At 72.3% G+C, this 55,527-nt stretch carries 56 protein-coding genes and 2 pseudogenes (1 of these 58 running past the window's edge); 26 read left to right on the top strand and 32 right to left on the bottom strand.

What is annotated here, in order from left to right; genetic code table 11:
* Positions 1–71: 71 nt before the first annotated feature.
* Positions 72–932, top strand: a complete 861-nt coding sequence (locus tag IW249_RS20485; protein WP_196922249.1) for an NAD(P)H-binding protein — start codon at positions 72–74, stop codon at positions 930–932.
* Positions 933–1,056: 124 nt separating this feature from the next.
* Here IW249_RS20485 and IW249_RS34335 read toward each other — a convergent pair whose 3' ends face one another.
* The gene (locus tag IW249_RS34335) at positions 1,057–1,380 is read right to left on the bottom strand and encodes a helix-turn-helix domain-containing protein (protein WP_307788648.1); all 324 of its coding nucleotides are present in this window, start codon (positions 1,378–1,380) and stop codon (positions 1,057–1,059) included.
* 22 nt (positions 1,381–1,402) lie between these two features.
* Positions 1,403–2,818 carry a serine/threonine-protein kinase gene (locus IW249_RS20475; protein WP_196922248.1) on the bottom strand — a complete coding sequence of 472 codons (1,416 nt, stop codon included), beginning with the start codon at positions 2,816–2,818 and terminating at the stop codon, positions 1,403–1,405.
* 119 nt (positions 2,819–2,937) lie between these two features.
* Here IW249_RS20475 and IW249_RS20470 point away from each other — a divergent pair, with 119 nt between their 5' ends.
* The 8 genes from IW249_RS20470 to IW249_RS20435 all read left to right on the top strand — a co-directional run bounded on the left by IW249_RS20470 (position 2,938) and on the right by IW249_RS20435 (position 11,129).
* Positions 2,938–3,537: a hypothetical protein gene (locus IW249_RS20470; RefSeq protein ID WP_196922247.1), complete on the top strand. Its 600-nt coding sequence runs from the start codon at positions 2,938–2,940 to the stop codon at positions 3,535–3,537.
* Between the two features lie 130 nt (positions 3,538–3,667).
* Entirely contained in the window at positions 3,668–4,009 is a 342-nt protein-coding gene (locus IW249_RS20465) for a PadR family transcriptional regulator (RefSeq protein ID WP_196922246.1), read from the top strand.
* On the top strand, positions 4,006–4,953 hold the full coding sequence (locus tag IW249_RS20460) for a permease prefix domain 1-containing protein (protein ID WP_196922245.1): 948 nt from the start codon (positions 4,006–4,008) through the stop codon (positions 4,951–4,953). Before IW249_RS20465 ends, IW249_RS20460 begins: the two co-directional genes overlap by 4 nt.
* Before the next feature lie 122 nt (positions 4,954–5,075).
* The gene (locus tag IW249_RS20455; RefSeq protein ID WP_196922244.1) at positions 5,076–6,413 is read left to right on the top strand and encodes a sensor histidine kinase; all 1,338 of its coding nucleotides are present in this window, start codon (positions 5,076–5,078) and stop codon (positions 6,411–6,413) included.
* Positions 6,410–7,126 carry a response regulator gene (locus tag IW249_RS20450; protein ID WP_196922243.1) on the top strand — a complete coding sequence of 239 codons (717 nt, stop codon included), beginning with the start codon at positions 6,410–6,412 and terminating at the stop codon, positions 7,124–7,126. The genes IW249_RS20455 and IW249_RS20450 overlap by 4 nt, the downstream gene beginning before the upstream one ends.
* 81 nt (positions 7,127–7,207) lie before the next feature.
* Positions 7,208–8,101, top strand: a complete 894-nt coding sequence (locus tag IW249_RS20445) for an ABC transporter ATP-binding protein (protein WP_196922242.1) — start codon at positions 7,208–7,210, stop codon at positions 8,099–8,101.
* Positions 8,098–9,159: an ABC transporter permease gene (locus IW249_RS20440; protein ID WP_196922241.1), complete on the top strand. Its 1,062-nt coding sequence runs from the start codon at positions 8,098–8,100 to the stop codon at positions 9,157–9,159. The genes IW249_RS20445 and IW249_RS20440 overlap by 4 nt, the downstream gene beginning before the upstream one ends.
* A gap of 179 nt (positions 9,160–9,338) precedes the next feature.
* Positions 9,339–11,129: a carbohydrate binding domain-containing protein gene (locus IW249_RS20435; protein WP_196922240.1), complete on the top strand. Its 1,791-nt coding sequence runs from the start codon at positions 9,339–9,341 to the stop codon at positions 11,127–11,129.
* Between the two features lie 75 nt (positions 11,130–11,204).
* Here IW249_RS20435 and IW249_RS20430 read toward each other — a convergent pair whose 3' ends face one another.
* Positions 11,205–12,233, bottom strand: a complete 1,029-nt coding sequence (locus IW249_RS20430) for a helix-turn-helix domain-containing protein (protein WP_196922239.1) — start codon at positions 12,231–12,233, stop codon at positions 11,205–11,207.
* Between the two features lie 246 nt (positions 12,234–12,479).
* Here IW249_RS20430 and IW249_RS20425 point away from each other — a divergent pair, with 246 nt between their 5' ends.
* Positions 12,480–13,466: a helix-turn-helix domain-containing protein gene (locus tag IW249_RS20425; protein ID WP_196922238.1), complete on the top strand. Its 987-nt coding sequence runs from the start codon at positions 12,480–12,482 to the stop codon at positions 13,464–13,466.
* Between the two features lie 12 nt (positions 13,467–13,478).
* Here the strand turns inward: IW249_RS20425 and IW249_RS20420 are convergent, their stop codons facing one another.
* The 8 genes from IW249_RS20420 to pgsA form a co-directional block, all read right to left on the bottom strand.
* Complete coding sequence (locus IW249_RS20420; RefSeq protein WP_196922237.1) at positions 13,479–14,096, bottom strand: ribonuclease FAU-1 family protein; 618 nt, start codon at positions 14,094–14,096, stop codon at positions 13,479–13,481.
* A gap of 138 nt (positions 14,097–14,234) precedes the next feature.
* Positions 14,235–14,987 (bottom strand): YebC/PmpR family DNA-binding transcriptional regulator, encoded by a 753-nt coding sequence (locus IW249_RS20415; protein ID WP_196922236.1) that lies wholly within the window; start codon positions 14,985–14,987, stop codon positions 14,235–14,237.
* A gap of 282 nt (positions 14,988–15,269) precedes the next feature.
* Positions 15,270–15,875, bottom strand: a complete 606-nt coding sequence (pdxT, locus tag IW249_RS20410) for a pyridoxal 5'-phosphate synthase glutaminase subunit PdxT (RefSeq protein WP_196922235.1) — start codon at positions 15,873–15,875, stop codon at positions 15,270–15,272.
* Between the two features lie 43 nt (positions 15,876–15,918).
* Entirely contained in the window at positions 15,919–16,836 is a 918-nt protein-coding gene (pdxS, locus tag IW249_RS20405; protein ID WP_196922234.1) for a pyridoxal 5'-phosphate synthase lyase subunit PdxS, read from the bottom strand.
* Positions 16,837–16,985: 149 nt separating this feature from the next.
* Complete coding sequence (locus tag IW249_RS20400) at positions 16,986–17,480, bottom strand: hypothetical protein (protein ID WP_196924874.1); 495 nt, start codon at positions 17,478–17,480, stop codon at positions 16,986–16,988.
* 90 nt (positions 17,481–17,570) lie between these two features.
* Positions 17,571–18,731 carry a glycosyltransferase family 4 protein gene (locus tag IW249_RS20395; RefSeq protein ID WP_196922233.1) on the bottom strand — a complete coding sequence of 387 codons (1,161 nt, stop codon included), beginning with the start codon at positions 18,729–18,731 and terminating at the stop codon, positions 17,571–17,573.
* A 16-nt stretch (positions 18,732–18,747) separates the two neighbouring features.
* Entirely contained in the window at positions 18,748–19,680 is a 933-nt protein-coding gene (locus IW249_RS20390) for a phosphatidylinositol mannoside acyltransferase (protein WP_196922232.1), read from the bottom strand.
* Between the two features lie 43 nt (positions 19,681–19,723).
* On the bottom strand, positions 19,724–20,353 hold the full coding sequence (gene pgsA, locus IW249_RS20385) for a phosphatidylinositol phosphate synthase (protein ID WP_196922231.1): 630 nt from the start codon (positions 20,351–20,353) through the stop codon (positions 19,724–19,726).
* A gap of 249 nt (positions 20,354–20,602) precedes the next feature.
* Here pgsA and IW249_RS20380 point away from each other — a divergent pair, with 249 nt between their 5' ends.
* Positions 20,603–22,759 (top strand): elongation factor G-like protein EF-G2, encoded by a 2,157-nt coding sequence (locus tag IW249_RS20380; RefSeq protein ID WP_196922230.1) that lies wholly within the window; start codon positions 20,603–20,605, stop codon positions 22,757–22,759.
* 141 nt (positions 22,760–22,900) lie between these two features.
* On the opposite strand, the gene IW249_RS20375 is transcribed toward IW249_RS20380, so the two are convergent.
* Positions 22,901–23,959, bottom strand: coding sequence for an aldo/keto reductase (locus IW249_RS20375; protein WP_196922229.1), 1,059 nt, complete (start codon positions 23,957–23,959; stop codon positions 22,901–22,903).
* Between the two features lie 86 nt (positions 23,960–24,045).
* On the opposite strand from IW249_RS20375, the gene IW249_RS20370 reads away from it, so the two are divergent.
* A complete protein-coding gene (locus tag IW249_RS20370; protein ID WP_196922228.1) occupies positions 24,046–24,540 on the top strand; it encodes a hypothetical protein in 495 nt (164 codons plus the stop codon).
* A gap of 40 nt (positions 24,541–24,580) precedes the next feature.
* Here IW249_RS20370 and IW249_RS20365 read toward each other — a convergent pair whose 3' ends face one another.
* Positions 24,581–25,093 carry an HIT family protein gene (locus IW249_RS20365; protein WP_196924873.1) on the bottom strand — a complete coding sequence of 171 codons (513 nt, stop codon included), beginning with the start codon at positions 25,091–25,093 and terminating at the stop codon, positions 24,581–24,583.
* A gap of 177 nt (positions 25,094–25,270) precedes the next feature.
* Here IW249_RS20365 and IW249_RS20360 point away from each other — a divergent pair, with 177 nt between their 5' ends.
* Entirely contained in the window at positions 25,271–25,999 is a 729-nt protein-coding gene (locus tag IW249_RS20360; RefSeq protein WP_196922227.1) for a D-Ala-D-Ala carboxypeptidase family metallohydrolase, read from the top strand.
* 163 nt (positions 26,000–26,162) lie between these two features.
* On the opposite strand, the gene thrS is transcribed toward IW249_RS20360, so the two are convergent.
* Positions 26,163–28,172, bottom strand: coding sequence for a threonine--tRNA ligase (gene thrS, locus IW249_RS20355; protein ID WP_196922226.1), 2,010 nt, complete (start codon positions 28,170–28,172; stop codon positions 26,163–26,165).
* A gap of 188 nt (positions 28,173–28,360) precedes the next feature.
* Here thrS and IW249_RS20350 point away from each other — a divergent pair, with 188 nt between their 5' ends.
* Complete coding sequence (locus tag IW249_RS20350; protein ID WP_196922225.1) at positions 28,361–29,260, top strand: DUF1775 domain-containing protein; 900 nt, start codon at positions 28,361–28,363, stop codon at positions 29,258–29,260.
* Positions 29,261–29,561: 301 nt separating this feature from the next.
* On the opposite strand, the gene IW249_RS20345 is transcribed toward IW249_RS20350, so the two are convergent.
* Positions 29,562–30,482 carry an ADP-ribosylglycohydrolase family protein gene (locus IW249_RS20345; protein WP_196922224.1) on the bottom strand — a complete coding sequence of 307 codons (921 nt, stop codon included), beginning with the start codon at positions 30,480–30,482 and terminating at the stop codon, positions 29,562–29,564.
* Positions 30,483–30,555: 73 nt separating this feature from the next.
* On the opposite strand from IW249_RS20345, the gene IW249_RS20340 reads away from it, so the two are divergent.
* Positions 30,556–31,245 (top strand): response regulator transcription factor, encoded by a 690-nt coding sequence (locus IW249_RS20340; RefSeq protein ID WP_091401712.1) that lies wholly within the window; start codon positions 30,556–30,558, stop codon positions 31,243–31,245.
* A 29-nt stretch (positions 31,246–31,274) separates the two neighbouring features.
* Entirely contained in the window at positions 31,275–32,678 is a 1,404-nt protein-coding gene (locus IW249_RS20335) for a HAMP domain-containing sensor histidine kinase (RefSeq protein ID WP_196922223.1), read from the top strand.
* 228 nt (positions 32,679–32,906) lie between these two features.
* On the opposite strand, the gene IW249_RS20330 is transcribed toward IW249_RS20335, so the two are convergent.
* Together IW249_RS20330 and IW249_RS20325 are read right to left on the bottom strand one after the other, a co-directional pair.
* The gene (locus IW249_RS20330) at positions 32,907–33,929 is read right to left on the bottom strand and encodes an adenosine deaminase (RefSeq protein WP_196922222.1); all 1,023 of its coding nucleotides are present in this window, start codon (positions 33,927–33,929) and stop codon (positions 32,907–32,909) included.
* Entirely contained in the window at positions 33,926–34,720 is a 795-nt protein-coding gene (locus tag IW249_RS20325) for a trans-aconitate 2-methyltransferase (protein ID WP_196922221.1), read from the bottom strand. The genes IW249_RS20330 and IW249_RS20325 overlap by 4 nt, the downstream gene beginning before the upstream one ends.
* An 83-nt stretch (positions 34,721–34,803) precedes the next feature.
* Between IW249_RS20325 and IW249_RS20320 the strand changes: the two genes are divergently transcribed.
* Both IW249_RS20320 and IW249_RS20315 read left to right on the top strand, forming a co-directional pair.
* Positions 34,804–35,787, top strand: a complete 984-nt coding sequence (locus IW249_RS20320; protein ID WP_196922220.1) for an aldo/keto reductase — start codon at positions 34,804–34,806, stop codon at positions 35,785–35,787.
* 88 nt (positions 35,788–35,875) lie between these two features.
* Positions 35,876–36,067 (top strand): hypothetical protein, encoded by a 192-nt coding sequence (locus tag IW249_RS20315; RefSeq protein ID WP_196922219.1) that lies wholly within the window; start codon positions 35,876–35,878, stop codon positions 36,065–36,067.
* 121 nt (positions 36,068–36,188) lie between these two features.
* Here the strand turns inward: IW249_RS20315 and IW249_RS20310 are convergent, their stop codons facing one another.
* The 7 genes from IW249_RS20310 to IW249_RS20280 all read right to left on the bottom strand — a co-directional run bounded on the left by IW249_RS20310 (position 36,189) and on the right by IW249_RS20280 (position 40,603).
* Positions 36,189–36,392, bottom strand: coding sequence for a cold-shock protein (locus IW249_RS20310; protein WP_030338233.1), 204 nt, complete (start codon positions 36,390–36,392; stop codon positions 36,189–36,191).
* A 287-nt stretch (positions 36,393–36,679) separates the two neighbouring features.
* Complete coding sequence (locus IW249_RS20305) at positions 36,680–36,952, bottom strand: DUF4235 domain-containing protein (protein WP_130400249.1); 273 nt, start codon at positions 36,950–36,952, stop codon at positions 36,680–36,682.
* Entirely contained in the window at positions 36,949–37,323 is a 375-nt protein-coding gene (locus IW249_RS20300) for a DUF3618 domain-containing protein (protein WP_196922218.1), read from the bottom strand. Before IW249_RS20300 ends, IW249_RS20305 begins: the two co-directional genes overlap by 4 nt.
* Complete coding sequence (locus tag IW249_RS20295) at positions 37,320–37,754, bottom strand: phage holin family protein (protein WP_196922217.1); 435 nt, start codon at positions 37,752–37,754, stop codon at positions 37,320–37,322. The genes IW249_RS20300 and IW249_RS20295 overlap by 4 nt, the downstream gene beginning before the upstream one ends.
* 334 nt (positions 37,755–38,088) lie before the next feature.
* On the bottom strand, positions 38,089–39,273 hold the full coding sequence (locus IW249_RS20290) for a mechanosensitive ion channel family protein (protein WP_196922216.1): 1,185 nt from the start codon (positions 39,271–39,273) through the stop codon (positions 38,089–38,091).
* Positions 39,274–39,356: 83 nt separating this feature from the next.
* Positions 39,357–40,178 (bottom strand): DUF1206 domain-containing protein, encoded by an 822-nt coding sequence (locus tag IW249_RS20285; RefSeq protein WP_196922215.1) that lies wholly within the window; start codon positions 40,176–40,178, stop codon positions 39,357–39,359.
* A 59-nt stretch (positions 40,179–40,237) separates the two neighbouring features.
* Positions 40,238–40,603 (bottom strand): hypothetical protein, encoded by a 366-nt coding sequence (locus IW249_RS20280; protein ID WP_372432984.1) that lies wholly within the window; start codon positions 40,601–40,603, stop codon positions 40,238–40,240.
* Positions 40,604–40,697: 94 nt separating this feature from the next.
* Between IW249_RS20280 and IW249_RS20275 the strand changes: the two genes are divergently transcribed.
* Both IW249_RS20275 and IW249_RS20270 read left to right on the top strand, forming a co-directional pair.
* Entirely contained in the window at positions 40,698–41,924 is a 1,227-nt protein-coding gene (locus tag IW249_RS20275) for a cysteine desulfurase-like protein (protein ID WP_196922213.1), read from the top strand.
* Complete coding sequence (locus IW249_RS20270; protein ID WP_196922212.1) at positions 41,921–42,208, top strand: GNAT family N-acetyltransferase; 288 nt, start codon at positions 41,921–41,923, stop codon at positions 42,206–42,208. Before IW249_RS20275 ends, IW249_RS20270 begins: the two co-directional genes overlap by 4 nt.
* A 9-nt stretch (positions 42,209–42,217) precedes the next feature.
* On the opposite strand, the gene IW249_RS20265 is transcribed toward IW249_RS20270, so the two are convergent.
* A complete protein-coding gene (locus tag IW249_RS20265; RefSeq protein ID WP_196922210.1) occupies positions 42,218–43,705 on the bottom strand; it encodes a glycoside hydrolase family 3 protein in 1,488 nt (495 codons plus the stop codon).
* 217 nt (positions 43,706–43,922) lie between these two features.
* On the opposite strand from IW249_RS20265, the gene IW249_RS34785 reads away from it, so the two are divergent.
* From IW249_RS34785 to IW249_RS20250, 4 genes are all read left to right on the top strand, one after another.
* Entirely contained in the window at positions 43,923–44,048 is a 126-nt protein-coding gene (locus tag IW249_RS34785; protein ID WP_255750123.1) for a hypothetical protein, read from the top strand.
* Positions 44,049–44,148: 100 nt separating this feature from the next.
* Positions 44,149–45,099 (top strand): TIGR03557 family F420-dependent LLM class oxidoreductase, encoded by a 951-nt coding sequence (locus tag IW249_RS20260; RefSeq protein WP_196922209.1) that lies wholly within the window; start codon positions 44,149–44,151, stop codon positions 45,097–45,099.
* A gap of 102 nt (positions 45,100–45,201) precedes the next feature.
* Positions 45,202–46,833, top strand: a complete 1,632-nt coding sequence (locus IW249_RS20255; RefSeq protein WP_196922207.1) for a RecQ family ATP-dependent DNA helicase — start codon at positions 45,202–45,204, stop codon at positions 46,831–46,833.
* Positions 46,834–46,921: 88 nt separating this feature from the next.
* Positions 46,922–47,425, top strand: a complete 504-nt coding sequence (locus IW249_RS20250; protein ID WP_196922206.1) for a hypothetical protein — start codon at positions 46,922–46,924, stop codon at positions 47,423–47,425.
* Here IW249_RS20250 and IW249_RS20245 read toward each other — a convergent pair.
* On the bottom strand, positions 47,415–49,001 hold the full coding sequence (locus IW249_RS20245; protein ID WP_196922204.1) for an MFS transporter: 1,587 nt from the start codon (positions 48,999–49,001) through the stop codon (positions 47,415–47,417). The genes IW249_RS20250 and IW249_RS20245 overlap by 11 nt on opposite strands.
* Positions 49,002–49,083: 82 nt before the next feature.
* Here IW249_RS20245 and IW249_RS20240 point away from each other — a divergent pair, with 82 nt between their 5' ends.
* On the top strand, positions 49,084–49,845 hold the full coding sequence (locus IW249_RS20240) for a TetR/AcrR family transcriptional regulator (RefSeq protein ID WP_196922202.1): 762 nt from the start codon (positions 49,084–49,086) through the stop codon (positions 49,843–49,845).
* A 9-nt stretch (positions 49,846–49,854) separates the two neighbouring features.
* Positions 49,855–50,889 (top strand): AraC-like ligand-binding domain-containing protein, encoded by a 1,035-nt coding sequence (locus IW249_RS20235; RefSeq protein WP_196922200.1) that lies wholly within the window; start codon positions 49,855–49,857, stop codon positions 50,887–50,889.
* A 154-nt stretch (positions 50,890–51,043) separates the two neighbouring features.
* On the opposite strand, the gene IW249_RS20230 is transcribed toward IW249_RS20235, so the two are convergent.
* The 6 genes and pseudogenes from IW249_RS20230 to IW249_RS20210 all read right to left on the bottom strand — a co-directional run.
* On the bottom strand, positions 51,044–52,027 hold the full coding sequence (locus IW249_RS20230; RefSeq protein ID WP_196922199.1) for a DNA topoisomerase IB: 984 nt from the start codon (positions 52,025–52,027) through the stop codon (positions 51,044–51,046).
* Positions 52,011–52,964, bottom strand: coding sequence for a glycosyltransferase family 9 protein (locus IW249_RS20225; RefSeq protein ID WP_196922198.1), 954 nt, complete (start codon positions 52,962–52,964; stop codon positions 52,011–52,013). The genes IW249_RS20230 and IW249_RS20225 overlap by 17 nt, the downstream gene beginning before the upstream one ends.
* Positions 52,961–53,662, bottom strand: coding sequence for an SDR family oxidoreductase (locus IW249_RS20220; RefSeq protein WP_196922196.1), 702 nt, complete (start codon positions 53,660–53,662; stop codon positions 52,961–52,963). The genes IW249_RS20225 and IW249_RS20220 overlap by 4 nt, the downstream gene beginning before the upstream one ends.
* Positions 53,663–53,688: 26 nt before the next feature.
* Positions 53,689–54,153: pseudogene (locus tag IW249_RS35240) on the bottom strand (adenylyltransferase/cytidyltransferase family protein); the annotation flags it as partial.
* A gap of 150 nt (positions 54,154–54,303) precedes the next feature.
* Positions 54,304–55,071, bottom strand: a pseudogene (locus IW249_RS35235) (PfkB family carbohydrate kinase); the annotation flags it as partial.
* Positions 55,072–55,147: 76 nt separating this feature from the next.
* A protein-coding gene (locus IW249_RS20210) for a D-sedoheptulose-7-phosphate isomerase (protein WP_372432983.1) crosses the window boundary here: on the bottom strand, positions 55,148–55,527 show its 3' portion. 310 nt of this gene lie beyond the right edge of the window; only the last 380 of its 690 coding nucleotides appear in the window; its start codon lies beyond the right edge, outside the window; it ends in the stop codon at positions 55,148–55,150.

The following is a 55,527-nucleotide window of genomic DNA, read 5'->3' as shown; positions in this document are numbered from 1 at the left end:
CCTGTCGGCAGCATGTACGGTCGATTAGGTGATCCGTCAACATCGGTAATCAACCGAGGGGGCAAGTACCAATGATTGGCGACGACGGAGTCCGGCCGCGGGTCCTCGTCACTGGGGCGACCGAGGTCGTCGGCCGGGCTGCCATTGATTGCCTTCTCGACGCTGGTGTCCGAACACGGACGCTCATGCCGCCGACGGAAGCGGCTGGAGTGCCCGACGCGGTCGACGTGGCGTTCGGCGATCTCACCGCACCCGAGTCGCTTGATGCGGCTCTGGTCGAAATCGACGCGATGCTGCTTATGCCTACCGGCGCACCAAATCGCGAAGTTCTCGAGCAAATCAGGACCGCCGGACTCCGGCGGATCATCGTGCTGTCCTCGGCCTCCGCACCGTGGGAACGGGCCCAGCCCCGCGCTAGTCGCCACTTCCTCGCGTGGGAGCAGGCGGTGGAGGCAACAGGCCTGGGCTGGACGCACATTCGGCCGGCGGGGCTCATGGCCGCCTCGTGGCAGTGGGCTGAGGACATTCGTAGTGACAGCGTGGTGCGGGAGGGTTTCCCCACCGCCCGGTATCCGTACGTGCACGAGTGGGACGTGGCCGCGGTCGCGGTCGCCGCCCTCCTTGACCAACGCCACGACGGCGCCCGGTACCTGACCACCGGCCCGGCCGCGATCAGCGCGGCCGACCGGGTCCGTGATCTGGCGGAGGCGATCGGCCGACCGCTGCGGCTCGAACAACTCAGTGAGGATCAGGCCATCGCACGGTGGAGGGCCTTGGGTTACGACGAGGACTCCATAGAGATTCAACTCATCGTGTCGCGCGATCAGGTTGACAAGCCTCCTCGCCCCAAACGCACTGTGGAGAAGGTGCTCGGCCGACCCGCCTTGCCGTTTTCGCAATGGGCCACCGACCACGCCGAGGACTTTCAGTAGCGACCTCAACCCAGCGATACGTCCAGTCTCGTCCGGCGATTCATGGCGCACGTGAGCAGGCGCTCATCGGCAGATCCGCGCACTGCCATGCGCCAACACCAGTAGCCTTGGCTTTCACGCACCGTTACTTGACTCTCGGCGAAGACGGCCCGTGGTGGGGCCAGTTATGGCCGTCTCGTGGAGCCCACGGCAGCGAGCAGAAGCTGGTCGCCCGGTCGCCCACATCGTGTGCAGATGATCTGCTCGACCTTGAGCATGCACGGCTGGCAGCATCGCCCAATCCCATCCGGAATTGGTCGGCGGTGCCGGTAGCGCAACCGTCGGCGGCAGCCTTGCGGACGGTCTGATTCACCACCTGCGGTTCGATCAGGTCGTTCGGGGTGCATCCGAGGATGTCGCACAACGCGACGAAGGTGTCCATCGACAGTCTCTGCGGCGGCTGGGGCACCGCCGGGCCGGTTCGGCCGCACCTACCGCAGGCGCACGCCGGCGAGCAGGGTGTCCACGAAGCCGGGCCCGCCGTCCGCGGGCGGGGCGATCTGCACGTACACCAGGGCTGGTCGGCCGGGGTGCAGGGCTGCCGACTCGATGATCTGCGGTCGACCCCGGCGGCAGCGGTACGCCACCACTGTCCACTCGACGCCCGCCTGCCGGGTGATTCGGGTCGGCGCGGACGTGCAGTCACCGTGGGTGCGCTCGGCCAGGAACCCGGCCGGTGTGGTGCGTGCCGCCGTGCTGGCGGAGAGGCCCACGAACGCGCCGGGCAGGCGGGGGTCGGTGGCCCACCGGCGGGGTTGCGGTGACATCACCAGCGCCGGTTCGGGTTCACCGTCGGCACCGTACTGACCGGCCCAGGTGGCACCCGTGGCGGACCAGCCGGGCGGCAACGCCACTGTCAACGGCCCGGCCGTGTACGTGCCGACGACCGGCCGAGCAGACCCGACGCCACCCGCCTCGGCGCCCACCGCACCCACCGCGGCGACGGCCACCACCGCGGCCCCGGCCAGCCGCAACCGGCGGCGGCCTCCCGATCGAGGGGACGCCTGCTGCCGCACCGGGCCGGTCGGTGCGGCCAGCCCAGCCGGGCCGCCCGCGCGGGTCAACGCGGCGTGCATCGTCGCGGCGTCGGGGTAGCGGTCGGCCGGGCGGTGGGCGGTGGCCCGGGCGAGCACCGCCGCGACCGCCGGGGGCACGTCGTCTCGCAGTCGGAACTCCGGTGGGTGCCGATCGGTTCTGGTCGGGTTCGCGCCGGTGGGGTCGGCGGCCAGCAACCGGAGGCCGAGGCGGCCGAGCCCGTACACGTCGGCGCGGGTGTCGATCACCGCGCCCGGATCGTCCTGTTCGGGGGCCATGTAGCCGGGAGTGCCGGCCCGGGCGGTCAGCCCGGAGGCGGCGGCGAGCGCCTTGGCGAGGCCGAGGTCGGCGATCAGCACCTGTTCCGCGCCGCCGGGGCCGGCGGAGCGGAACAGGATGTTGCCCGGGGTGAGGTCGCGGTGCACGACGCCGTGGCGGTGCAGCACGGCAACCCCGGCGCAGACCTCGCCCAGCAGCAGCAACGCCTCCGGAGTGGGGAGCTCGTCGGCGGCCAGCCGGTCCCGCAGGCTGCCCCCGTCCGCCCAGGCCAGGACCGCGTACGGCCGGCCGTCGGGCAGCTCACCCACGGTGTGTACCCGGATCAGCCGATCGTGCTCCAACCGGCGCAGCAACCGGGCCTCGTCGAGGAAGCGTTCGCGGACCCGCAGGTCGTGGCTCCAGTTCTCGGCCAGCACCTTGATCGCCACGTGCGCGTCGAGCGCCCGGTCGTAGCCCAGCCAGACCGTCGCGAACGAACCGACGCCGAGCAGTCGCTCGATGGTGTAGGACCCGATCCGCAGTGGAGCCGTCACCGTCACCCCCGGCCAGCACGGTCTCTTCACAGTAGACCCGGCCGGTCGGAATCCCGACGAACCGTTGGCCCTGGCGCGATGACTAACAGTGCAGGAGACCCATCACCGAAGGAGCCACCATGAACCGTCCCGCGATCCTCCTCACCACCGCCGCGTTGGCGCTCGGCACGCTCGTCCCGGCGACCGTCGGCGGCCCGGCGGCGGCAGCGCCCCCGGCCGGCGGCGCCGCGTACGCCTCGGCGCCCGGTCCGCTCGGCACCACCGTCGAGCACAGCCACCCGGAAGTGCTCAGCGTTCGTGGCGCCGGCGTGTACCGCATCGGCGCCAGCCTGGCGTCGCTCACCAGGAACGGGCACGTCGGCTGGACCGCGCCGGGTTGCGACGGGGTGGTGCACACCGGCGTGACCGGTTCCTGGGCGGGCGTGCTGCTGTTGGCCTTCCGCAACGGGCGGCTGGTGGAGGTCGGTACGGCCACCGCGCCGCCGCGGTCCCCCGCCGGCGCGTCGGTCGGCATGTCCTTCGACGAGTTGGAGGCGATCTACGGGCGGCGGGGTTCGCTGATCCGCAACGACGCGGGCGACGCCGAGGCGTACCTGGTCCGGGTCGGGTCGCGGGTGGAGTTGTTCACCGGGCACCCGATCCGGCCCGGGGTCGGCTACTTCCAGGTCGGGCCGGCCAGCTTCGTCGAGCGGAACTTCCGGCAGGGCCCGTCCTGCTGACTTTTCCCAGGTGCGGGGCGTCCGGTGTCGACCGGGCGCCCCGTTCGTCGTCTCGGCCCGAACGGAGGTTGGGCGGACACGATGATGTCGCTGTAGACAACAGTGTGTGCCACACAGTATGGTGTGACACATGGTTAGCGAGGACGTTCTACGGACGCACCTTCAGGAGTTGCGTCGAGGCACCGTCGTGGTGGCCAGCCTGGTCGCGCTGCGCCGACCGGACTACGGCTACGCACTGCTGCAACGGCTCACCGACCACGGCTTCCCGGTCGACGCCAACACCCTCTACCCGCTGCTGCGCCGCCTGGAGGACCAGGGGCTGCTGATCAGCGAGTGGAACACCGAAGAGAGCCGGCCGCGCAAGTTCTACCGGACCAGCGACGAGGGCGAGTCGATGTTGAGCCGGCTCCTCGACGACCTCGCCGCCGTGCAGACCTCCATCACCGGCCTCATCCAAGGAGTCGACCGATGAACACCCTGACCGACCGCTACCTCGCCGCCACCCTGCGCTCGGTGCCCACCCAACGCCGCGACGAGATCGCCACCGAGCTGCGGGCCTCCATCGAGGACATGATCGACGACCGCACCGGCGGTGGCGCGGACCCGACAGTGGCCGAGCGGGAAGTGCTCACCGAGCTGGGCAACCCGGACGAGCTGGCCGCCCGGTACGCCGACCGCCGGTTGCAGCTCATCGGCCCGACCTACTACCTGGTCTGGCTGCGGCTGCTGAAGCTGCTGCTCAGCTTCATCCCGGCGCTCGTCGGCACGATCTTCGCCATCGTCAAGGTCGCCGAGGGCAGCGGTTTCGGGGCCATCGGGCCGGGCATCGTCATCGCCCTGCACGTGGCCGTGCACATCGCCTTCTGGCTCACAGTGACCTTCGCGATCATCGAGCGCTCCCAGGCGACTGTGGACCTGCCGGGCTGGACGGTCGACCAACTGCCCGACGCGCCTGTGCACCGGGGCATCCCACTCGCCGACACCGTCGCGTCGGTGATCATGCTGGTGCTGACCATCGCGTACCTGCCGTTCCAGCACTACCAGTCCTGGGTGCGCGACACCGACGGCGAGAACATCCCGCTCCTCGACCCGGCGCTCTGGTCGTTCTGGCTGCCGGCGCTGATGGTCGTCCTGGCCGGCAGCGCGGTTGTCGAGATCGTCAAGTACCGGATCGCGCACTGGACCTGGGCGCTCTTCGGCATCAGGGCGCTGCTCAGCCTGGCCTTCTCGGTGCCGCTGATGTGGCTGGCGCTCTCCGACCGACTACTCAACCCGGCCCTCGGCGAGCGGCTCAGCTGGCTGGCGGACGCGGACAACCGCAACGTCCTCGGGGCGACCATCGCGGTCGGCACGGCCGTGGTGGTGGTCTGGGACCTGATCGACACCGCTCTGAAGACCCGGCGGCAGACCGCGTGAGTGATCCCCGACCCGACGGCTCGGCGCGAACCCCGCGCCGGGCCGTCGCCCGTCGTGGTGACCACTGCGACATCGGCCCGCCCGGTCGGCGGGCCCGGTGGGCGGCGTGGCATCGTTCCCGGATGACAGTGGCACCGCGAGAGGGATGGCGCCGGCCGGGCCCGACGGCGGAGCAGCGCCGAAACGACCTCTGGATCGGCCTGGGAATGACCGGGCTGGCGTTGGTCAGTCTGACCCTGGCCCGCAGCACCGGCGCGTTCCTGCTGGGCCCACCGCCGTCCGGGCCGGAGCAGCTGTTCTGGACCGTCGCGGTGACCCTCCCGCTGATCTGGCGACGACGCTGGCCGACAGCGACCCTGGTGGTCGTCGCGGTGGCGTTCATCGCCGCGCAGGCGCGCTCGGCCCCGGAGAGCCAGTTCTCCTCCTGGGCCCTGTTCTGCGCCCTCTACACAGTCGGCGCCTGGGGGCAGGACCGCCAACTGTCCCGCCGGCTGCGGATCGGCGTGATCGCCACGATGTTCGCCTGGCTCGGGATCTACTACGCGGTGATGATCGACCACATCCCGGCGGACGCCTTCGCCGACGCGGTCGGGCCGGTGCCCCCGGTGCTCGCCGCGATGGTCAACGGTGTGCTGCTCAACGTGCTGGTCTTCGGTTTCGCGTACTTCTTCGGCGAGACCGCGTGGGTGGCCGCGCGCCGCGAGCACGAGCTGCGCGCCCAGGCCGAGGACCTGCGCCGGTCGCAGGCCGAGGCCCGGGAACGGGCGGTGCTCGGCGAACGGGTCCGGATCGCCCGGGAGCTGCACGACGTGGTCGCCCACCACGTGTCGGTCATGGGCGTGCAGGCGTCCGCCTGCCGCCGGGTGTTCGACCGCGACCCGGGCAAGGCCCGCACGGCACTGACCGCCATCGAGCAGAGCGCCCGCACCGCCGTCGACGAGCTGCGTCGGATGCTCGGCGTGCTGCGGACCTCCGCCGGCACCGACGCCCCGCCGCCGACGGCCGGCGGCGTCGAAAGGATCGACGAGCTTGTCGAGCGGGCCCGGGCCGCCGGGCTGACGGCAACCCTCGGGGTGTACGGCGACCCGGTCGCGTTGCCCGAATCGGTGTCCCAGACGGCCTACCGGGTGACGCAGGAGGCGGTGACCAACACCCTGAAGCACGCCGAGGCGGCCCTGCTCGACGTGCGGGTCCGGTACCTGGCCCGGGAGGTGGAGGTCGACGTGACCGACGACGGGCGGGGCGGCAGCCCGGCCAACGCCGTCGGGTTGGGCCTGATCGGGATGCGCGAACGGGTCACCGCGCACGACGGTGACCTGGAGGCCGGGCCCCGGGCCGGCGGCGGCTGGCGGGTACGCGCCCGCTTCCCGCTCGCGGCGTCGGCGGACCGCCCGGTCGGCCCGCAGCGGGAGCCGAGCGACAGGCACCAGGCGGCGGCCGGCGCGGAGCCTTCGGCATGAGCGCGGCAACCCGGCACACACCCGACACCGGCCCGACGGTCCGGGTGCTGCTCGCCGACGACCAGCACCTCGTCCGTACCGGCTTCCGGGTCATCCTGGAGGTGGAGGACGACATCGAGGTGGTCGGTGAGGCCGCCGACGGTGAACGGGCCGTCACCATGACCCGGGCCACCCGACCCGACGTCGTACTCATGGATGTGGAGATGCCCGGGATGGACGGCCTGGAGGCCACCCGGCAGATCGTCGCCGACGGCCCCGGGGCGCCCGCGGTGCTGATCCTCACCACCTTCGACCGCGACGACTACCTGTTCGCCGCGCTGCGGGCCGGGGCCAGTGGCTTCCTGCTCAAGAACGGCACACCGGAGGAGCTGATCGAGGCGATCCGGGTGCTGGCCAGGGGCGACGGCCTGCTCGCCCCGGAGATCACCCGCCGGGTGATCTCCACGTTCGCCCGGCCCGGTGACCCGACGGGCACCGCCCACCGGGGCCCGGACGCCGATGCCGCGCTGGCCGAGCTGACCCCACGCGAACGGGAGGTGCTGATGCTGCTCGCCGCCGGGTCGAGCAACGCGGAGATCGCCGCGACCATCCACCTGGGCGAGGCGACGGTGAAGACGCACGTGAGTCGGGTACTGGCCAAACTCGGCCTGCGCGACCGGGTGCAGGCCGTGGTGTTCGCGTACGAGAACGGGGTGGTCCGGCCCGGCGGGTGACCGCCGTCCGCCGCGAGGTGGACCCGTCCGCTCACCCGTCGGGCGGACGGCGCGGCGGCGTACCCGATCTAGCGTGGGTACGTGACCAGAACGCTTCGCCTCGACGGCGTCGACCGCAGCTTCGGCGACCGTCAGGTGCTCAGGAACGTGTCCTTCGAGGTGACCGCCGGCCGGATGACCGGTTTCGTGGGCGCCAACGGCGCCGGCAAGACCACCACCATGCGGATCATCCTGGGTGTCCTCGCCCCCGACGCCGGCGAGGTGAGCTGGGGCGGCGCCACCCTGACCCGGCAGGACCGGCGGCGTTTCGGCTACATGCCGGAGGAACGGGGCCTCTACCCCAAGATGACCACCCGCGAGCAGGTGGCCTACCTGGGCCGGCTGCACGGGTTGGACGCCGCCGCGGCCCGGCGTTCCACAGACGCGCTACTGGACCGGGTCGGGCTCGGCGAGCGCGGCGACGACCTGCTGGAGACGCTGTCGCTGGGCAACCAGCAGCGCGCCCAGATCGCCGCCGCGCTGGTGCACGACCCCGAGGTGCTGGTGCTCGACGAACCGTTCTCCGGCCTCGACCCGCTGGCCGTGGAGACCGTCGTGGCGGTGCTGCGGGAACGGGCCTCGGCCGGCGCTCCGGTGCTCTTCTCCAGTCACCAGCTCGACGTCGTGGAGCGGCTCTGCGACGACCTGGTGATCATCGGGGACGGTGTGATCCGGGCCGCCGGCAGCCGGCAGCAGCTGCGCGACTCGTACACAGTGCCCCGCTTCGAACTGGTGGTGGAGCACGACGCCGGCTGGGTACGCGACCAGCCCGGGGTGACAGTGGTCGAGCTGGACGGCGCCCGCGTGGTCTTCGACCTGCCGGCCGGCACCGACGAACAGCCGGTGCTGCGGGCGGCCCTCGCGCGCGGCCCGGTCCGCGCCTTCCGCCCGGTCAGCCCCTCGCTCACCGAGATCTTCCGAGAGGTCACCCAGTGAACGTCACCCAGGCCACCCGGCTGGTCGCCGAACGCGAGATCCGGGTCAAGCTCCGCGACCGCACCTTCCTGTTCGGCACGCTGTTCTTCCTGCTGATCGCCGCGGCGGGCACCATCCTGCCGCCGCTGTTCTCCGGCGGGCCGTCCACTGTGGCGGTGACCGAGAGCCTCGCCGCGCCACTGCGCGCCGCCGGGCTGGAGGTCCGGGTCGTCCCCGACGACCGGGCCGCCGAACAGGCCGTCCGCGACGACGACGTGGACGCGGCGGTGGTCACCGGACCGGCCGTCCTGGCCATGGACGACGCTCCCGACGACGTGGTGAAGGCCCTGAGTACCCAGCCGACCGTCCGCCTGCTCGACCCGGACGCTGTCGACCCGGTGGTGGCGTTCCTGGTGCCGTTCGTCTTCGCGTTCGTCTTCTTCCTCACCTCGCAGACGTTCGGTGTGCAGATCGCGCAGAGCGTCATCGAGGAGAAGCAGACCCGGATCGTGGAGATCCTGGTCGCCGCCGTGCCGGTCCGGGCCCTGCTGGCCGGGAAGGTGGTGGCCGGGGCCATCCTGGCGTTCGCGCAGATCGCCCTGATCGCGGTGGTTTCGGTGCTCGGTCTGCAGTTCGGTGACAGCGGGGGTCTGCTCACCCTGCTCGCCCCGGCGATCGGCTGGTTCGTGCCGTTCTTCCTGATCGGTTTCGTGCTGCTCGCCGCCATGTGGGCGGCGGCCGGCGCGCTGGCCAACCGGCAGGAGGACATCGCCGCCGTGTCGACGCCGGTGCAGCTCGCCGTCATGCTGCCGTTCTTCGCGGTGATCTTCCTGAACGACAACGCCACAGCGATGCGGGTGCTGTCCTATGTGCCGTTCTCGTCGCCCACCGCCATGCCGCTGCGGCTGTTCACCGGCGACGCGGCCGGATGGGAGCCGATCGTCTCACTGGTCATCCTGGTGCTCGCCGCCGGTGCGTTCCTCCTCGCCGGAGCCCGGGTGTACGAGGGGTCGCTGCTGCGCACCAACGGCCGGACCTCGCTGCGCACCGCCTGGCGGGAGCGGGAGACGATCGGCTGAGTCGACGGGCTCGCCCCGCGCGGGCGCCGGTGTCCTGATCGGATGCCGGCGCCCGCTGCCGTGCGGCACCGTTCCGCGCACTGTTCGGTGGCCGTGAACAGCGCGAACACTCCTACGTTGAGCCGATCCTCACGGCAACGACCTGGTCGTCGCCGTTTCCCGGACCGGAAAGGCTCTCGATGTCCCCACCGATCAACGCACGGCGGTTCCGCCGGCTGCTCAGCATGGTCCTCGCGGTCGCCCTCGCCAGCACCCTCACCGCCGTCGTCCGCCCCGCGCCGGCCGCCGCCGCCCCGGGCGACCTCATCCTCAACGGCACGTTCGACAACGGCAGCACCCAGCCCTGGTGGACCCGGCTCGCCTCGACCAGCACCACTGTCAACGCCGGGCAACTGCGCGTGCGCACCAGCGCGACTGTCGGCAAGCCCGTCTGGGAGGACCTGGTCGGTCACTTCGAGTTCGGTGTGACGGCCGCGCAGCCGTACCGGTTGCAGTTCGACGCATCGGCCGACGTCAACCGTCCGCTGCGCGTCTCGGTCTCCCGGGCGGACACGCCCTTCACCTCCGCCGTCGACCAGAGCGTCGCGCTGACATCCTCGACGCGCCGGTTCACATTCGACTTCACGTCCCCGTTCGGGGACCCGAAGGCCGTGCTGCTGTTCCACTTCGGCGGCCAGGCCGCCTCGACGGTCCGGTTGGACAACATCTCGCTCACCCCGCTGGCCGTGGACCCCGCCACCGATCCGATCCTGTACTGGAACGGTGTCCTGCTGTCCACGTACAGGGCGCTGGATCTGCCACCCACCTCCTCGTCCCGCGAGGCCGCCATCCTGCACGCGGCGATGCACGACGCCGCCGTCTCGGTCACCGGGGTCGGCAACCCCTACCGGGTACGCGTGCCGGTCAGCTACCCGGGCACCATGGACAACGTGGTCGCGCCGTCTCTGCACGCGGCCATCGACCGGGCCGCGTACGACGTGCTGACCGCCCTGTACGGCGGCCAGGGCCAGTCCTACTCCCAGGCCCTCGCCGGCGCTGTCGCCCTCCGGCCGTCCGGGGTGAACACCGCCGAGGTCGCCCGTGGTGACACCGTCGGCGCCGCCGCGGCCGTCGCCAACCTCCAGGCCCGCGCCAACGACGGCTCCGGCAACACCACGCCGTACCAACTGGACGGCGTACCCGGGTCGTGGCGACCGACCAACGGCAAGGCGGCGGTCAGCCCGAACTGGGGACTGGTCACCCCATTCGCGCTCACCTCGGGCCGGCAGTTCCGGCCCGGCCTGCCGGCCGACGCCACCGATTACGACAACCTGCTCGACAAGGAGGAGTACGACGCCCAGGTGCGGGAGGTCCGCGACTACGGCGGTCGGACGTCGTCGCTGCGGACCCCCGAGCAGACGCAGATCGCGTTCTTCTGGGCCAACGACCTGGGGGGCACGTACAAGCCGCCGGGTCAACTCTTCGCGCACACCCGGATCGTGTCGGAGCAGCGTCAGCTCGGCATCCTGGCCAACGCCCGGCTCTTCGGGCTGGTCGCCCTCGCCCTCGCCGACGCCGCCATCGCCGCCTGGGACGCCAAGTACCAGACGCCCATCGACCTGTGGCGGCCGGTGAGCGCCATCGAGGCGGCGGAGGGCCCCGGTTGGCAGCCGCTGTCGAAGACCCGCGAGGGGGTGCCGTACACGCCGGCCTTCCCGGCCTACATCTCCGGGCACGCCACCTTCGCGGGGGCCTGGTCCGCTGTGATGAAGAGGTTCTTCGGCACCGACGCGATCGCCTTCGACGCCACCACTGACGATCCGCACGCAGTGAACGTGGTCCGGCACATGACCGGCTTCGACGATGCCGCCGAGGAGAACGCGCTGAGCCGGATCTACCTCGGCGTGCACTATCGGTTCGACGCTGACGCCGGGCTCGCCACCGGACGCTCCGTGGGCGCGTACGTGTTCGCCAACCGCCTGCGACAGTGAATCTCCACTAGGGGGTAACGGGGGGATGCTCCCCGTCCGGTTCGTGGACCGGGCGGGGAGCATCACGCGTGACCGCTACGTCGCGCAGTTCCAGTGGCCGAAGTCGCCGGTACGGGACCAGATCTCCCGGGCCGTCCCGATGTTCCAGGCCGGATCCAGCACCGTCCGGCGGTCGACCCCGAAGCGGGACACCTCCACGTCGCTGAACTGGAACAACCCCCAGCGCCGCGACCCGTCCTCGACGACCTCCACCCGGTACGGGTCCAACCCGGACAGGCAGCGCGCCACCTCCACCGCCCCGGCCGGGTCCTCCGGGAACATCTGCCGCAGGTGCTTACGGATCCGCTCCTGCGGCCAGCTGACGGGAACCTTCCGATCGCCCGCCAACTCGTCGAACAACCGCGCGTCCGCGGTGCCACTGACCGGCAGACCGCCGAACGCCTGGAACACCATCACCCGGCTGGTGGTGTCCGGGCCGAACCAGCCGTCGACAGGCACTGTGAGTCCGTCGGCCACCAGATGTTCCTGGAGGCTCAGCACGCAGGGGTCGTACATGCCCTGGCGCAGCACCGTCGGGCAGCCGCCGGTCGACGCGCTGTCCACAGTGGGAGCGGCGGGAGGTGGCAGCGCCCCGGTCGCCCCGACCGTCAGGACGCCGAACACCGCCAGCAGCGCCAGCCGAAGCCAGCGACGGGCCGGCCAGGGCGCTTCGGGTCGGGGCGGAACCGAGCCGACGCTCGGGCGGATGGTCGCCGGAACGGTCGAGGACGGGCCGGCCGGAACCTGCGCCGGGCCGCCCTCCCGTCGACCCTGCTCGCTCAGGCGGGCCTCGATGTCCCGCCGTGTCTCCAGCCACCTGTCGACATCGACCGCCGGGGTACCGCAGGCCGCCAGCAACGCGACGACGGTGCGCTCCCGGGGCAGCGTCGTCCGCCCCAGCATCGTCGCGAGGGTGCTCGGCGGCAGCCAGTGTCCGGCCGCCGAGGCGCGCCGGGCGATCTCCCGGTAGGTCAGCCCGGACCGCCGCCGCGCCTCCCGGAGCAACGCCACATACTCCCCCGCCGTGGCCACCTGCGGCACCGGATCCCGGACAGCGTCATCCATCGAATCTCCCCGTGTCTTGGTGTGGTCGAGCCGGCGCTGGCGCGGGCCCGTCAGCCGAACACCGGTCAGCGGCGCGGCCATCGAGAGAAGACGCTAGGCAAGCCGGTGGGCGAAGACAATGCCCTGATGGCCGCGCCGCGCTGTCCGGGCAGCTCAGGGCGGCCTGTCCGGATCCTGTCCGACCATCTCGGACAGTGGGCGGGACCCGATTTGCCCACGCGTCCGCGGTGTCTGGACAATCGGGCGATGACCACGGGGGAGCTACGCCCGGACGACGCGTCCAATCCGGCCGAGTTCGTCGACTTGCTGCGCCAGCTCAAGGACCGGTCGGGGCTCACCTACCGGCAACTGGAGCAGCGTGCCGCGGCGGCGGGTGACGTGCTGGCCCGGAGCACGGCGGCCGACATCCTGCGCCGGTCCACACTGCCGCGACCCGAGGTGGTGGCCGCGTTCGTCAGGGCCTGCGGCGCGGAGGATCAGGTGGAGACGTGGCTGCGGGCCCGGCACCGCCTCGCGGCAGGTCAGTTCGCCCCGCCATCGCCGGCAGCTGACCCACCGCCGGTTGACGCAGTCACGACTCCGGAGCGCGCCGGCCCGGCCCGCCCACGCTGGTTCGCGCGGCCCGCGCCGCTGGCACTGCTCGTCGTCGCCGCCCTGCTGGCCACGCTCGGCGTGGGCTTCTGGATCGAGCGACGCGACGACTCCCAGGAAAGGGCCGGGCAACTCGCCGATCCGACCGCAACGGCGGGTGGCGGTGCCCGTTCGCCGAGCGCGGGGCGCAGCCAGATCCGCCCCGCCCGCAGCCCGCACCTCTGCCTCACCGAGGGCCGCGATCGCACCGGCCAGTACACCAAGGAGATAGCGGTCCATCGGCCCTGCACGGAGGCCACCCCGCCGGACACCGCGCTGGTACCGGTGGCCGACGGAATGTACTTCATCCACTGGGTCCACCCGGTGCTCGGGAAGGGCTGCCTTACCGTCCGCGAGGAGGATCCCGGCCGGAACCTGCTCGAACCCTGGGACGAGGACAAGTGCAGCGCGAGCAGGTCGAAGCAGGTGTTCCACTTCGAACCGACCGGCTCGACGCCCGACGCGTATCGCATCCGGCCCGACCGTAGCGAGCTGTGCGTCGGCCTGCGCGACGACAGCGACGTATCGGCTGTGGCGCTTGTCGAGCCGTGCACCGGCGGCCCGGATCAGGTGTTCCTGGTCAACGCGCTGCCGGCCGACTGACGACGGCGTCGCTCAGCGGGCGGGTGGCACCCGGTCCCAACCGGCGGGCAGCGGAGGCGCCGTCCAGGCGGGGTCGGGCTGCCAGGAGGCCCACGCCCGGTCCCACCAGCGCTCACCGCCGTCGAGCAGGTCGGCGATCCGGTCGCCCTCGGCCTGGATGGCGTCCCCCATGCCCGGGTAGCGCCCCTCGACGAGGCGCTGGGCGAACATCTCCACGTCTTTCCAGACGTACCGGTCGGCGTCCGCGGCCCACCACAGGTCCAGCTCGTGGTCCAGGGTGTCCACCCCGATCGGCGTACGCCGCACCGGGTCCTGGAGGTTGAAGTACCAGCCGGCGAAGTCGCGCCCCGGCCCGGTCCAGAACACGTCGATCGAGTGTGCCTCACCGGGGCGTTGCAGCATCAGCTTGCCGTGCCCGGACCAGGAGCGGTGCCCGGCGGTCTCCCACGGGTGCCGCCCGCACGGGAAGACGCCGGTCTCCGGGAAGCCGAACTGGGCGCCCGGTGGAAGGTAGAGGGCGAGCAGGTCGGGCGAATCCTCGACGCAGATCGTCGGGCAGCCGAACCAGACCTCGCCTCGCAGCACCTCACGGCGTACCACTGTGTCGCCAGACGCGAACCGTTCCGCCATCCCGCACCCCCTCGCTCGCCGCCCAGCGGCGACCCCGCCGCGATCTTGCACTTCCTGTTGACGATATGTGCCGCGTGACCCGGTCTGTCGGGTCAGAAAGTGCAAGATCGCGGCGGGGTGAGGCGGGCGCGGGCAGGGTCAGGCGTCGACCGCCGCCATCACGTCGTCGCTGATGTCGAAGTTGGCGTAGACGTTCTGGACGTCGTCGCAGTCCTCCAGGACGTCGATCAGCTTGAAGATCTTGCGGGCGCCCTCTTCGTCCAACGGCACGTTGACGCTGGGGATCAGCGAGGACTCGGCCGACTCGTACTCGATGCCGGCATCCTGCAACGCCGTCCGCACCGGGACCAGGTCGGTCGGCTCGGAGACCACCTCGTACGCCTCGCCGATGTCGTTGACCTCTTCGGCACCGGCGTCGAGGACGGCCAGCATCACGTCGTCCTCGCTGGTGCCCTCCTTAGGGACGATCACCACGCCCTTGCGGGAGAACATGTACGACACCGAGCCGGCGTCGGCGAGGGAGCCGCCGTTGCGGGTCAACGCGGTCCGTACCTCGGTCGCCGCGCGGTTGCGGTTGTCGGTGAGGCACTCGATCAGCATGGCCACGCCGTTCGGGCCGTACCCCTCATACATGATCGTCTGCCAGTCGGCGCCGCCGGCCTCCAGGCCGGAGCCGCGCTTGACGGCGCGATCGATGTTGTCATTCGGCACCGAGCTCTTCTTCGCCTTCTGAATGGCGTCGAAGAGCGTCGGGTTACCGGAGGGGTCACCGCCGCCGGTCCGTGCGGCCACCTCGACGTTCTTGATCAGCTTGGCGAACATCTTGCCGCGCTTGGCGTCGATGACGGCCTTCTTGTGCTTGGTCGTCGCCCACTTTGAGTGGCCGGACATCTTCTACCTCCGTTGCTACCCGCCGTCTGCATCGACCGCACCGCTCACGCCCTGCTCCCGCCGGCGCACGCGGAGGTGCCGGTCAGCTCTGGTGGAAGCCGTGGCGGGCAGATGGCCCTGCCGAATCTCCGCAATCCTACCGACGTCCCCCCGGTCGCTGTCATGCACCGCGCTCGGCACGGCCGCCCGGCCTGCCCGGACCAGGGCAGACGGGACAAAAACCCGGTCCGGGCCGCGACCGCGGCGAGCATCATGGACAGCCCGGCACGGTCACCCGCCGGTTCAGGAGGCGGTGCGGACCAGGTCCACGAAGTACGCGTGCACCCGCAGGTCACCGGTGAGCTCCGGGTGGAACGAGGTGGCCAGCAGGTTGCCCTGTCGGACCGCCACGATCCGGTCGGCGGCCGGGCCGCCGGCCACGACCCCGATGACCTGTACGCCGGCACCGACCCGCTCGACCCACGGTGCGCGGATGAACACCGCGTGGAACGGCTCGCCCGGCACCCCGGCGACGGTCACCGGCGCCTCGAACGAGTCGACCTGCCGGCCGAACGCGTTGCGCCGGACGGTCATGTCGATGCCGGAGAAACCCCGCTGATCGGGTCGACCGTCGAGCACCTCGGTCGCCAACATGATCATGCCGGCGCAGGAGCCGTACACCGGCATGCCGTCGGCGATCCGCTTGTCGATCGGCTCGCGCATCTCGAAGATGTCGGCGAGCTTGCTCATTGTGGTGGACTCGCCGCCGGGGATGACCAGGCCGTCGACAGCGTCCAGCTCCGCCGGACGGCGGACCGGGCGGGCGTCCGCGCCCGCCGCGGCCAGCGCCGCCACGTGCTCGCGGACGTCGCCCTGGAGCGCGAGCACACCGATCACGGGTGCCGTCATGGTCGCACCGTTCCTCTCCGCGTCCGCCGTCCGGGACAAGCGCTCACCAACCGCGCTCGGCCAGCCGGTGCGGCTGCGGGATCTCGTCGACGTTGATGCCGACCATCGCCTCGCCGAGACCCCGGGAGACCTTGGCCAACACGTCCGGGTCGTCGTGGAAGGTGGTCGCCTTGACGATCGCGGCAGCCCGCTGCGCCGGGTTGCCCGCCTTGAAGATGCCGGAGCCGACGAAGACGCCCTCCGCGCCGAGCTGCATCATCATCGCCGCGTCGGCCGGCGTGGCGATCCCGCCCGCGGTGAACAGCACCACCGGCAGCTTGCCGCTCTCGGCGACCTCCTTGACCAGCTCGTACGGGGCCTGCAACTCCTTGGCCGCGACGTACAACTCGTCGGCCGGCAGCGAGGAGAGCCGACGGATCTCCTGGCGGATCTTCCGCATGTGGGTGGTGGCGTTGGAGACGTCACCGGTGCCGGCCTCACCCTTGGAGCGGATCATGGCCGCGCCCTCGGTGATCCGGCGCAGCGCCTCGCCCAGGTTCGTCGCGCCACAGACGAAGGGCACCGTGAACGCCCACTTGTCGATGTGGTTCGCGTAGTCGGCCGGGGTCAGCACCTCGGACTCGTCGACGTAGTCCACGCCGAGCGACTGGAGGATCTGCGCCTCCACGAAGTGGCCGATGCGGGCCTTGGCCATCACCGGGATGGAGACCGCCTCGATGATCCCGTCGATCATGTCGGGGTCGCTCATCCGGGACACCCCGCCCTGCGCGCGGATGTCGGCGGGCACCCGCTCCAGGGCCATCACCGCGACGGCGCCGGCGTCCTCAGCGATCTTGGCCTGCTCGGCGTTGACGACATCCATGATCACGCCGCCCTTGAGCATCTCGGCCATGCCACGCTTCACGCGGGCGGTGCCGACGACGGGGGCGGTACCGGTGTTCGACGGGGTGTTCTCGGGCACGGGTCATCGCTCCTTGGACGTGCGCTGAGGGTGGCAGCGAAAATGCTACGCGCGGTGCAACGCCGTACCGACAGCCAATCAGACCCCCGGTGGCCTGCACTGTGGCAGTGGTCACCGGCTCGGCGCGAGAGCCACGGCGACCTCGGAGGTCAGGCCGCGGGGACGTCCGCGGGGACGACGAGGGTCGGATCGTCGATGTCGAAGTAGCGCGGCCACTGCCGACCCCGCCCCATCCGCAACAGGCGCACCAGCGGCCGGCTGCGCGCCGAGCGGGCGTCCCGGACCAGGTCGGTGTGCACCTGCCGGGACAACGCGAGCCGACGGCTGGCGGCGATGACCGCCGCGCAGTCCGGGTCGCCCGGGTCCAACTGGACGCCGCGCAACTGCCGGGTGAGGTCGTTCTCCGCCGCCTCCCGCTCGTCCGGGCTGGCGTCCAGGGCGATCCGGGCGGCCGCGTACAGCTCGACGCCGAAACGCCGCTCAGCCAGGACCGCGGCTGCCGCCGCGCGGCGCAGCAGGTGGGCGTCGAGGGCCCGGGCCGCCAGCTCCGCGCGGCTCTGTAGCCGCTCGACCCGGCCGGCGGTCCAGATGAGGTACGCCGCGACCAGCCCCACGACCACGCTCGCGGCCACCACCCACCACATGTGCGGCATCGTAGTGCTGCTCCGTTTCGTCCGATTGGGCGCGGCCGGACCGGTCCCACCGGTCACCACCGCACCATCCGTCACACCGGCTCAGCCCAGCCCCACCCATTCCTGGTCGATGACCCGCCCGTCGGTTGCCTCGATCGCCGCTGCGTATACCTCCAGAACGCGGCGAGCAACCACCGGCCAGTCGAAATTCGCGACCACCTGATCGCCGCAGGCGCTCAGCGTGGCCCGACCGGCAGGGTCGTCCAGCAGCTCGCCCAGCACGTCACGCAGCCCCGCCGCGTCACCGGTGGGGAAGAGCCGACCGGCCCGCCCACCGTCGAGCACCCGCCGGAACGCGTCCAGGTCACTGGCGACCACAGTCGTACCCGCCGCCAAGGCCTCGGTGAGGATCATGCCGAACGACTCACCGCCGGTGTTCGGTGCGACGTAGAGGTGCACGCTGCGCAGCATGCGCGCCTTGTCCGCTTCGCTGACCAGGCCGAGGAACGTGATCCGCTCGTGCAGCTCGGTGGGGAACTGGTCGTACAGGTCGTCGGGGTCACCCGGGCCGGCGACGAGCAACCGCAGACCGGGCCGGGTGCCGGCCAACGCCACGAACGCGTCGCGCAGCACCGGGAAGCCCTTGCGTGCCTCGGTGAACCGGCCCAGGAAGCCGAGCGTGCCGCCGGTGCCGGCCGCGCTCTCCCCCGGCCAACCCGGCAACGGCTCGGCGTCGGCGAACTTGGCCACCGCCACCCCGTTGGGGATCTCCACCGCCCCGCCGTCCATGTGCTCGACCTGGACCTTGCGGGCCAGCGCGCTCACCGCGATCCGGGCTGTGATCCGCTCCAACACGATCTGGAGCACACCCTGGGCGGCGGCGAGGACCCGCGAACGGGTCATCGCGGTGTGGAACGTGGCCACCACCGGGCCACGGGCGGAGAGCACGGCCAGCAGCGACAGACTCAGCGTGAGCGGCTCGTGCACGTGCAACACGTCGAAGTCGCCGTTGGTGATCCACCGCCGCACCCGGGCGGTCGACACCGGACCGAACGCGATCCGGGCCACCGAACCGTTGTACGGCAGCGGAACGGCCCGGCCGGCGGACACCACGTACTCCGGCAGCGGCGAATCCTCGTCGGCCGGCGCCAGCACACTGACCTCGTGGCCCAGCGCGATCAGCGCCTCGGCGAGATCCATGACGTGGTTCTGCACCCCACCGGGCACGTCGAAGGAGTACGGGCACACGATGCCGATCCGCATGTGTCAGCCCACCTCCTCAGGCCTGGCCGGAGGCCGGCGAGGGCAGCGCCGTGCCCTCCCCCGCCCTCCCCTGGTCCAGCCACATCCGCTGCAACATGTGCCAGTCTTCCGGATGCCGGGCGATACCCGCCGCCAGACGGTCGGCGATCAGCTGGGTCAGCGACCGGACCCGCTGGTCCAGCGGCCCCACCTCAGGCCCCGGCACCGGCAACGGACCAGCCAGTGACGCACAGGCGGCATCCGGCTCGTACCACATCGAGGCCACGTAGAGCGGCGCGCCGGTGTGCAGCGCGAGCAACGCCGGCCCGGCGGGCATCCGGGTCTTCCCGCCGAAGAAGTCCACCTCCACCCCCCGGGCGGAGAGGTCACGGTCGGCCAGCAACGGCACCACCGCGCCGGCACGGAGCCGGTCCCTCAACACGTCGAACGCCGGACGCGGCCCACCGTGGGTCGGCAGGATCTCCATCCCGAGAACCTCTCGGAAGGCCAGGAACCGCTTGTACACGCCCTCCGGTTTGAGCCGCTCCATGACGGTGGTGATCGGCCAACCGGTGGCCGCCACCCAGGCGCCCGCGGCGTCCCAGTTGCCGGCATGTGGCAGCGCCACCACCGCGCCCCGGCCGGCGGCCACGTCGGCGGCGAGCAGCTCGGCGCCGTCGAGCCGGAAACCGGACAGGATCTGCGACCGGCTCAGGGTGGGCAGCCGGAACGCCTCCATCCAGTACCGGGCGTACGAGCGCAACCCGCGCTTGACGAGATCGTCCAACTCGGCCTCGGGCAGCTCCGGGCCGACCACCCGGCGCAGGTTCGCGCGCAGTCGGGCCGTACCCCCGCCGCCGGTGCGGTGGGCGCGGTCCGCGCCCGCCTGGAACGCCGCCGCCACCAACGACCGGGGTAGCGCGCGGACCACCCGCCACCCGGCGATGTAGCCCAGCTCGGTGAGGTTCACGCGACTCGGCCGCCGGTCGTCCGACGCCGCGCTGGCACGCCACTCACGCCTGGCCGTCCGGCTGGAGCTGCTGGGCCTGGCGGTAGACGTGCGTCATCCGCTGCCCCACCGTGAAGATCGACACGGCGGCGAGCAGCCAGAGTGCGATCTCCAGCGCCGGATCGACACCGACGCCGGTGAGGATGCCGCCGACGCCGACGATCAGCAGCCGCTCGGTGCGCTCGGCGATGCCCACGTTGCAGGTCATGCCGAGCCCTTCGGCGCGGGCCTTGACGTAGGAGACGAGGCTGCCGGCGGCCAGGCAGACCAACGCGGCGGCCACCCCGGAGTGGTTGCCCTGCGTGGCCAGCCAGTACGCGACAGCGCCGAAGACGGCGCTGTCGGCGACCCGGTCCATGCTTGAGTCGAGGAACGCGCCGAACCTGGTGGAGCCGCCGCTCATCCGGGCCATCGTCCCGTCGAGCAGGTCGGTGAGCGCGAACAGGGTGACGATCAACGCGCCCGCGACCAGGTGGCCGCGGGCACCGAAGCCGAGCGCGCCGACGAGCACACCAACGGTGCCCGCGACGGTGACGGCATTGGGGGTGACGCCCGCGCGCAGCAGGGCGCGGGCAATCGGCTCGACGACGCGGGTCATCCCCGCGCGGGCCGACACTTGGAAGATCTTCGCCATGGCGGTCCCCACGATAACGGTCCGCCCAGCTCCGGCGATACGGACGGTCCCGCCGACCCGCCCGGGGGAGGCTTGTGCCTACCCGGCAACGGGTGTGAGATCGAGCCGGGAGGTGAGCCAGCTCACCCGTCCGCCCGTCCCGTTCCCGCTGTGCAGCAGACCACCGGAGGATATCGCCGCGCACTCGCCCCGGGCCGCTTCCCGTCGCGCGGCGGTCGCCACCACCACCGGCTGAGGGAGGTGCGCCCCATGGCGCAGAAGAGTCACGAGAAGGGTTCCACCGGCGGCACGCCGGTGGTGACCGAGCCCGAGCGGGTTCGCAACGTGGTGCTCGTCGGGCACTCCGGGGCGGGCAAGACCACACTGGTCGAGGCCCTGCTCGCCGCGACCGGCACCATCGGCCGCGCCGGCACCGTCGTCGACGGCACCACCGTCGGCGACCACGACCCCGCCGCCGTACGCCAGCAGCGCTCGGTCAGCCTGTCCTGCGCGCCGCTGCTGCACAACGGCATCAAGGTCAACCTGCTGGACACCCCCGGGTACGCCGACTTCGTCGGTGAGCTGCGCGCCGGGCTGCGGGCCGCCGACGCCGCGCTGTTCGTGGTCTCCGCCGCGGGCGGCATGGACGCGGCCACCGTCGCGCTCTGGGAGGAGTGCGCCGCCGTCGACATGCCGCGCGCGGTCGCGGTGGCCCGACTGGACCAGCCCCGCGCCGACGTCGACGAGACCGTGGCGCTCTGCCAGCGCCTCTTCGGCGACAACGTGATGCCGCTCTACCTGCCGATGCTCGGCGACGACGGGGTCTCCACCGAAGGTCTGCTCGGCCTGATCACCCGTCGGGTCTTCGACTACAGCGCCGGGCTGCCCGCCGACGTCCGCGACCCGGACCCGGAGCACCAGCGGGCCATCGACGAGTCGCGCGACGAGCTGATCGAGGGGATCATCGCCGAGAGCGAGGACGAGACGCTCATGGACCGCTACCTCGACGGCGAGGAGATCAGCGACGAGGTACTCATCGACGACCTGGAGAAGGCCGTCGCCCGGGGCCACTTCTACCCGGTGGTGCCGGTCTGCGCCCAGACCGGTGTCGGGCTGGACGTGCTGCTGGAGGTGCTGACCGCCGCGTTCCCGTCGCCACTGGAGCACGAGCTGCCGGCGGTGACCGGGGTGGACGGCTCGCCGCGTCCGCCGCTGAGCTGCGACCCGGCCGGGCCGCTCGTCGCCGAGGTCGTCAAGACCACCGTCGACCGCCACGTCGGTCGGGTCTCGCTGGTCCGGGTCTTCTCCGGCACGCTGCGCCCCGACCAGACCGTGCACGTGTCCGGGCACGGGATGGCCGAGCGCGGGCACCCCGACCACGACGCCGACGAACGGGTCGGGCACATCTACACCCCGCTGGGCGCCACGCTGCGGGAGGTGTCGCTCTGCGTGGCCGGTGACATCTGCGCGATCACCAAGTCGGGCAGCGCCGAGACCGGCGACACCATCTCGACCAGGGAAGACCCGCTGCTGATCGCCCCCTGGGAGATGCCGGAGCCGCTGCTGCCGGTGGCGATCGTCGCCCGGAGCCGCGCCGACGAGGACGCCCTGGCCCGCAACCTCGCCCGCCTGGTCGCCGGCGATCCCACGCTGCGGCTGGAGCGCAACCCGGAGACCCACCAGCTGGTGCTCTGGTGCATGGGCGAGGCGCACGCGGACGTGGTGCTCGACCGGCTGCGCGCCGGCGGCGTCGAGCTGGACACCGAGCCGGTCAAGGTGTCGCTGCGCGAGACCCTGACCGTGCCCGCGACGGGGCACGGCCGCCACGTCAAGCAGTCCGGCGGCCACGGCCAGTACGCGGTCTGCGACATCGAGGTCGAGCCGCTGCCCCGTGGCAGTGGCTTCGAGTTCGTCGACCGGGTGGTCGGCGGCGCGGTGCCGCACAACTACATCCCGTCGGTGGAGAAGGGCGTCCGCGCCCAGCTGGAGCGCGGGCTGGTCGCCGGGCACCCGGTGGTGGACCTGCGGGTGACCCTGGTCGACGGCAAGTCACACAGCGTCGACTCCTCCGACGCGGCCTTCCAGACCGCCGGCGCGCTGGCGCTGCGCGACGCCGCCGAGCGTGGCCAGCCGGCGCTGCTGGAGCCGATCGACGAGGTCACCATCCGGGTTCCGGACGGCTCGGTGGGCACGGTGATGGGCGACCTGTCCGGCCGACGCGGCCGGGTGCTCGGCACCGAACCGGACCCGGACACCGAGGGCCGCACCCTCGTCCGCGCCGAGGTGCCGGCCACCGAACTGCTTCGGTACGCCGTCGAGCTGCGCTCCATGACGGCCGGCACCGGCACCTTCCGCCGTCACTTCGTCCGCCACGACCCCATGCCCGCCCACCTGGCCGACCAGACCCGCAAAGAACAACTCCCCTAACCCCCGACGCGCCCCCCGCTCTCGGGTCGATCATGGAGTTGTGGTGGGCAGAAGGTCGATCTAGGCCCGATTTGTGGGGCACCACAACTCCTTGATCGACGCGGGCCGGTGCGCGGGGGCGGGGCCGGAGCGGGGGGCGGGCTACGGGTGGACTGTGGGGTGGGTGGGGCGGGGCCAGTGGGGGCGGTCGGCGTCGCGGAGGGCTGCGGTGCGGACGGCGGCGAGCTGACGTTCCACCTCGACGAACTGGTCCGCCGGCAGCGGGCCCCTGTGCAACGCGGCGGCGTTCTCCTCGACCTGGGCGACCGTACGGCAGCCCGGGATCGGGATGGTGCGACCGCTGCGCGCCCAGATCCAGCCCAACGCGCCCTGGGCGAGGGTGCGCCCGTCGGCGGTGAGCGCGGCACGGACCGTGCCGACCCGGCGCAGCCACTCCGGTGCCGGCCGGCCACCCCGGAACCACTCCAACCAGCCCGGCGCCAGCCCACGTACGTCGTCGCGGGGCAGCGTCGACCCGGCCGAGTACTTGCCGGTGAGCAGCCCCATCCCGAGTGGGCCCCGGTTGACGCTGGCCAGGTCGTACTTGTCGCAGACGGCGAGCAGGTCGGGGGCGTCGCGCAGCACCGACAGCGTGTGTTGCACGGCGGTGGCGCCGGCGGCGGCGTGCCCGAACGCGGCGGCCCGGTCGGGGCGGTCGGTGCTCCACCCGTACGCGCGGATCAGGCCCTCGGCCACCAGGTCCTCGCAGGTCCCGATCAGCGCCTGCGCCCTGGGGACCGGAAGGTCGGCCAGGTGCAGCTGGTAGAGGTCGATCCGGTCGGTGTCCAGCCGGCGGAGCGAGGCGGTCACCGCATTGCGCAGGTACGCGGGTGACGCGTCCTCGCCGGTGGCCTGCCGAGCGGCCTCGTCGAAGGTGTAGCCCCACTTGGTGGCGATCACGGCGTCGTCGCGGCGACCGGCGAGGGCGCGACCGAGCACCCGCTCACCGTGCCCGGCCCCGTACGTGTCGGCGGTGTCGAAGAGGGTGATGCCCAGATCAAGTGCCCGGCGTACCGCCCGCACCGACTCGTCGTCGTCGACAGCGCCCCAGCCCAGCGGCTGGTTGCCCTCCGCCCAGGGCCCGCTGATCGCCCAGCACCCCATGCCGAGGGCGCTGACCTCGATGCCGCTGCGCCCCAACGTCCGTGTCGTGACTGCCATCGGCCGATCGTGCCACCTCGGGCGGGCGGGGGCGTAGCAGTTCCGCGGGCGGACACGCGGGTGCACGGAGACGGTCACGGTGCGGCATGATCAACGCCATGCGACGGCTCGGTGTGGACATCGGCGGAGTGATCATCGAGCCGGCCGACGACGACGCGGACACCTCCTTCTTCGGCGCGAACTACCTGCGTACCCCTGCCGTCGTCGGGGCGTTCGACGCGCTCGCGGCCCTCGGCCCGGCCTTCGACGAGGTGCACCTGGTGTCCAAGTGCGGGGAGGCCACCGAGCGGCGCACCCGGGAGTGGTTGGCCCACCACGGCTTCCCGGCCCACACCGGCATCCCGGTCGAGCGGGTGCACTTCTGCCGCACCCGACCGGACAAGGCGCCGATCGCCCGACGCCTCGGCCTGACCCACTTCGTGGACGACAAGCTTGAGGTGCTCGGCTACCTCGACTCGGTGCCGCACCGCTTCCTGTTCCGGCCCCGCCGGGCCGAAGTCGCCGCACACGCCGCGCTGCTGCCCCGCGTACACCGGGTGGAGAGCTGGTCGGAGCTCACTCCGCTGCTGCGCGCCGCCTGACCGGTCCGGCGCGGACGTCGCGCGGCGCGGCCGGCGGCGGTCAGGACGGCCAGGCGCGGGCGAGCAGGTCGCGGGTGTCGCCGAGCAGTTGCGGCAGGACCTTGGTACGGCCGATCACCGGCATGAAGTTCGCGTCGCCGCCCCAGCGCGGCACCACGTGCTGGTGCAGGTGCGCGGCGATGCCGGCGCCGGCCACCCCGCCCTGGTTCATGCCCAGGTTGAAGCCGTGGGCGTTGCTGACCTTGCGGATCACCCGCATGGCGGTCTGGGTGTACGACGCCAGTTCGGTGGTCTCCGGCACGTCCAGGTCGGTGTAGTCGGCGACGTGCCGGTAGGGGCAGACCAGCAGGTGCCCCGGGTTGTACGGGTAGAGGTTGAGCACCACGAACACGTGCTCGCCCCGGGCCACCACCAGGCTCTCGTCCGGAGGCAGCTGAGGGCCCCGGCAGAAGGGGCAGCCGGTGGGTTTCTCGTAGCCCTCGGCGGGGCGGTCCTCGCCGGAGATGTAGGTCATCCGGTGCGGCGTCCAGAGCCGCTCCAGGCCGTCCGCCATGCCGTCGATGTCCGTGTGCCGTTCCGCCCCTGTCACGAGCCGATCCTACGGAGCCCCGCTGGCGCGCCGCGACACCCGCCGTCAGGAAACCCGGGCGATGCAAGTTCTTGACGGATCAATACTGAAGCCTGAAACTTCCATGCATCCACGTACTTCCATGCATTGATGGAGGGCTACATGTTCCGACGGCTCGGCAGGCTCCTCGCGGCACTGGCGTTGACCGCCGCCACCACAGTGGCCGGCGTCACCCTCACTGCCGGCGCGGCCCAGGCGGACGGCTGCTACACCTGGGGACGCACCCTGTCCCAGGGTGCTTCCGGCGAGGACGTCCGGCAACTCCAGATCCGGGTCGCCGGCTACCCCGGCTACGGCGCGGTGCTCACCCTCGACGGCGCGTACGGCCCGGCCACCCGATCGGCGGTGATCCGCTTCCAGCAGGCGTACGGGCTGCCCGCCGACGGCATCGCCGGCCCACAGACGTTCAACAGGCTCTACGCCCTCCAGGACGACGACTGCACCCCGGCCAACTTCAGCTACCCCGAGCTGAACAAGTGCAACAGCGACTGGTCCGGAGGCGCGGTCTCGGCGAGCACCGCCCGGTTCAACGCCCTCGTCTCGATGTGGAAACTCCAGGCCATGCGGCACGCCCTCGGGGACGTCTCCATCGCGATCAGCAGCAGCTTCCGCAGCTACGCCTGCAACAGCGCGGTCGGCGGGGCATCCAACAGCAGGCACCTGTACGGCGACGGGGTGGACCTGGTCGGGTCCCCGTCGTTCTGCCGGCTGGCGCAGCAGGCCCGCAACCACGGCTTCGGGCAGATTCTCGGCCCCGGCTACCCGGACCACAACGACCACACCCACGTGGCGGCCGTCGGAGGCTGGTCAGCCCCCAACTGCGGCATCTGACACCCGCGCCGCCTCGGGCGAAGATCGCGCTCGAACATGGAAGTAGTGGCCTCCCCGGTGGGGGAGGCCACTACTTCCTGGATCGAGCACGATCATGCGGCACGCGGGCCGCGAGCGAGCCGCGACGGACGGCACGCGCGCGCCGGGCCGTACGGCGGTTCCGCTACTCGGCGGCGGCGGAGGGGCCGATGTTGGTCCGCGAGCTGACCACGTCCAGCACGTGGGTCACCGCCTCGGCGACCGGCACCCCGTTGCGCTGGGAGCCGTCGCGGTAGCGGAACGAGACCGTGCCGGCGGCCACGTCGTCGTCGCCAGCGATCACCATGAACGGGACCTTCTGCTGCTGCGCCGTCCGGATCTTCTTCTGCATCCGGTCGTCACCCGCGTCCACCTGTGCCCGGATGCCCTCGGCGCGCAGCGCCGCGACGAAGCCGTGCAGGTAGTCGGTGTGGTCCTCGCGGATCGGGATGCCGACCACCTGCACCGGCGCCAGCCAGGCCGGGAAGGCACCCGCGTAGTGCTCGGTGAGCACCCCGAAGAACCGCTCGATCGACCCGAACAGCGCACGGTGGATCATGACCGGCCGTTGCCGGCTACCGTCGGCGGCCTGGTACTCCAACGCGAACCGCTCCGGCTGGTTGAAGTCGACCTGGATGGTGGACATCTGCCAGGTCCGGCCGATGGCGTCGCGGGCCTGCACGGAGATCTTCGGCCCGTAGAACGCCGCGCCGCCCGGGTCGGGCACCAGGTCCAGGCCAGAGGTGGCGGCGGCGGTCCGCAGCGCCTCGGTGGCCTCGGCCCAGTCCTCTTCGGCGCCGATGAACTTGGGCGAGTCGTCCCGGGTCGACAGCTCCAGGTAGAAGTCGTCCAGGCCGTAGTCGCGCAGCAGGTCGAGGACGAAGCTGAGCAGCGTGGACAGCTCGCCGGCCATCTGCTCGCGGGTGCAGTAGATGTGCGAGTCGTCCTGGGTCAGGCCACGGACCCGGGTGAGGCCGTGCACGACGCCGGACTTCTCGTACCGGTAGACAGTGCCGAACTCGAACATCCGCAGCGGCAGCTCCCGGTACGACCGCCCGCGCGACCTGAAGATCAGGTTGTGCATCGGGCAGTTCATCGCCTTGAGGTAGTAGTCCGCGCCCTCCAGCTGCATGGGCGGGAACATGGTGTCCGCGTAGTAGGGCAGGTGGCCGGACGTCTGGAACAGCTGCGCCTTGGTGATGTGCGGGGTGTTGACGAACTCGTACCCGGCGGCCTCGTGCCGCTGGCGGGAGTAGTGCTCCATCTCCCGGCGGATGATGCCGCCCTTGGGGTGGAAGACCGCCAGGCCGGAACCGATCTCGTCGGGGAAGCTGAACAGGTCGAGGTCCGCGCCGAGCTTGCGGTGGTCGCGCCGGGCGGCCTCCTCCAACAGCTTCAGGTACGCCTTGAGCTCGTCGCGGGTCGGCCACGCGGTGCCGTACACCCGCTGTAGTTGGGGGTTCTTCTCCGACCCCCGCCAGTAGGCGGCGGCGGAGCGCATCAGCTTGAACGCGCCGATCAGTCGGGTGGTCGGCAGGTGCGGGCCCCGGCACAGGTCCGACCAGCAGACCTTGTCCTCCTTGGCGTCGAGGTTGTCGTAGATGGTCAGCTCGCCGCCGCCCACCTCCATCACCTCGGCGGTGTCCAGGCCCTCGCCCTTGACCTCGATCAGCTCCAGCTTGAACGGCTCGTCGGCCAGCTCGGAGCGCGCCTCGTCCAGGCTGCCGAAGCGGCGGCGACGGAACCGCTGCCCGGACTTGATGATCTCCTGCATGCGCTTCTCGAGCTTGCTGAGGTCATCGGGCTGGAACGGCTTGTCGACGTCGAAGTCGTAGTAGAAGCCGTTCTCGATGGGCGGGCCGATGCCCAGCTTGGCCTCGGGGAAGATGTCCTGCACGGCCTGGGCGAGCACGTGCGCGGTGGAGTGGCGCAGCACGTTGAGCCCGTCGGGCGAGTCCAGGCTGACCGGCTCGACGACGGTCTCCTCGGCCGGCGTCCAGTCCAGGTCGCGCAGCTGGCCCTGCGGGTCGCGGACCACGACGATCGCCTTGGGGCCGTTCGCGGGCAGTCCGGCCGCGGCCACCGCGTCGGCCGCCGTGGTCCCGGCGGCGACGACGACGGGGTCGGCCACGGCGGGGGTACGGGGTGCGGACACGGTGACTCCTCCAAGTGGTACGAAACGGTGCCGATCCTCGGCTCCTGCCGATGCTATCGGTCGCCCCGCCCCCGGCCGGGAAGGGCACCTCCTTACCGCCGACGTTGAACCTTTCGCGCCTCGCAGCCGAACTAGAGGGTGTGGCCGGAAACCGGTGCCGGCCGCGTCGAGACGGATGGGGGCACGAGATGGCGAGCACGTACGGCGGTGGCCGTCGGCGGCGGATCGTGGCGGCGACCGCGGTGACCGCCGCTGGGCTGCTGCTCTGGCCCGGCGCGGCGTACGCGGCGGACGTGACGACCACCCCGACCGAGGCCCGGCAGGGCGACGCGGTGCGGCTGGAATTCAGCGTTCCGGAGGAGCGGGCCGGCACGAAGACCAAACAGATCGAGGTCCGGCTGCCGGCCGACGCGCCGATCGCCGAGGTCTACCCCATGTCGGTGAACGGTTGGGCGCCCCGGATCAGCTCCCGCACCCTGGACAAGCCGGTGGCCGGCATCCACTCCGCCGGGGTGAGCACTGTGACCACAGCGGTGACCTGGGTCCGGGTCGGCGCGAGTGACAGCGGACCGGCCCGGTTGGCGCTCTCCATGGGGCCGATGCCGCAGGCCGAGCGGCTCACCTTCGAGGTCGTCCAGACGTACGCCGACGGCACTGTGGTCCGGTGGGCGGACGCCGCCGGTCCGCACCGGGCCCCGACCCTCACCCTGCTGCCGGCGGCGCCCGGCGCGGCGGGTCCGGCCGCACACGGCGGGCACGGTGGCCCGGCGGCTGGCGCACCGACCGCCGCGGGCGACGGTGCGGACGCCGCGCCGCCGGCCCGATCGGGCGGTACCGACGAGGGCAGCGCCGACGGGATGCTGGCCGCCGGCCTGCTCGCCGGCCTGGGCGGCGGCGCGGCGATCGGCTGGCTGGTCAGCCGGTGGCGCCGACGCGACCCGGACGAGGCCACCGCGCTCGCCGAGGTGACCGGCGGCCCGGACGAGGCCGCGACGCTGGCCGAGATAACCGGCCGCGGAGACGACACCGCAACGCCAGACCCGACGCCAGCCAACCCGCAGCCCGCTGTTCCCGCTGCATCGCGCTGATCCACTCGGGTTCCCGGAAACCGTGGCATCCAAGCCGCACGGACAACCCGATCTAGCGGTGATCCACTCGGCTTTCCGGAAACCGCGGCATCCAAGCCGCGCGGACGGCCCGATTTTCAGGAAGCCGAGTTGATCGTGCGCAGCGCAGGCGCAGCGCAGGCGCAGCGCAGGCGCAGCGCAGGCGCAGCGCAGGCGCAGCGCAGGCGCAGCGCAGGCGCAGCGCAGGCGCAGCGCAGGCGCAGCGCAGGCGCAGCGCAGGCGCAGCGCAGGCGCAGCCCGGTTGGCCAGGGATCCCCGGGGATCAGGGGAGCCAGGTAGGTAGCGGTTCCCGGGCGGCCAGCCACTTCTCGGGCACCCCGCCCGGGGTGCCGACGCCGGTGTGCGCCGCCACCACCGCCCCTGCGATGGCCGACGTGGTGTCCACGTCCCCACCGGCCCGTACGCACGTCTCGATGGCCGCCGGATAGTCGTCGAGGTGGGTGGCGGCCACCCAGAGGGTGAACCCGACGGTGTCCTGGGCGGTCACCCGGGAGCCGTTGCCGAGCGCCGCCACCACCCGGGGCAGCGGCCGGCCGAGCAACCCGGCGGCCCGGAGTACGCCCCGGTGCACAGCGGTGCCCGGGTCGAGCACGGCGGCGATCCCGGCGAGCAGCCGCTCCGGCGGCGGCCGGTGCCCGTCGAGGCGGGCCCGGGCGGCCAGCGCGGCGGCGACGGCGACCGCGACCGCACCGGCGATCCCCTCCGGGTGGGCGTGCGTCACCTCCGCGGAGGCGCGGGCCTGCGCCGCGGCGCGCGCTGTCGAGTCGGCGAAGTACGCGCCCAGCGGGCCGACCCGCATCGCCGCGCCGTTGCCGCAGGAGCCCTGCCCGTCGAAGGCGGAGGCGGCGGCCAGCGGCCACGGGGTGCCGTCACGGATCAGCCCCAGGATCAGCATCGCGCCCGCGCCGTAGCCTCGGCGCTCAGTGCACCGCTGGGCGAAGGAGAGGGCCAGCCGGTCCCGGTCGATGCCGCCGGAGTCGGCCAACTGGGCGAGGACCGAGCAGGCCATCTCGGTGTCGTCGGTCCATTCCCAGGGCGCCGACGGTAGGGCGTCGGTGGCGAGGTCCACTGGCGCCGGCGTCGGCAGGAAGTACTGCGCGCCGAGCGCGTCGCCGGTGGAGAGACCGGCGAGGCTGTCCCGGGCGAGCGCCAGGCGGGCATCGGCGAACAGGGTGAACGACATCGTCGTACCAGCTTGCCCGGTCGCCAGGCACGCCGCAACGCGATCAACTTGCCAGGCCAAGTACGGTCTTGTCGTGGCCTCCGTGCTCCTGGTCGAAGACGATCACGTCGTACGCGGCGCGATGCTGCGGTCCCTCACCGACCGGGGGCATGCCGTGCACGCCGTGGGTACGGCGTTGGACGCCCTGCGTCGGGTCGCCGCGGAGACACCCGACCTGGTGGTGCTCGACCTCGGCCTGCCCGACCTGGACGGCTCGGACGCGCTGCGGATGCTGCGCGGCATCACCGACGTGCCGATCATCATCGCCACGGCCCGCGACGACGAGCAGTCGGTGGTCAAGCTCCTGCGCGCCGGCGCCGACGACTACATGGTCAAGCCGTTCACCGGGGCGCACCTGGACGCCCGGATCACCACGGTGCTGCGGCGGGCCGGTCGGGCCAGTCGGTCCGTGCAGCCCGCGGTGCACAGCGTCGGCGGGCTGCGGGTGGACGTGGGCGAGCGCAGCGCCCAGCTCGACGGGGAGCCGCTGGCGCTGACCCGCAAGGAATTCGACCTGCTGGCGTATCTCGCCGCACGACCTGGGCGGGTAGTGTCCCGCCGGGAACTCTTGGAGGAGGTATGGCGGCAGCCATCGGTCGGCGAGGATCAGACCATCGACGTTCACCTGTACTGGCTCCGCAGAAAGATGGGCGAGTCCGCGGCGAAGCCGCGCTACCTGCGCACCGTGCGGGGGGTCGGATTCCGGCTGGTGGCACCGGACTGAGGACGGCGCTGGCCCTGCTCACGGCCGGCATGTGCAGTCTCGTCGCGCTCGCGTTCCTGATCCCGCTCGGGCTCAGCCTGCGGGAGCAGAGCCGGGACGAGGCGATCGCCGACGCGGCGCGGCGCAGCGCGCTGGTGACCGGCGCGCTGGCGGTGAGTACCGACCCGGCGGTCGTCGAGCGTGCAGTGGTGGCCAGCGCCGAGGGCGCCCCCACCCGGCCCGTGGTGCACGGCTTGGGGTTGGACGAGTCCGCCGGTCGGGCCAGCGGCAGCGACCTGGACCGGGCCCGCTCGGAGCGCCAGTCGTTGGTCGTCGACGTCGACGGGGGTGTGGCCCGGCTCGACCCGGTCGTCCTCGGTGACCGGACTGCCGTGGTCGAGGTGTTCCTTCCGGAGTCGACGCTGGGCGAGGGCGCCGGCGGCACCTGGCTGCTGCTGTTCGCTGTCGGCGCGGCGCTGGCCGGCGCGGCGGTGCTGGTGGTCGACCGGGTCGCCGCCCGCGCTGTGGACTCGACCCGAGGGCTGGTCAAAGCCGCGCTCTCCGTCGGCGACGGCGACCTCGGCGTACGTGTCGAGCCGACCGGTCCGCGCGAGTTGGCCGAGGCCGGGTACGCCTTCAACCGGATGGCGGACCGGCTGGACGCCGCCCGCACCGACGAGCGGGAGCTGGTGGCCGACCTGTCGCATCGTCTGCGCACCCCGTTGACGGTGCTGCGGTTGGACGCGGAGGCGTTGGAGTCCGACGACACCAGCGTGGGTTCGTTCAGCCCGGCGGAGCTGGACCGGCTGCGCGGGATCCGGCGGATCCGGCAGGCGATCGTCACCCTGGAGGGTGAGATCGACGTGCTGATCAAGACCACCCGTAAGACGGTGGCGCTAGAGGCCGGGCCGGCGATGTGCGACGTCAGCGAGGTGGTCCGGGACCGGATGGTGTTCTGGGCGGCGCTGGCCGGCGACCAGAACCGGCCGCACCGGGTCAACGGCGCGCAGCTGCGCATTCCGGCACCGGTGCCGCGGGCCGAACTGGCCGCCGCGCTGGACGCAGTGATCGGCAACGTCTTCCGCTACACCCCGCAGGGCACCGCGTTCGAGGTGGCCGTGTCCCGGCGCGACGGTTACGTGGCGATCCGGATCGACGACGCCGGCCCCGGCATCGCCAACCCGGACCGGGCGCTGCGCCGGGGCGCCAGTGACCAGGGTTCGACCGGGCTCGGCCTGGACATCGCCAAGCGGGTGGCGTTGCAGGCAAATGGCTCGGTGAGCATCGACCGCGCCCGGCTGGGCGGTGCCAGCGTGGTGATGCTGCTCGCCGACCCGGAGGCGACTCCCCGGCAGGTCAGCCGCTTCGGTCTGGTCGGCCGGATGGCCCGCGACGCCCGGGACACCAAGGCCAGCGGACGTCGCTGGCCCCGCCAGCGTCCCACCGACGACTGACCCGGCCGAACCCCCGGGGCTGTGCGCCGGCGCAAGTCTTCCTTAGATCGCGGTTAACGACCGCGTCGGATCGGTCACGGGCTGACAGGATCAGAGCACGAACCCACCAGTTCCACCGGCCGAGCGAACCACGCACCCAGGGCCGGTGGAGTCGCGCGCGCGGCGGGAGTCACAGGTCCCCCCACACCCACGCTCCCGCCGCGCGCCCTGCTCGACCGACCGACCAGCTCAGCCAGCGGTGGCGAGGTACGCGTCGATCTCGTCGAGGATCCGCTGCTTGCCGGTGGGGTCGAGGAAGGACGCGGTCACCGCGTTGCGGGCCAGCCCGGCAAGGCCCTCGGTGCCCACCCCGAGCAGGCGGGCCGCCACCGCGTACTCGTCGTTGAGGGTGGTGCCGAACATCGGCGGGTCGTCGGAGTTGATGGTGACCAGCAGCCCGGCGGCGACCAGTTGGGGCAGCGGGTGCTCGTCGAGGGTGGCCACCGCCCGGGTGCGGACGTTGGACGTCGGGCAGATCTCCATCCCGATCTGCCGCTCGGCCAGGTACGCGAGCAGCTGCGGGTCCTGCGCGGCGGAGATGCCGTGCCCGATCCGCTCGGCGCCCAGCTCGTTCAGCGCGTCCCAGACGGTCTGCGGTCCGGTGGTCTCCCCGGCGTGCGGCACCGAGCGCAGGCCGGCGGCGCGGGCCTGGTCGAAGTACTGCCGGAACTGCGGTCGGGGTACGCCGATCTCCGGGCCGCCCAGACCGAAACTGACCAGCCCGTCCGGGCGCTCGTCCAGGGCGATGCGCAGCGTCTCCTCGGCCGCCGGCAGGCCGGCCTCGCCGGGGATGTCTAAGCACCAGCGCAGCTCGATGCCGAAGTCGGCCAGGGCGCGCTTGCGGGCGTCCTCGATGGCCTCGCAGAACGCCGGCGCGGGAATGCCCCGTCGGACGTGCGAGTACGGGGTGATGGTCAGCTCCGCGTACCGGACCTGTTGGCGGGCCAGCTCCCGGGCCACCTCGTGGGTGAGGATCCAGACGTCCTCCGGGTCACGGATGAGGTCCACGACGCTCAGGTAGACCTCGATGAAGTGCGCGAAGTCGCGGAACTCGAAGTAGCTGGCCAGCGCGTCCGGGTCGGCCGGCACGGGGGTGTGTCCCTCGTGGCGGGCGGCCAACTCGGCGACGATCCGGGGCGAGGCGGAGCCGACGTGGTGCACGTGCAGCTCCACCTTGGGCAGGCCGGCGATGAAGGTGGGCAGGTCGGTCACGGGTTCTCCTGGGCATGGTCGCCGGTGCGGGCGACGACGAAGACGCGGCGGAACGGGAAGTACACCTGGCCCTGCCGCACCGGGTACGCCGCGGTGAGCCGTACTCCCAGCTCGGCGCGGAAGGCGGACCAGCCGGCGGCGTCCAGTGCGGCCCGGACCGGGCGCAGCGCGGTGCCCTCCATCCAGGCCAGCACCGGGTGCTCGGCGGCGGGTCGAGCCGGCAGGAGGTGCACGTAGGTAGTCTCCCAGGCGTCCACCGCGCAGCCGGCGGCGGTCAGCAGCGCCGCGTAGTCGGCCGGGTCGTCGACTGGGTCCGCGCGCAGCAGCGGCGCGACGTCGGCCCGCCAGGTCGGCCGGTTGGCGACCTCCCGCAGGGCGCGGTGCGAGTCGGCGGCGAAGTTGCCGGGGACCTGCATGGCGAGCCAGGCCCCGGCGGGCAGCTCGGCGGCCCAGCGGCGCAGCAGGTCCTGGTGGCCGGGAACCCACTGCAACGCCGCGTTGCTGACCACCACGTCCTCGTCGCCGGTCGGACCCCAGTCGCGAAGGTCGGCGACGGCGAAGTCGACGGGCGCGCCGAGGGCCTCGGCCCGCTCGATCATGTCAGGTGAGGAGTCGAGGCCGAGCACCCGACTCGTCGGCCAGCGCTCGGCGAGGACGGCGGTGAGCTGACCGGGGCCGCAGCCGAGGTCGACGACGGTCCGGGGTCGGTCGGCCGGCACCCGGGCGAGGAGGTCGTGAAACGGCCGGGACCGCTCGTCGCCGAAGCGCAGGTAGGTCGTCGGGTCCCACATGGTCGCCTCCCTAACCGTACGTCCGTACTGCTGAAGGTACGGCTCGCGTGGCAGGGTGGCAACCCGATCACTAGGCTCGGGGCATGGAACAGCGCAGCTTCAACCGGCTCGGCCGGACCGTTGGCGCGGTCGGCCTGGGCGCGTGGCAACTCGGCGCCGACTGGGGCACCGTCAGCGAAGACGACGCCATGGCGGTGCTCGCCGCCGCCGTGGACGCCGGGGTCACCTTCCTCGACACCGCCGACGTGTACGGCGACGGCCGCAGCGAGCAGCTGATCGGCCGCTTCCTGCGCACCCGACCCGACGCCGGGCTGACCGTCGCCACCAAGATGGGCCGCCGCGTCGAGCAGCGGCCGGAGGCGTACACACTGGCCAACTTCCGGCAGTGGACCGACCGCTCCCGGGCCAACCTGGGCATGGACACGCTGGACCTGGTCCAGCTGCACTGCCCACCCACCGAGGTCTTCTCCTCCGACGAGGTCTTCGACGGCCTGGACACCCTCGTCGCCGAGAAGGCCATCGCCGGGTACGGGGTCAGCGTCGAGACCTGCGACCAGGCCCTCACCGCGATCGCCCGACCGGGGGTGGCCAGCGTCCAGATCATCCTCAACGCGGTTCGCCACAAGCCCCTGGAGCGTGTGCTGCCCGCCGCGGCGGCAGCCGGGGTCGGCATCATCGCCCGCGTGCCGCTCGCCAGCGGCCTGCTGTCCGGCCGTTACGACGAGCACACCGAGTTCCCCGCCGACGACCACCGCAACTACAACCGGAACGGCGCGGCCTTCGACGTCGGGGAGACGTTCTCCGGAGTCGACTTCGACAGAGGTCTGGCCGCCGTACGCCGGCTGGCCCCGCTTGTCGACGCGGACCGCACGATGGCGCAGTTCGCGCTGCGCTGGGTGTTGGACCAGGCGGGCGTCACAGTGGTCATCCCCGGTGCCCGCGACGCCGACCAGGCCCGACGCAACGCCGCCGCGGCGACCCTGTCCCCGCTCACCGACGAGCAGTTGGCAGCCGTACGCGAGACCTACGACGAGCTGATCCGCCCGCAGGTGCACGACCGGTGGTGACCCGCCTGCCCGGGGTGCTCGCGTCGCGCCGCCCGGCCCGTGATGCTGGACTGCGGCGCGCCGCCCCGGGCGGCGGAGAGGGGACGCGATGAGGGGCTGGCTTCCGCTCACCCTCGGCCTGCTGGCCGTGGTGATCGGTGCGGTGTGGACGGTCCAGGGCCTCGGCTACGTCAGCGGCAGCGTGATGACCGACGAGAAGATCTGGGCGGTGATCGGCCCGCTCGTGGCGGCGGCCGGGCTGGTGGTGATCTGGCTCGGCCTGCGCTCGCGTCGACGCTGACCGGTCGCCGCACCGGGGAGCCCGAGCAGGCGAAAGCCCCGCATCCCAACCGGGATGCGGGGCTTTACCGCGACCCGTGAGCCGGATCGTCCCACTGGCCGGCGGGGGCCGGCCGTCCTACTCAGATGGGACGGACCTGCTCAGCCTGCGGGCCCTTCTGACCCTGAGCGATCTCGAACTCCACCCGCTGGTTCTCCTCCAGCGAGCGGTAGCCGCTGGTCTGGATGGCCGAGAAGTGGACGAACACGTCAGCACCCCCACCATCGACGGTGATGAAGCCGAAGCCCTTGTCAGCGTTGAACCACTTCACGGTTCCCTGAGCCATGTGTATCTCCCTCTAAAAACTGGCGGCCGTGCACGCCGTCCGGCCGATTGGCCGTTTTTGAGCAGCGGCGCCTGAGGCAGCCCCACGAAGGAGACTTCTCTCAACCCACGCCATCTCGCAACAGCGGGGACCAGCAAATCACGGAGGTAAAAAGTCTGTCACGACCTCTCCGACGAATTTCTCCGACATGTGACCTGACGGATGCCTCAGGTGTGCCGGGCGGCGTGCGATGCCATGCGAAAGCCCCCTTCCCATCGATGCGGGAAGGGGGCTGAAGTCGCTGCTGATCAGTCCGGCCAGCTGCCGGTCATCCGGCGTACGCCGACCGCGCCGCCCCGGTCCACTGCGGCCCGGACGACAGCGAAGATGGCGCCCTGCAACGCTGCGGCGGCCAGGATCTCGCCCCAGCCGCGATCCTCGTCGGTCGCGTTGGGGGCCTCACCATCGCCCGCGGTGACCTTCCAGACCTGCCGGAAGATCGCCCCGGCCACCGTGCCCGCGGCGATACCCAACAACACGCCGACCGGCCGGTACGCGACCCTGCCGATGCTCTTACTCACCTACGCCTCCCCCGCACGATCATCAGCACCACCACGGTGGCCACCGCACCGGCCGCGATGGCCGCCCACGGCACCGGGTTGCGGCGCACCAACTCGCCCTTGTCGTACGCCTGTGCGCGTACCAACTCGCCCTTCTCGTACGCCTGCGCCCGCGCCATCCCGGCGCCACGCGCGGCCTGTCCGCGGACCCGAGCGATGGTCTGCGCCGCCTGCTCCCGCATCCGCTCCTTGGCCTGCTCGGCGGACTCCTTGAGACGCGCCTTGACGTCGGCCTTGGCGGCCAACGCCTCCATCGTCTCGCCCAACTCGACCCGGGTGCGACGGATCTCCTCGCGGAGGGCCTCCGTGTCGCCGGTCCCGTTGCCGGTCATTGCCGCCCCCTGTCCTTCACCGCGGCGGTGACAGTGTCCATGTCTGCCCGGAGGCTGCGGACCGTGGCCGCAGGCATCGGCGGGACGGCACGACTGACCTGCTTCTTGCCCACCAGGGCGAGGATGCCGGCCACCAGGAAGCAGGCCACCGCCACGATCAGCGCCGCGGCCCAGGCGGGCAACACCAGGTCGAGCAGCAGGATCGCCGTGGCGACCAGCGCGCCCAGACCGAAGAACGCGAGCGCGCCACCGCCGCCGAACAGGCCGAGCCCGATGCCCGCGTGCTTACCCTTCTGGGTCAACTCCGCTCGGGCCAGCGTCAGTTCGTCCCGCACGAGGCGGGAGATCTGCTCGGTGGCCCGCTGCACCAACTCGGCGGTGGAGGGCTCGCTCCCGTTCTGGGATGTGCGGGCTTTCGCCACGTCAGCCATGCTGTCCTCCTTTCCTCATCACCGCGCTGTATGCCCGAAGTCGCCGCTCGTCAATCCTAAAGCGCGCCAAGCAGCTCACCGTCCCCGTTGTCCGGACGCCGCGCCGCCGATACGCGGCCAGCCGCCGCGATCACGCCAGAGACGTCCGGCAGCACATCCCCCACCCAAGCCCGACCAAACCTCCCGCAACGGACCCCGCTCCCCCGGACCCGGCCCCCGGCTCCCCGCCCCCGCAGCGGTGATCATGAGGTTGGCGGGGACAAACCAGACGCACCCACCCGTCAAGCCCATGATCACCGCGCCCCGACCGACCCCCGGAGCGGCGCGCGGGATGTCAGGGGCGGGTTTCTTCGGGGCCTACGAAGGCTTCGCTGCGGGCGTCGCCGTCGTCGCTACCGCCGAAGACCCGGGCGTCGTCGGGCGCCTCGGTGTCGGACGGGCGGGCCGGCCGCCGCGGTTGCACCCACTGCCAGGACAGGTTGCTGGTGGCGTCGCCCAGCTCGGTGCGCAGCCGGGGCATCGCGGTCGGGCGGTTGTCCCGGATCCAGGCGACCAGGTGCTCCCGGACGAGGCAGCGCAGGTCCCACAGGCTGCCCGCGTCGGCGGCGCTGACCAGCGCCCGCAACCGGACCGTCCCGCCGGTGGCGTCGGTGACCTGGAGGACGCAGACCCGCCCGTCCCACAGCTCGGTGCCCTCGACGAGGCGGCGCAGCTCCTCACGCATCGTCTGCACCGGCACCGCCCAGTCGACGTCGAACTCGGCGGTGCCGAGCACCGCCGCTTCGGTCCGGGTCCAGTTCTGGAAGGGCTTGCTGGTGAAGTACGAGGTGGGCAGGATCAACCGGCGGTCGTCCCAGATCTGCACCACGACGTAGCTGAGGGTCAGCTCCTCGATGCGACCCCACTCCCCCTCGACGACGACCACGTCATCGAGCCGGACGGCGTCGCTGAAGGCGAGCTGGAGGCCGGCGAAGACGTTGCCGAGCAGGCTCTGCGCGGCGAGCGCGGCCACCACACCGACCACACCGGCCGAAGTGAGCACACCGGCGCCGATGCCCCGCACGCTGGGGAACGTCATCAGCATCACGCCGACGGCCAGGATGACGATCACCGCGATGGTCAGTCGGCGCAGCATCACCACCTGGGTCCGGACCCGCCGGGCGTGCCGGTTGTCCGGTACGTCGACCCGGAACCGGGCCAGCGCGGTGTCCTCCACGACGACAAGCAGACCGGCGACCAGCCAGGCCACTGTGGCGATGACGCCGAGGATGAGCAGGTGCAGCAGCAGCCGCCGCCAGCTCTCCCCGACCGCGTACCCGGTGCTGAAGCGGACGGCGAACTGCACGGCCAGGACCGTTCCGGCGACCTGGAACGGGCGGTGCGCGTGGTCGGTCAGCTCGGTCAGCAGCAGTGATCGGCGGCCGAACCGCCGGGTCAACCGGTGGACGACCTCGACCAGGAACAGGGCGACCGCCGCCGCGACGAGCGCGGCGACGGCCGTTTCGAGATAGTTCTGCACGGCTTCGATGCTCCCCTTCGACCAGGCGTCGGGCACTTCGGGCAAAAGCCCAAGAGTGCCCGACGGCCCGGGAATCGACCAGTTCAGACCTTGCGGTACCGGGACTGGAGGAAGCAGTACACGCCGAAGGCGGCGATGCCGAGGGCGACAAGGGTCAGCAGGAACGTGCCGTACGACTGCTCACGCAGGGCGTGCAGCGCGGCGTCCAGACCACGTGCCTTCTCCGGGTCGTACTTGACCGCGGCCACGATGATCAGCAGACCGGCGATGCCGTACGCGACGCCCTTGGCGATGTATCCGGCCATGCCCAGCCGGCGGGCGAGCTGGCGGGTCTTCGGGCTCATCTCGCCGGTCTTCAGGTGCTTCTCGAACCGCTTGACGGCCCCGTAGATGACCAGGCCGACACCGATCGCGGCGAGCACCAGCCCGGCCAGGCCGACGAGCCAACGGCCACCGCTGGAGGTCATCAGCTTGCCGGTCAACGCCTCCTGCTGGTCGGCGCTGTTCGACCCGGCGTCCTTGAAGACCTTGAAGGCGGTCCAGGCGAAGTAGAGGTAGACGATGGTCCGGCCGGCCGAGGCGAGCCGTTCCGTGACCCGCTCCTTGCCGCGCTCGGCGCGGTGCCCGACCGCCGCCTCCAGCGCCTGCCAGATCGCCATCGCGAGCAGGCCGACCGCGACGGCGATGACCAGGAACTTGCCGAGCGGCTGTGCGGAGAGGGTACGCAGCGCGCCGGACTGGTCGCCGTCGTCGGACGACGTACCGAACGCGATCTGCAACGCCAACCAGGCGAAGAGGAGGTGGACGATGCCGTAGCCGATGAAGCCGGCCCGGGCGAGGAGTTCCAGCCACCGGCTGTCCGCCGTACGGGAGGCGGTGGCTTCGGCGCTACGGGTGAGTGACATGGCGTCACAATCTCCGATTCTGAAGATTCCCAAACGTCGGCCACCGCCGCCCGCCCAGGTCAGCTGCCCGGGTTGCGCGATACGCGAATCTTGACCTGCTGGTCGGTCACGCTGTCCAGGGTGACCGCGAAGCCCCCGGCCTCGGCGGCCTGCTGGCCGGTGGTCAGGGTGAGCTGCTCACCGGCGACCTCGACGGTCACCTGGTCACCCTCGGCGCCGACCAGCTTGGCCTCGACGCCCAGGATGGTGGCGCTCGCGTCGACACCCCGCTCGAAGGTGACAGTGCAGGCGTCCAGCCCGCAGTCGGTGGAAGCTCCCTGGGAGCTGCACCCGGCGAGCACGGCGAGGCCGAGCGCCAGACCGGCGAAGAGACCGGCGGCGCGGCGGACGGGGGGAATGGGCATGGTGGCGGGTCGGTTCGTCACCCCGCCAAGAGTACGAGACATCCGCGACGCCACCGCCGAACGGTGCACCTGGCGGCCGACCAGGGCACGGGGAGCACCGGCTAGGGTCCCGGACATGCCGTTCGACATCGCCCGTACCCGGGCCGCCTACCCCGCCCTGACCGAGGGTTTCGTCCACTTCGACGGTGCCGGGGGCACCCAGACCGCGGCCGGTGTGATCGACGCGGTCACCGACGCCATGCGGTCGGCGGTCGGTAATCGCAGCGCCGCCAACGTTGCGGGTCGCCGGTCGTTGGAGTTGGTGGCCGGGGCCCGTTCGGCGGTGGCCGACCTGCTCGGCGCCGACCCGGCCGGGGTCGTGCTCGGCCCGAGCGCTACCGCCCTGACGTACACCCTGGCCCGCACGCTCGGCGCGACCTGGCGCCCGGGTGACGAGGTGGTGGTCTCCCGGCTCGACCACGACGCGAACGTACGACCGTGGGTGCAGGCCGCCGAGGCGGCCGGCGCGACGGTGCGCTGGGCCGAGGTCGACCGGCACACCGGTGAGCTGCCCGCGGCCCAGTACGCGGACCTGGTGAGTGAGCGGACCCGGTTGGTCGCGGTGACCGCCGGCAGCAACGCCATCGGCACCATGCCGGACGTGTCGGCGATCGCCAAGACCGCGCACGCGGTCGGCGCGTTGGTCCACGTCGACGGGGTGCACTCGGTTCCGCACGGGCCGACCGACCTGGCCTCACTCGGCGCCGACGTGCTGGTCACCAGCGCGTACAAGTGGTCCGGTCCGCACCTGGCGGCGATGGTGGCGGACCCGGCCCGGTGGGCGGCGCTGCGCCCGGCGAAGCTGGTGCCGTCCTCCGACGCGGTGCCGGACCGGTTCGAGTACGGCACGCCGAGCTTCCCGCTGCTGGCCGGTGTGGCCGCCGCTGTGGATCACCTGGCCGGGTTGGACCCGGACGCGGTCGGGGACCGGCGGGCGCGGCTGCGGGCCGGCCTGGCCGCCGCCCAGGCGCACGAGGAGGCCCTGCTGGACCGCCTGCTCGCCGGGCTGGCGCAGCGGCCGGCGATCACCGTCTACGGCTCGCCGGCGCGGCGCTGCCCGACGGTGTCGTTCCGGGTCGCCGGGATGTCGCCGGGAGCCACCCAGGAGGCGTTGGGCTCCGCCGGGTTCTGCCTCTCCGTCGGCGACTACTACGCGTACGAGTACTTCCAGCTGATGGGTCTGCGCGACAGCGGCGGCGCGGTGCGGGCCAGCATCTACCACTACAACACTGCCGACGAGGTGGACCGGCTGCTCGGCGAACTCGACGCGCTGGCCGACCGGGCGGGGAGAATGGCCGGATGAGCACCCTGGTCGAGGACAACCCGGCGAAGCACCGCTTCGAGATCCTGGTCGACGACGCGCTGGCCGGCTTCACCGCGTACCTGCCGCGTGGGGAGGTCCTGGTCTTCACCCACACCGAGGTGGATCGGGGCTTTCAGGGCAAGGGGGTGGGCGGCACGCTGATCCGCGGCACCCTGGACCAGCTCCGGGCACGCGGCACGAAGCTGGTGCCGCAGTGCCCCTTCATGGCCGCGTTCATCGACAAGCACCCCGAGTACGCCGACCTGGTCGCCGACCTTCCGTAGGGCGGCCGGTCAGCGGGCGCCGGTGAGCACCTCGGCGGCGGCCCGCCCGCTGGCCCGGGTGGCGCCGTGGGTTGCCAGGTGCACCGCCCCGGTGACCAGCTCGGGGACGCCCAACTCGACGACGACCGCGTCCGGCCGGGCGGCCAACGCACGCTGCACTGCGGCGCGCATCCAGTCGTGCCGGTGCAGGTCACGGACGACCAGGACCAGGGGGCGGTTGCCCGCCCCGGCGCCCGGGTCGGCCGGCACGTCGGGTTCGGCGTAGCGGACCGTGCTGGTGTCGGGCAGCAGTTCGGCCAGTGGCAGGCCGATGCCCCACGGGGTCTCGGCGCCGATGGCGATGTTGCGCAGCGGCTCGAACTCGACGACGTGCGCCGCGCGGGTCAGGGGCAGTGCCACCGTCGTGCCCGGGGCTGCGGTGACCCGGACGGCCCGGCGGGCGGCGACCAGCCCGACGTCTGCGGCGCCGCGCGCGCCGACAGTGCCGGCGCTGCGGGCGCCCACCGTCCAGGCGGCGAGTTGACCGACGCGCTTCGCGGCCTCGGCGAGGCGTTCCTCGGGCAGCTCACCGGAGACGACGGCGGCCACGATGGCGTCGCGCAGCTCGCTGGCGGCGTGCTCGTCGGCCCGTTCGCCACCGATGCAGATGGCGTCGGCCCCGGCGGCCAGGGCGCGGATCGTGGCACCGGCGAAGCCGTACCGGTCGGCTACCGCGCGCATCTCCACCGCGTCGGTGACCACCACGCCGGAGAAGCCCAGCTCGTCGCGGAGCAACCCGCCCAGGATGCGCTGACTCAGCGTCGCCGGCAGCTGCGGGTCGAGGGCGGGCACCAGCAGGTGGCCGGTCATCACCGCCTGCACCCCGGCGGCCACGGCGGCGCGGAACGGGGCCAGTTCGCAGGCGTCGAGCCGGTCGCGGTCGGCGGTGATCCGGGGCAGGTCGTGGTGTGAGTCGACCCGGGTGTCGCCGTGCCCGGGGAAGTGTTTGGCGCAGGCCGCGACGCCGCCGGCCTGAAGACCGCGGACCCAGGCGGCGGTGTGCCGCGCGACCAGCACCGGGTCGGCGCCGAAGGAACGGACACCGATCACCGGGTTCGCCGGGTTGGAGTTGACGTCGGCGTCCGGGGCGTAGTTGAGGGTGATCCCCGCGGCGGCCAGTTCGGCACCGAGGTCCCGGGCGACGGCCTCGGTCAGCTCCGGGTCGTCGACGGCGCCGAGGGCGAAGTTGCCGGGCCGGGAGCTGCCGTGTACCGACTCCAGCCGGGTGACGTCGCCGGCCTCCTCGTCGATCGCCACGATGACGTCCGGCCGTTCCGCGCGCAGCGTCGCGGTGAGCGCGGCCACCTGCTCGGTGTCGACGACGTTGCGGGCGAAGAGCACCACCGAGCCGAGACCCTCGCCAAGCCAGCGGCACACCCACGGTGGTGGGGTGGTGCCGACGAAGCCGGGTTGCAGGACTGCGGCGGCGAGCGCCGGGAGGTGCCCGGTGGTGGTCACGCCGCCCCCTGGCAGTGATCGATGTCGATCACCGGCGACGGTGCGCCCCCGTCGATCCGCTGGTTGCGCTCGCTCATGCGGCCCCCGTACCCCATCTCTCGCGCGCCCTCGGCGCACCGCCACCGGCAGGCGGTCCTGCCATGGTCACACTGAGCGATTCAATAGTCAATAAACCTTACAGTTGCCTGGCGGCCCGCTCCCCGGGGAGAGTGCGGGGATGGATCCCGTCCTGCTGGCCGACGCGACGAGCCCGGCCGACATCCCCGGCGTACGCCTGCTAGGCCTGGTGGTCGGCGCCCTGTTGCTCCTCGCCGCGATCCGGGCGATGTTCGGTCGACGCTGAGCAACCCGTACCGATCCGTGCCCGACGGTCCGGGTGTGGCCGACCACGACCGGGGTACGGCATTCCCCATCAGCAGGTCCGCGCGCCGAAGGGGTAAGCCATGAAGATCGGATACTTTCTGTCCAGTGAGGAGTTCACGCCAGCCGAGTTGCTGGAGCAGGCGCGCGGTGCCGAACGGGCCGGCTTCGAGGCGCTGTGGATCTCCGACCACTACCACCCCTGGGTGGACGCACAGGGCCAGAGCCCGTTCGTCTGGTCGATGATCGGCGCGCTCAGCCAGGTCTGTTCGCTGCCGGTGACCACGGCGGTGACCTGCCCCACCGTGCGGATCCACCCCGCCGTTATCGCACAGGCCGCGGCGACCAGCGCGGTGCTGCACGGCGGGCGGTTCGTGCTCGGCGTCGGCACCGGCGAGGCACTCAACGAGCACATCTTCGGCGACGCCTGGCCGCAGGCCGACGTCCGGCTGGAAATGCTGGAGGAAGCCGTCGAGGTGCTGCGAGCACTGTGGGGTGGCGGCTTCGTCAACCACCACGGCAAGCACTACACAGTGGAGCAGGCCCGGATCTACACCCTGCCCGACACTCCCCCGCCGATCTACGTCTCCGGCTTCGGGCCGAAGTCCATCGACCTGGCCGCCCGGATCGGTGACGGTTACGTGAGCACCATGCCCGACGGCGAGATGGTCCGGCGCTTCCGCGAGAACGGCGGCGGCGACAAGCCGTGCCAGGCCGGCTTCAAGGCGGCGTACGCGGACAGCGAAGACGAGGGCATGCGCATCGCGTACGAGCGCTGGCCCAACGCGGGGGTGCCGGGTGAGCTGTCCCAGGTGCTGCCCTCGCCGCGACACTTCGAGCAGGCCGCCGAGCTGGTCAAGCCGGAGATGCTGAAGGAGGCGTTCGTCTGCGGCAACAGCGCCGACGCGCACCTGGAGATGATCGACCAGTACGCCAAGGCCGGCTTCGACGAGGTCTACGTGGCCAACACCGGCCCGCACTACCAGGGTCTGTTCGACCTCTACCAGCGCGAGGTCCTGCCCCGGCTGAGCTGAGCCGCCGATCGGCGATCGGCCATCGAGGGCACGGCCGGTGCCCGAGCCCATGATCGTCGAAAGCGTTTCGGCGGTCATGGGCTCGGGTACCTCCGGCCCTCGATGAAACTGTCCACGCATTCGATGACGTTGCGCCGCGCGGCCCGCAGCCTTTTCGGCTGGAAGGCGCTGCGACCCAACCAACTGGCCGCCATGCGCGCGGTGATGAAGCGACGCGACGCCCTGGTGGTGTTGCCCACCGGGGCCGGCAAGTCGGCGATCTACCAGATTCCGGCCAGCCTGATCCCCGGCCCCACCGTGGTGATCTCCCCCCTGCTGGCCCTCCAGCAGGACCAGATCGCCTCCCTCAACGAGCGGCAACGCCCGGAGCTGCGGGCGGTGCGGATCAGCTCGAACGAGTCGCCCACCCAGCAGGCCGAGGCGATCACCGAGATCCGCGAGGGCCGGGCGGAGTTCCTCTTCATCACACCGGAACAGCTCAGCAACCCCGAGCGGATGGCCGAGGTCGCCGGGCTGAAACCGGCGCTGGTGGCGATCGACGAGGCGCACTGCATCTCCGCGTGGGGGCACGACTTCCGCCCCGACTACCTGGCGCTCGGGCACCTCATCGACGGCATCGGCCGACCGCCGGTGGTCGCGCTGACCGCCACCGCCTCCCCGCCGGTACGGGACGACATCATCGCCCGGCTGCGGCTGCGCGAGCCCGAGGTGGTGGTCTCCGGGCTGGACCGGCCGAACCTGTTCGTCGAGGTCGCGCACTGCCCCACCGAGGACTACCGGTGGCGGCGACTGATCGCGCTGCTGAGCGACGACGAGCGGCCCGGAATCATCTACGTGCCCACCCGCCGTGCCGCCGAGGAGTTGTCCGCCCGGTTGACCGACGCCGGCTACCCGGCGCAGTTCTACCACGGCGGGATGGCGGCCGGCGCACGCCACGAACTGCACGAGGCGTTCCTCGCCGACCAGGTGCCGATCATGGTGGCGACCTCGGCGTTCGGCATGGGCATCGACAAGCCGAACATCGCCTGGGTGGTGCACATGGCGCTGCCCGACTCGCCGGACAGCTACTTCCAGGAGATCGGCCGGGCCGGCCGCGACGGGCAACCGGCCCGGGTGCTGCTGCTCTGGCAGGCCGAGGACGTGGGCCTGCAACGGTTCTTCAGCGGCGGCCTGCCCGACGTCGACGAGCTGCGCGACCTGGCCGCGCTGCTGCGCAAGAAGCCGGCCACCAAGACCGAGCTGCGCGAGACCACCGGCCTCGGGCCGCGCAAGCTGGGCCAGTACCTCTCCCTGTTGGAGCAGGTCGGTGCGGCCGAGCCGCGCGCCCGGCAGCGCCTCGGCGCGCCCCGTTACTCCCCCACCCCGACCGACGCCGCCGCGGCGGCGCTGGCCGAGGCGGAGCGCCAGCAGACGGTGACCCGGTCCCGCACCGACATGATGCGGGCCTTCGCCGAGACCACCGCCTGCCGGGGGCAGACCCTGCTGGCCTACTTCGGCGAGCAGATGACGCAGGTCTGCGGCCACTGCGACAACTGCCACAACGGCACCAGCGTGGCCGACCAGGGTGCCGTCGGGCCGTTCCCGGTGCACAGCCAGGTGCGTCACCCGGAGTGGGGACCCGGCCTGGTGCTGTCGTACGAGGAGGACAAGATGACTGTTCTCTTCGATGAGGTCGGGTACAAGACGTTGTCAGTGCGCGTGGTGTCCGAACAGGGCCTGCTGACCCTGGACTAGCCTGACCCGGGCGCCGGTGTCGGGCCCGGTGGATCGACCAACCGAAGCACCGATTGACCAAGCAGAGCAGGGCGGAAGGGGCATTGCCGTGATCGAGCAGCCGGCGTACACCGGTTTCGGTTTCTCCGACGGGGAGTGGGGGCTGCTGGTCGGCCTGCCGCAGTCGGTGCTGACCGCGGCGAGCGCCGCCGAGTCCGACGGCACCCGCCGGACCATGGCGGAGAACGCGGCCGGGCTGGAGACCATCGCCGCCGGGCGGGAGTCGGCCAGCCCACTGGTCGCCGCCGTGGCCGGCGAGATCGTCACCCGGGTCGGTGACCCGGACACCGGCGAGGAGTTGCCGGCCATCGCGCCCGCCGACCCCGGGGCGTACATCGACGACGTGCTGCTGCGGGCCGGCCAGGCCGCCGAGCTGCTGGCCGGCCGGGTCGACGAGGGCGAGGCCGGCGCGTACAAGCACTGGCTCGTGAAGATCGCCGAGCAGGTGGTGGGCGCCGCGTCCAGCGGTGGGCTGCTGGGCATCGGCGGCGAGTCGGTCAGCGACTCCGAGCGGCGTTTCCGCGACCGCCTCGCGCACGTGCTCATCGACTGACCGACGACAACGAGGCATCGGCCGGACCGGTCGGCTCGACGGCCAGCGCCGTGGGGTCGGCCGGTCGGACGCCGCGCAGCGTGACCAGCGCGGTGACCGCGCCGAGCAGCATCACCACCATGGCGGCGTACGCGGCCAGGTGCAGCCCGTCGGTGAACGCGACAGCGGCGGCGTGCCGCACCGCGTCCGCCAGATCCGCCGGCAGCCCCTGCGCGACAGCGAGCGCACCACCGAGGGTCTCCTGGGCCGCGGCGCCGGTGTCGGCGGGCAGCCCGGCCGGCAGGCCGTCGACGATCTCGCGGCGGTAGACCGCCGCTCCCACGCTGCCCAGGATCGCCATTCCCAGCGCACCGCCCAGCTCACTGCTGGACTCGGTCAGCGCCGACGCGACGCCGGCCTGCTCGGGCGGTGCCGCGCCGAGGACCAGTTCGGTGACGAGGGACATGACCATCACCAGGCCACCCGCGTAGACACTGGCGCCGACGAGCAGCAGCCACAGCGGCGTCTCCGGCGTGACCTGGGTCAACACCACGAAGCCGAGCACCGCGATCCCGAACCCCGCACCGATGAGGTACGCCCGTTCGACGCGCTGGGCGAGGGCGGCGGCGGCCGGTGCGACTCCGCCAACGGCGAGGGACGGCACGAGGCTCCACAGCGCCGCCCGTAGCGGGCTCAGACCGAGCACCAGTTGGAGGTGCTGGGTGGTGAAGATGGCGAAGCCGACGATGGCGAACATCGCCAGCAGGTTGACAGCGAGCGACCCGGCGAAGCCGCGGCGGCGGAACAGCGCGAGATCGACCATCGGGTACGCCCGGGTCCGCTGCCGGTGCAGGAAGAGCGCGCCCACCAGCAGGCCGCCGACGATGGCGAGCACCCGCACCGGGCTGAGGCCGTCGCGCGCCATCTCCTTGATGCCGTAGATCACCGGCAGCAGCGCGCCGAGCGACAGGGCCGCGCTGACCAGGTCGAACCGCCCGGTGGCCGGGTTGCGGAACTCGGGCACCAGGAGCGGGGCGAGCAGGAGCAGCATGAGCATCGCCGGGATGTTGATCAGGAAGATGGAACCCCACCAGAAGTGCTCCAGCAGGATGCCGCTGAGCACCGGGCCGATCGCGATGCCGCCGGTGAGGGTGGCGGTCCAGACGGCGATGGCGGTGCCGCGCTGCCTGGCGTCGTGGAACATGTTGCGCACCAGGGCGAGCGTGGAGGGCATCAGGGTGGCCCCACCGACCCCGAGCACGGCGCGCGCGGCGATCAGCGTCGCGGTGCTGTCGGCGTACGCGGCCAGCAGCGACGCCGCCCCGAAGGCGGTGGCGCCGATGAGCAGGAGCCGGCGTCGGCCGATCCGGTCACCCAGGGCGCCCATGGTGATGAGCAGCCCGGCCAGCACGAAGCCGTAGATGTCGAAGATCCAGAGCTGCTCGGTGGCGGTGGGGCGCAACTCGGCGCTGATGAACGGGACGGCGAAGTAGAGCACCGACACGTCCATCGAGACCAGCAGCAGCGGCAGCATCAGCACCGTGAGCCCGATCCACTCCCGTCGGCCCGCCCGCGGTGCCGGTGTGGTGGTCGTCATGATCAGTTTCTCCTCTGCGTATGACGTACGCTGTTATGCGTAGACCATACGCAGAACTAGGATGGCGGGGCAAGGAGGAAATGTGGCGGCGAAGACAGACGACAGCGGGCCCGTACTCCCGCCGGCGATCGAGAGCGCGTGGGGGCTGCGGGAACGACCACCCAAGGGCCCACGGCCGGGGATGAGCGTGCCCGCCATCGTGGACGCCGCCATTCGGGTGGCCGACGCCGACGGCCTGGCGGCCGTCTCGATGAGCCGGGTGGCCAAGGAGTTGGGCGCCGCGACCATGGCCCTCTACCGCTACGTCGGCTCGAAGGACGAGCTGCTGATGCTCATGGTGGACACCGGGTACGGCCCGTCCCCCGGCCCACCCCCACCGGAGGACGACTGGCGTGCCGGCCTCACCCGGTGGGCCTGGGCCGAACACCTGGTGCTGCGGCAACGGTCCTGGCTGCTACACGTGCCGATCAGCGGCCCACCGATCACCCCGCAGCAGCTCGGCTGGCTGGAGGACGGGCTGCGCTGCCTCGACGGCACCACGCTCGGTGAGGGCGAGAAGATGTCGGTGCTCCTGCTGATCACCGGGTACGTCCGCAACGAGGCCACCCTCACCTCGCAGATCGCCGAGGGCAGCCGGGCGGCCGGCGTCGAGCCGAGCGAGATGATGCCGGCGTACGGTCGGCTGGTGGCCAGGCTCATCGACCCCGCCCGCTTCCCCGCGCTGCACCGGGTGCTCAACGCCGGTGTGCTTTACCAGGACGACGACCCCGACGACGAGTTCGTCTTCGGCCTGGACCGGATCCTCGACGGCGTGGAGGCACTGATCCGGCGTCGAGCGGGCTGAGGGAGTCCGATGCTACCGAGAGACACCATCGACACCACGGTCCTGCCACCGGGTGAACGGTTCGGCATGTGGCTGGACCTGGTGGCGCGCACCTCGGCGCCGCTGCGCATCCAGTCCGCGCACAGCGACGACTTCGCCGCCCGCGCCGACTTCATCGGGCTCGGCCCGATCCAGCTGGTGCAGTACGAATACCCGTCCCTGGACGCCACCCGGACCCGGAAGCTGGTCCGTCAGTCCGACCCGGAGCTGTACATCCTCGCCCTTACCACCGGCGGCATCGGCACGTCCAGCCAGGACGGTCGCCACAGCGAGATCCTGGCCGGCGAGTTCACCTTCTACGACGCGTCCCGGCCCCACGACGTGTGCCACCACGCCAACGAACCGGAGCGCGAAGACGCGACCTCGATCATCACGCTGATCCCGCACGCCGCGCTGCCCCTGCCACCACAGCGGATGGCCGCGCTCTACGGCGGCCGGATGTCCGGCAGCGAGGGGATCGGGGCGCTGTTGGCGCAGTTCCTGCTCCAGGTCACCGGGCACCCCGAGCAGTACCATGCCGCCGACGCCAGCCGGCTCGGCGCGGTGGGGCTCGACCTGGCCACCACAATGCTCGGCCGGCACCTCGTCGCCGAGGACGCCGTTCCCACCGAGGTCCGCCGCCGGGCGCTGCTCACCCAGGTGCAGTCGTACATCCACCGCAACCTCGGCGACGCGACGCTCGGCCCGCAGGTCGTCGCCGACGCCCACCACATCTCGGTGCGGTCCCTGCACCGGTTGTTCGAGGCCGAGGACGCCACTGTGGCGTCCTACATCCGGGAGCTGCGGCTGGCCCGGTGCCGGCGCGACCTGACCGACCCGGCGTTGCGCAACCAGCCCGTGCAGGCCGTCGCGGCGCGGTGGGGATTTCCCGACAAGGCCCACTTCAGCCGGGCATTCCGGGCCGCGTACGGCATCACAGCGCAGGAACACCGCGACAGTGGCTCGGATTTGGCGCGGATCGTCAACCGCCAGGCATCCACTGTCAACTCGCTGCCGGCAGACTGACACCAACGCGGCCGGCCATCGCCTGGTGGGTCGCCAACGGGGGCCGTGGCGAGGCGCCCGCCGCGCGAGCGGCGGGCGGCCGCCCGGTGGCACCCCGCTGACGCCGAGGCTCCGGCCCCGTCGCGCTTCCCCCCAGAATCGCCGACGGGGCCGGTCAGGCCCCCTCCAGCAACTTCAGGACGACCCGCTCCGCCTCCTCACGAGGCGCCTGCGGATCCACCGGCGCCACCACCCCGTCGTGGTAGAGATCGACCACCCGAGGGTCCACGTACGACGCCCGAGCCACCGTCGGCGTGTTGCCCAGCAGATCCGCCACCTCACGCATCACGGCCACCACCGCCTTGCGCCGGGCGGTCACCGAGCGCGCCGGACCGACGGTGGCCAGCTCGGTGGCCGCGAGCACTGTGGCGTGCCAGGTGCGGAAGTCCTTCGCTGTCATCTCCCCACCGCTGGCGTCACGCAGGTACCCGTTGACCTCGTCGCTGCGCACGTCACGCCACTCCCGACCGTCCCAGTAGCCGAACAGCCGCTCCGCCTGTCGCCGACGACGGCGCAGATTCACCAGCACCTGGCACAGCTCCGGGTCCTCGATCCGGCGTACCTGTTCGATGCCCCCCTTCGCGGGAAACACGAACACCACACAGCCACGCCGGGACCGGGCATGCTCCGGGCGCAGGGTGGACACCCCGTACGTCGGGTCGTCGCCGTTGGCGTACTGGTCGCTGCCGACCCGGAACATCCCCATGTCCAGCAGTCGGGCCACCGTCGCCAGCACCCGGTCCCGGCCCAGTCCACGGCCGTCCAGGTCACGCCCCACCCGTTCGCGCAGCGTCGGCAGCCGGCGGGCCACCTCCAGCATGTGGTCGAACTTCGCCTCGTCCTGCTTCTCCCGCCACCGCGGGTGGTAGATGTACTGCTTACGACCGGCCGCGTCGATCCCGATCGCCTGGATGTGCCCGTTCGGATGCGGCGCGATCCAGACGTCCTGCCAGGCCGGGGGGATGACCAACTCCCGCAGCCGGGCCAGGACATCCGGATCCCGCACCGGATCCCCGGACGGGTCGACGAAGAGCCAGCCCCGTCCGCGCCGACGCCGTCCGTACCCCGGTCGACCCGGGTCACTACGCCGCAACCGCACCGGAGACCCGCACCAGCCTCTCCACCTCGGCCACCGCGGCCAGCACCTCGTCGAGACGCAGAGCCGCCATCGTCGGGTGGCTTCCTACCCCGTCCCACCTGGGCCAATCACCCTCGCCGGCCCAGAGCACCCGGTGCCGTGGCCGGTCCGGTGGCGGCCCCCAGTGCGCCGGTGGCACCGGCCCGAAGAGGACGACCGACGGGGTGCCGTACCCGGTGGCCAGGTGGGCGACGCCGGTGTCCCCGCTGACCACCAGTCGGGCGTCGGCCACCAGCGCGGCGAGCGCGCCGAGGTCGGTCCGGCCGGCCAGCACGGCGTCCGAGGGCAGGCCCGCCGCCTCGGCCACCCGGGAGGCCAACGCCCGTTCGTCGGCCGAGCCGGTGAGCAGCACCCGGTGCCCCTGGTCGGTCAGTGCCCGGGCCAGCGCGGCGAACCGCTCGGCCGGCCACCGCTTGGCGGGGACCTTGCTCCCCGGGTGCAGCACTGTGACACCGCTGGGCAGCCCCGCCGACGCGGGCCGACGCAGGTTGAGGTCGGCGCGGTCGGCCGGAATGCCGTACCAGGACAGCAGCCGGCACCACCGGTCCACCTCGTGCTCGTCCACGGCCCAGCGTGGGCCGTCGGCGCAGCCGGCGTCCGGGTTGGCGAAGGCGAGCAGCCGACCGGGCCGGGCGGCGGCGAGCAGCCGGTGCGACTGTGGACCGCGCCCATGCAGGTTGACAGCGACCTGCGGGGCCGACCCGACCCGCAGCGGTCGGTCCAGCCCGGTGGTGTCCACCAACCGGTCGACGCCACCGACCAGGTCGACCAGCGGGGCCAGCCAGCCGGGCGCGGCGAGCGCCAACTCCCGCGACGGGTACGCGGCCCGCAGCGCCCGCAGCGCGGGCACCGCAGTCACCAGGTCGCCGACGCCGAGGGCGCGCAGCACGAGGATCACGGGTACGAGGTCTCCTGCTCGGCGCAGACCACCATCTCGCGCACCGCGCAGCCGGACGGCTGGTTCAGCGCGAACATGATCGCGGCGGCGGTGTCGGCGGGCTCGTTGAGGATCGCGTCCGGCCCGGGCTTGTACTGCGGGTCCCGTTCGTCGAAGAACGCGGTACGCATCCCGCCCGGAATGAGCAGGGTGACGCCGACCTGACCGGCCAGCTCGGCGGCGAGGGCTCGGGTGAACCCCACCACCCCGAACTTCGCCGCGCAGTACGCGGTGGCGTCGCTGACCGCCTTGACGCCCAGTGTGGAGGCGACAGTGACGATGCGGCCCCGGGAGGTCAGCAGGAACGGCAGCGCGGCCCGGATCACCGCCGCGGTCGCCAGCAGGTCGACGGCGACGATCCGGTCCCAGGTCTCCCCCGGCACGTCGGCGAGTCGACCCGGCACGTCAGTGCCCGCGGCGGTGACCACCGCGTCCAGGCCACCGGCCTGCTCGGCGAGGTGCTGGGTGGCCACCTCGGCGGCTCGCGTGTCGGCCAGGTCGCACTCGGTCCAGGACACCCCGTCGACCGGCGGTTGCCGGTCCAGCACGAGCGGTCGGCCACCGGAGGCGGCCACCGCGGCGACCACTGCGGCGCCGAGCCCGCTGGCGCCGCCGGTGACCAGGACGGTGGGCCCGGCGCCGGGCCGCGTGGCGGTCATCGGGTCCGCTCCGCGAGCGTGCGGACGATCAGGTCGGTGGTGGAACGACCGTCCAGGTAGGGCACCACCACCGTGTTCCCACCCCATCGGCGCAGGACTTCCGCCTCCGGCAGTGTGGCGCTCGCGTCCCCACCACCGGTGGCGTAGTCGCCGCCCTTGACCCAGACGTCGGGGCGTACCCAGGACAGGGCCGCCTCCGGGGTCGGCTCGTCGAAGATGAGCACCGCGTCGACGCAGCTCAGGGCGGCCAGCAGCCGGCTGCGGTCACCTTCGGACTGCACCGGCCGGTCCGGCCCCTTCAACCCGGCCACGCTGGCGTCGGAGTTCAGGCACACGATCAGGCAGTCGCCGAGCTGCCGGGCCGCCTGCAGGGTGGCCACGTGCCCGGCGTGCAGCAGGTCGAAGCAGCCGCCGGTCGCCACCACAGTGCCGCCAGCGGCGCGTACCTCGCCCAGGAGCGTGGCGACGGCAGCGACCCCCACCCGGTCGGCCACCCCCGCGGTCACCGCGCCGCCCCGCGGCCGGGACTGCGCGGTTCGCGACCCCAACCCGCTTCCCGCGCGCACCGCGGGCGCCGACGGAGGCAGCGCCGTCGCCACTCCCCCACCCGCCACGTACGCGGACGCCTCGGCGACCGCCACCTGCACCGCCTCGGAGACCAGCGCGCCCTGGGCCAGCGCGAGGCTGGCCGCCGCCGCGAACCGGTCGCCGGCGCCGCAGGTGTCCCCCTCGGCGCTACCCGGCGTCGGTACCACCAGCGGCGTCGACCCGGCGTGGCAGAGCAGCGCGCCGTCACCGCCGAGCGTCACCGCGACAGCGCCGGCCCGCCAGCGCCGCCGGAGTCCCTGGGCGCCGCGGGACGCGGTGGCCAGTCGGGAGGCGCCGGGCAGCGCGGGGACCAGCTCGCGCACCTCGGACTCGTTCGGGGTGGCCAGGTGTACGCCGGGCACCGCCGCCGGGCCGCGCGGATGCGGGTCCCACACCACCGGCGCGCGGGTGGCGGCCAAGGCGTCACGCAGCGCGGGCTGCCGGGCCACCCCCCGCCCGTAGTCGCTGACCAGCACCGCCGACGCCGCGCCGATCACCCGGAGCACCTCGTCGGAGGGCTGGCCCGGCTCCCCGGACGTGCCGCCCCGGTCATGGCGCAGCAGCACCCGCCCTCGGGCCCGCAGCCGGATCTTCTCCGGTGTCGCGCCGGAGAGGGCCAGGGGGAACACCTGCACGCCGGCGGCGGCGAGCAGAGCGCTCAGCCGGGCCCCGCCGGCGTCGTCGGCGAGCGCTGTCACCAGCACCACCTCGGCGCCCTGCGCGGCGGCGAACACCGCTGCCAGTCCGGCGCCCCCCGGCCGGTCGGTGGCCGCTGTCTCGTCGAGCACCGGCACCGGGGAATCCGGGCAGAGCCGGTTCACCACACCTTCCACATCCCGGTCGAGCAGGGTGTCCCCGAGCACCACCACCGGTCCCCTCACGCTTGCCTCCTCATCCTCACGCGTCGACCTGCTGTCCGGCCCCGCCGTCGAGCACCACCTCGACCCCGGTGCGTACCGGCGCCGGCGTCCCCGACGCGGCGTGGACGGCCACCGGATCGGCGACCGCCGCCAGCGCGGCGGGCAACTCCTGTTCGAGGTACTCGCAGAGCAGATGACTGGTCACCAGGTGCAGCTCCTGGACGACCTGGGTGTCCGGGGACGCGACGGCCAGCACCTCGTCGCAGGCGTCGGCGAGCGGATTGGGGGCGGCGCCGGTGAGCGCCCAGGTGGTCACACCGACGTCACGGGCGGCCTGCGCGGCGGTGACCAGGTTCTGGCTGGTCCCACTGGTGCTCAGCAGCAGCAGGACGTCGCCGGGCCGGCCGTGGGCGCGCA

Source organism: Micromonospora vinacea, assembly GCF_015751785.1.
Taxonomy (GTDB): Bacteria; Actinomycetota; Actinomycetes; order Mycobacteriales; family Micromonosporaceae; genus Micromonospora; species Micromonospora vinacea.
Note: the sequence above shows the minus strand (reverse complement) of the source record. Positions and strands in the feature narration are given on the sequence as shown.

Bases quoted from the DNA above. Each gene is read 5' to 3' on its own strand.
- IW249_RS20485 (WP_196922249.1), top strand. From the start codon at position 72: ATGATTGGCGACGACGGAGTCCGGCCGCGGGTCCTCGTCACTGGGGCG.
- IW249_RS20470 (WP_196922247.1), top strand. From the start codon at position 2,938: ATGAACCGTCCCGCGATCCTCCTCACCACCGCCGCGTTGGCGCTCGGC.
- IW249_RS20465 (WP_196922246.1), top strand. From the start codon at position 3,668: ATGGTTAGCGAGGACGTTCTACGGACGCACCTTCAGGAGTTGCGTCGA.
- IW249_RS20460 (WP_196922245.1), top strand. From the start codon at position 4,006: ATGAACACCCTGACCGACCGCTACCTCGCCGCCACCCTGCGCTCGGTG.
- IW249_RS20455 (WP_196922244.1), top strand. From the start codon at position 5,076: ATGACAGTGGCACCGCGAGAGGGATGGCGCCGGCCGGGCCCGACGGCG.
- IW249_RS20450 (WP_196922243.1), top strand. From the start codon at position 6,410: ATGAGCGCGGCAACCCGGCACACACCCGACACCGGCCCGACGGTCCGG.
- IW249_RS20435 (WP_196922240.1), top strand. From the start codon at position 9,339: ATGTCCCCACCGATCAACGCACGGCGGTTCCGCCGGCTGCTCAGCATG.
- IW249_RS20430 (WP_196922239.1), bottom strand. From the start codon at position 12,233: ATGGATGACGCTGTCCGGGATCCGGTGCCGCAGGTGGCCACGGCGGGG.
- IW249_RS20425 (WP_196922238.1), top strand. From the start codon at position 12,480: ATGACCACGGGGGAGCTACGCCCGGACGACGCGTCCAATCCGGCCGAG.
- IW249_RS20420 (WP_196922237.1), bottom strand. From the start codon at position 14,096: ATGGCGGAACGGTTCGCGTCTGGCGACACAGTGGTACGCCGTGAGGTG.
- IW249_RS20415 (WP_196922236.1), bottom strand. From the start codon at position 14,987: ATGTCCGGCCACTCAAAGTGGGCGACGACCAAGCACAAGAAGGCCGTC.
- pdxT (WP_196922235.1), bottom strand. From the start codon at position 15,875: ATGACGGCACCCGTGATCGGTGTGCTCGCGCTCCAGGGCGACGTCCGC.
- IW249_RS20400 (WP_196924874.1), bottom strand. From the start codon at position 17,480: ATGTGGTGGGTGGTGGCCGCGAGCGTGGTCGTGGGGCTGGTCGCGGCG.
- IW249_RS20395 (WP_196922233.1), bottom strand. From the start codon at position 18,731: ATGCGGATCGGCATCGTGTGCCCGTACTCCTTCGACGTGCCCGGTGGG.
- pgsA (WP_196922231.1), bottom strand. From the start codon at position 20,353: ATGGCGAAGATCTTCCAAGTGTCGGCCCGCGCGGGGATGACCCGCGTC.
- IW249_RS20380 (WP_196922230.1), top strand. From the start codon at position 20,603: ATGGCGCAGAAGAGTCACGAGAAGGGTTCCACCGGCGGCACGCCGGTG.
- IW249_RS20375 (WP_196922229.1), bottom strand. From the start codon at position 23,959: ATGGCAGTCACGACACGGACGTTGGGGCGCAGCGGCATCGAGGTCAGC.
- IW249_RS20370 (WP_196922228.1), top strand. From the start codon at position 24,046: ATGATCAACGCCATGCGACGGCTCGGTGTGGACATCGGCGGAGTGATC.
- IW249_RS20365 (WP_196924873.1), bottom strand. From the start codon at position 25,093: ATGGCGGACGGCCTGGAGCGGCTCTGGACGCCGCACCGGATGACCTAC.
- IW249_RS20360 (WP_196922227.1), top strand. From the start codon at position 25,271: ATGTTCCGACGGCTCGGCAGGCTCCTCGCGGCACTGGCGTTGACCGCC.
- IW249_RS20350 (WP_196922225.1), top strand. From the start codon at position 28,361: ATGGCGAGCACGTACGGCGGTGGCCGTCGGCGGCGGATCGTGGCGGCG.
- IW249_RS20345 (WP_196922224.1), bottom strand. From the start codon at position 30,482: ATGTCGTTCACCCTGTTCGCCGATGCCCGCCTGGCGCTCGCCCGGGAC.
- IW249_RS20335 (WP_196922223.1), top strand. From the start codon at position 31,275: ATGTGCAGTCTCGTCGCGCTCGCGTTCCTGATCCCGCTCGGGCTCAGC.
- IW249_RS20325 (WP_196922221.1), bottom strand. From the start codon at position 34,720: ATGTGGGACCCGACGACCTACCTGCGCTTCGGCGACGAGCGGTCCCGG.
- IW249_RS20320 (WP_196922220.1), top strand. From the start codon at position 34,804: ATGGAACAGCGCAGCTTCAACCGGCTCGGCCGGACCGTTGGCGCGGTC.
- IW249_RS20315 (WP_196922219.1), top strand. From the start codon at position 35,876: ATGAGGGGCTGGCTTCCGCTCACCCTCGGCCTGCTGGCCGTGGTGATC.
- IW249_RS20310 (WP_030338233.1), bottom strand. From the start codon at position 36,392: ATGGCTCAGGGAACCGTGAAGTGGTTCAACGCTGACAAGGGCTTCGGC.
- IW249_RS20300 (WP_196922218.1), bottom strand. From the start codon at position 37,323: ATGACCGGCAACGGGACCGGCGACACGGAGGCCCTCCGCGAGGAGATC.
- IW249_RS20295 (WP_196922217.1), bottom strand. From the start codon at position 37,754: ATGGCTGACGTGGCGAAAGCCCGCACATCCCAGAACGGGAGCGAGCCC.
- IW249_RS20285 (WP_196922215.1), bottom strand. From the start codon at position 40,178: ATGTCACTCACCCGTAGCGCCGAAGCCACCGCCTCCCGTACGGCGGAC.
- IW249_RS20275 (WP_196922213.1), top strand. From the start codon at position 40,698: ATGCCGTTCGACATCGCCCGTACCCGGGCCGCCTACCCCGCCCTGACC.
- IW249_RS20270 (WP_196922212.1), top strand. From the start codon at position 41,921: ATGAGCACCCTGGTCGAGGACAACCCGGCGAAGCACCGCTTCGAGATC.
- IW249_RS34785 (WP_255750123.1), top strand. From the start codon at position 43,923: ATGGATCCCGTCCTGCTGGCCGACGCGACGAGCCCGGCCGACATCCCC.
- IW249_RS20260 (WP_196922209.1), top strand. From the start codon at position 44,149: ATGAAGATCGGATACTTTCTGTCCAGTGAGGAGTTCACGCCAGCCGAG.
- IW249_RS20255 (WP_196922207.1), top strand. From the start codon at position 45,202: ATGAAACTGTCCACGCATTCGATGACGTTGCGCCGCGCGGCCCGCAGC.
- IW249_RS20245 (WP_196922204.1), bottom strand. From the start codon at position 49,001: ATGACGACCACCACACCGGCACCGCGGGCGGGCCGACGGGAGTGGATC.
- IW249_RS20235 (WP_196922200.1), top strand. From the start codon at position 49,855: ATGCTACCGAGAGACACCATCGACACCACGGTCCTGCCACCGGGTGAA.
- IW249_RS20220 (WP_196922196.1), bottom strand. From the start codon at position 53,662: ATGACCGCCACGCGGCCCGGCGCCGGGCCCACCGTCCTGGTCACCGGC.